The sequence below is a fragment of the Streptococcus ictaluri 707-05 genome, from assembly GCF_000188015.2.
Taxonomy (GTDB): Bacteria; Bacillota; Bacilli; order Lactobacillales; family Streptococcaceae; genus Streptococcus; species Streptococcus ictaluri.
Window position 1 is genome coordinate 115,343 of sequence record NZ_AEUX02000008.1, and the last position, 57,671, is coordinate 173,013.

The window sequence follows — 57,671 nt, forward strand, 5'->3', positions numbered from 1 at the left end:
TAGCAAGAAAAAAATTGCTATTGTTCGTCGTGAACCTGTTGGTTTAGTTCTTGCTATTTCACCCTTTAACTACCCAGTAAACCTTGCAGGATCTAAAATTGCGCCCGCTTTAATCGCTGGGAATGTTGTTGCCCTTAAACCACCAACACAAGGATCCATTTCAGGTTTGTTATTAGCTGAGGCTTTTGCTGAAGCAGGTATTCCAGCTGGTGTTTTCAATACTATTACAGGTCGTGGTTCTGTTATTGGTGACTATATTGTTGAGCATGAAGCGGTTAATTTTATTAACTTTACAGGTTCGACTGCTATTGGTGAAGGAATTGGCAAATTAGCAGGTATGCGTCCAATTATGCTTGAGCTTGGAGGTAAAGACTCTGCAATTGTCTTAGAAGATGCTGATTTAGTTTTGGCAGCTAAAAATATCGTCTCAGGTGCCTTTGGCTACTCTGGACAACGTTGTACAGCTGTTAAACGTATTCTTGTTATGGATTCTGTTGCTGATCAACTGGCAAGCGAAATAAAAATTTTGGTGGAACAATTGAGTGTGGGGATACCTGAAGAAGATGCAGACATCACACCACTTATTGACACCAAAGCAGCAGATTTTGTTGAAGGATTAATTGATGATGCTAAAGCAAAAGGTGCTCTTGCCTTAACAGAATGCAAGCGTGACAATAATTTGATTTCACCTGTTTTGTTTGACCGTGTTACAACTGATATGCGCTTGGCTTGGGAAGAACCATTTGGTCCTGTTTTACCTTTGATTCGCGTTTCTTCTGTTGAAGAAGCTATTGAGATTTCAAATGCTTCTGAATACGGCTTACAAGCTTCTATCTTTACGAATAATTTCCCACAAGCTTTTGCTATCGCAGAACAATTAGAAGTGGGTACAGTTCACCTTAACAACAAAACACAACGTGGGACAGATAATTTCCCATTCTTAGGAGCTAAAAAATCTGGTGCAGGTGTTCAAGGTGTTAAATACTCTATCGAGGCTATGACAAATCTTAAATCTGTTGTGTTTGACATTAAATAAATTTAAAAAAAGTTAGGGAAACCTAACTTTTTTTGTTTTTTCTCACCATTTTTTGTGTTATAATGATGATACAAGTGGAGGAAAAACTTGAAAAAGATTAATTATATATTACTGATAGCATTAAGTTTAGTCGTGTTAGTGGTAGGTTTTCTTTATTTTAGGCAGTGGCGCTTGAAAAACACTACAAAAGAGGTCATTGTTCAAATCAAAAAAGAGTCAGAGCTAGCCCTTCCGATCAAGGCGGTTAAAAACTTAAAAAAGGGAAAGGTAGACTATTATTATTTGTCGTCCATAAAAAATGCTGATGAGTTTTTTGTATCAAATTTACCAATGTCTCTTTATCAAAAGAAAGAAGCAAAAGCAAGACTTTATGTCATTACTCCTAAGCTTAATCAGAGCTCATTCAAGGGTGTTAAACGATTAGATATTCAAAAAAGGGTATATGAGCCCCAGCTTTTTGATATGAAAAAAGTGTCAGAAGAGGTCATTTCTACTTATCATGTTAAGAATGATTTGACCCCTTTTACCCTAAGAGATTTACTTTCTGGTCATCTTGAGCAACTACAAGAGCAGGTTTCAAAACAAGATTCAGATTCATTCCTTGCTTTAGACGGGCATTTGATAGAGAAAAATGGTATCTTAACAGATGGCTTTCGGTTAGAAAATGGTAACTTGCTTATCGGAGAAAAGCTTAGTTTTCCAATAACAGAGTTTTTCGATGTTGTTAATCCTGATTATTTAGAGACAGCAGACAAAGTCGCTTATGATGACTATTTAGCTAAAAAGAAAGCAGCAGAAGAAGCTAAGCAAAATCAAAAATTAGTTGCTTTAACCTTTGACGATGGTCCTGATCCTAAAACAACTCCGCAAGTTCTTGACCTTTTAGCTAAGTATCAAGCTAAAGCTACCTTCTTTATGATGGGCTCTAAAATTGCAGGAAATGAAGATTTGGTCAAGCAAATTAGTGAGGCTGGCCATGAAATTGAAAACCACTCCTGGGATCATCCTGTTTTGACTAAGTTAAGACCTGAGGAGGTTCAATCGCAGGTCAACCGAACAAATCAAGCTATTTTAAATGCCTGTGGCAAACAACCCAAATACCTCAGGCCGCCTTATGGAGCTACTAATGATAGTGTTCGTGCTTCATCGGGTCTAATTCAGATGCTTTGGACAGTAGATACTAGAGATTGGGAAAATCATAATACTGAGGGCATCATGGCAAACGTAAAAAAACAGTTACATCCTGGGGGAGTTGTCTTGATGCATGATATCCATCAAACCAGTGTCAATGCTTTGCCGACTCTTTTGAATTATTTAAAAGCTCAAGGCTACACCTGTGTAACTGTAGAGGAACTTTTTCGGTCATAAGTTGGTTAATCCTAAAAAAGAACTTCAAGCAAATATCTTGAAGTTCTTTTTTATCCAATTGGTTTAACGCGATGGTGACTTGACCTCAATCAGTTCTTGGTTTTTTAAGCGCAGCTCAGAAACAGTAGCAAACTTCTTCAATTTTTTGATATCTTCTGGATGATCAACGAAAGTGATAACAGTTCCTGGTTTTCCCATTCGTCCTGTTCGTCCAGCACGGTGGGTATAATTTTCTCTATCTCTAGCAACTTCAGTATTGATAACATATTCTAGCAGATCAATGTCGATGCCTCGCGCCACCAAATCAGTACCTAGTAGCAAAGATAGCTCATGGTTTTTGAATTTTTCAAGTATGGTCTTTCGGAATTTAACATTAATGTCGCTGGCTAAGGAAACAGCTGTAGCGCCATTGTATTGTAGGCGTTCTTCTGTAGCACCCAAATCAGAGAGACTGTTAAAAAAGACCAAAGCTCTAAAGTTAGGGATATTAGAGAACTTGCGTAAGAGTTCGGTGCGTTCCCTTTTATCAACTTTAATATAGTAATGCTTGACCTGGGAGCTTTCTTGATCCGATAAATCAATCAAAAGAGTTCCTTCGACAAGCTCTTCTTGTTTGACTTTATTTGTAGCACTCATGTAAATCATTTGATGCTCACGTGGAACGTGGTGGGTGATTTTTTGAACAAAATGAAATTGAGAATCGCTCAGCAATTCATCATACTCATCTAAAACAATGGTGTTAACAGACATCATTTTAATTTTTTTGAGTTTAATCAGTTCTAAAATACGTCCAGGTGTTCCAATCAGAATTTCTGGTCCTTTTTTGAGGCGTTCTAATTGACGTTTTTGACTAGTTCCTGAAATAAAGAGTTGTGCTGTCAAGGACAGCGGCTCAGCCCACTCTTTAGTTACTTCAAAAATTTGACCAGCTAATTCTGTGTTGGGTGCTAAGATAAGCAGTTGCTGTGCTTTTTTTGGTTTTAAGCTAAGCAGAGTTGGGAACAAATAGGCTAGTGTCTTGCCTGTTCCAGTTGGGCTAATGCCAAGGATATTTTGCCCTTCTTTGATGGCAGAGAAGGCTTTTTCTTGAATTGGGGTGAGGCTGGTAAAACCAGCTTCTTTGAGTTTATCTTGCCATTGGCTTGGAAAATTACTTATCATGATCTATCCTTTATTTATGTTCTATAATTCATTATAGCATTATAGTACTCTTTTTGGTAAAATAGGTGGAAAGACTTTTTAGATTTGGAGTTTCTAATGCCTAAAAAACCTATTATTATTGGTGTTACTGGTGGTTCTGGAGGGGGCAAAACTAGTGTTTCGTGTGCTATTTTGGATAGTTTTCCAAATGCCAGAATCGCAATGATTCAACATGATTCTTATTACAAAGATCAGTCACACATGAGTTTTGAAGAGAGGGTTAAAACTAACTACGATCATCCTCTAGCCTTTGATACAGACTTCATGATTCAACAGTTAAAAGAATTATTGGAAGGTCGCCCTGTTGATATTCCTATTTATGATTATAAGGAACACACACGTAGTTACAAGACTTTTCGTCAAGATCCTCAGGATGTTATTATTGTTGAAGGGATTCTTGTCCTTGAAGACGAACGCCTTCGCCAATTGATGGATATCAAGCTCTTTGTGGATACAGATGATGATATTCGCATCATTCGACGTATTAAACGAGACATGATGGAACGTGGCAGAAGTTTAGAAAGTATTATTGAACAGTATACGACTGTCGTGAAACCTATGTATCATCAGTTTATAGAACCAAGTAAGCGTTATGCAGATATTGTCATTCCAGAAGGAGTGAGCAATATTGTGGCTATTGATTTGATTAATACTAAGATTGCTAGTATCCTTGGAGAAGTTTAAAAGTGTCAAGTAGAGGTGTCTATTAATGTCATTAAGCCTAATTTTAGTCTTACTGATTTGGAATCTTGTCGTTTTTGCGATCTATGGGATGGATAAAAGAAAAGCCATAAAAGGAGATTGGCGGATTGCTGAAAAGCATCTTTTAATCATGACTCTTTTTATGGGGGGATTGGGAGCTTTATTAGCTGGCAAACTCTTTCATCATAAGACTAAAAAATGGTACTTTCAGATAGCCTGGTGGCTTGGAATCGTGATTCTTATTGCCTTTTCTTATTATTTTTATCAGTTGACAAGGTCAGAAATGTTCTCCTGGTTATGAGGCATTTTTTGTGCTTGAATTATCCTGTTAAAAATACAAAGGAAGTTTGCTAGATATGTTATAATAAAAGGTATGAATAAGACAACAAAAATTGAACAATACCAACTCATGTTAGCGCAAGCTCAAGGGCTTTTTGCTAGAGAAAGTAACGCGCTAGCCAATCTTTCAAATGCCAGTGCTCTTTTAATGACCACCTTACCTCATTCTGTTTTTACAGGTTTTTACCTATTTGATGGTAAGGAACTGATTTTAGGCCCCTTTCAAGGTGGGGTTTCCTGTGTTCATATTAGCTTAGGCAAAGGGGTTTGTGGCGAAGCAGCCCAGTCAGGTAAAACGGTCATTGTGGATAATGTCATGACCTATCCCAACTATATTTCCTGTGATTCAGCAGCAAGAAGTGAAATTGTCGTTCCTATGATCAAGCATAACCGGTTAGTCGGCGTCTTGGACTTAGACTCTGAGTTAGTGGCTGATTATGATGAGATTGATCGTGATTACTTAGAGCAATTTGTGGCTCTTTTACTAGAAAAAACAACCTTTAATTTTGACATGTTTGGAGTAGAAGCTTAATGTACCAAGCCCTTTATCGGAAATACCGTAGCCAGACCTTTGATGAAATGGTAGGCCAGTCACTTATTTCGACAACCCTGAAGCAGGCTGTTGAGTCAGGAAAAATTAGTCACGCTTATCTCTTTTCAGGTCCTCGGGGAACCGGTAAAACCAGTGCGGCTAAAATTTTTGCCAAGGCCATGAACTGTCCTCATCAAGTTAATGGAGAACCTTGTAACCAGTGTGATATTTGTCGTGACATCACTAATGGTAGTCTTGAAGACGTGATTGAAATTGATGCCGCTTCAAATAATGGGGTTGATGAAATCCGAGAGATTCGTGATAAGTCTACTTATGCTCCAAGTCGAGCCACTTACAAGGTCTATATTATTGATGAGGTTCATATGCTCTCAACAGGCGCTTTCAATGCCCTTTTGAAAACACTAGAAGAGCCTACGGAAAATGTTGTTTTTATTTTGGCCACAACGGAATTGCATAAAATCCCTGCTACCATTTTGTCAAGGGTGCAACGGTTCGAGTTTAAAGCGATTAAACAGGCAGATATTCGACAACATTTAGCGACAATTTTAGATAAAGAGGTCATTTCTTATCAATTAGATGCTCTTAACTTAATTGCTAGACGGGCAGAAGGGGGAATGCGAGATGCGTTTTCTATCTTAGATCAGGCCCTTAGCCTCTCTTCTGAGAATCAGGTTAGCTTATCTGTGGCTGAAGAGATTACAGGATCAATTTCTATGGCTGCACTGGATGATTATGTCCAACATCTTCTCCAAGAGGATACTAGCGGGGCTTTAAATGATCTCGAGACGATTTATGATAGTGGCAAGAGTATGAGTCGTTTTGCGACCGATTTACTTACCTACCTTAGAGATTTGTTGATTGTCAAATCAGGTGGCGAGAATAATAGACAGTCGGCTGTCTTTGATGCCAATTTAAGTCTCTCTTTGGAGATGATCTTTCATATGATTTCAGTGGTTACCAGTCATTTAGATGAAATCAAAAAAGGGACACATCCTCGGATATATGCTGAGATGATGACGGTGCAGCTAGCCCAAGAAAGAAAGGTACTTGAAGAAGATACCTTACCTACACATGTGGCTGAAGTCATAACTCAACTACAAGAAGAGCTTAAACAAGTCAAAGACCAGCTTCGTCAGTTAGGTCAGCAACCAAAGATAGCTGTTGTTAACAAAGCCTCTAGTCCATTAAAAACGAAAGCTCATACTTTTAAGGTAGACCGTAGCAAAATTCTACAAATTATGGAAGAAACGGTACAAGATAGTCAGCAATCGCGTCAGTATCTTGATGCCCTTAAGAAGGCATGGAATGAAATTTTAGATAGCATTTCAGCACAAGATCGTGCCCTTTTGTTAGGATCAGAACCAGTTTTGGCTAATAGTGAAAATGCCATTCTAGCTTTTGAGGCAGCTTTTAATGCCGAGCAGGCCATGAATCGTCATGATTTGAATGACATGTTTGGTAATATAATGAGTAAGGCAGCTGGTTTTTCACCAAATATTTTGGCTGTGCCAAAGGCTGATTTTCATCATATCCGCTCAGAATTCGCCTTGCAAATGAAAACCACTAAAGTGACTGCTGAACCAGAAGTTGAAGAAGAACAATTGGATATTCCAGAAGGGTTCGATTTTTTAGCAGAGAAAATGGTTCGTTTAGATGACTAAAAGTAATTAACGCATACTTGATTTACTTGACAAATTCTAAGGGTTTAACAAGAATGGATAAGAAAAAGAAGGAGAGTCAAACTCTCCTTCTTTTATCTGAAGAAAATTCTTAGAGAAATTTTTCAATTATTGTTATAATAGTACCATGACAATTCGACAATTTATTTTTATGGCTTTCATTTGTGCATTTGAAGCCTACTTTTTTAATGACTTGCTTTTATCGGGCGACTACTTATTCGCTGCTTTTTGGGGGTTCCTTTTATTGCGGGACCTTCGAAAAGCGCATGCTATTAATAAATTTACTAATAGTCTTATGAATACCGTTAATTCTCCCAAGAAGAAAGACTAATTTCACCACTCCTAAGTGTCTGTTTGTGACCATCTGGGAATTGGATGATGAGATGTCCCTCATTGGTTAAATCAATCGCCTTTGCGATTTTGATAATATTATTTTCTTGGAAGCTCACTTGTTTGTTTAGAACAAGTGATTTTTCTTTATATATTTTTAAATGATCTTCAACTGGAATAGTGAAAAATAAGTTCCAAATGTCGCTAATCAGGTCATTTCGCGAGATGCTTGCGTCATGTGTAAAGAGTGAAGTAGCACGATCTTTAAGGCTCTCTGGAAAGTCAGTGACTAAAAAGTTTAGACCAACACCAATAATCACATCCGTGATGAGACCTGTTTCAACGGATGTAATAGCTTCTGTCAAAATTCCAGCTAGTTTTTTTTGTCCGATATAAATATCATTGACCCATTTGATTTGAGCATCAATACCCGTTAAACGTGAGATAGCTTTGACGATACTTGAAGCGACCATCATAGTATAAGAAGGCATTTGGGCATAGGGGATATTTGGGCTTAAATGCAAGGACATGTAGATACCGCCATGTTGAGAAGTAAAGAATTCTCTATTGAGACGTCCTTTAGCACCTAATTGTGTAGGTGCTAGATAAAGATGAGGACTCGGTTGTTTGCTTTCAATTCCTTTTTTAGCATCAATCTGAGTAGACTGGCTTTTTTCGTGGTAAGAGACAGGAAGTTGTAAGTCTTGGCTAATCTTATCTGGGAGTAGTAAATCACCTTTTGTAATGCGATAATCTTTATGCTTTAAAGATTGAATTTCAATGCCCTGGTTTTCTAAACTTTTTATGGATTTCCAAACAGATGTACGTGAAATAGCTAATTGTTCTGCTAAGTATTCACCGCTGACATAATCAGTTGCTTCAGCTAATAAGAGATAGATTTTTTCGGAAGTTTTCATACCTCTAGTATAGTACAAACTTTCTAGATTTCAAGTCTAAATAAAAATGCTAAATTCAGATTAATCTAATTTAAATAAGTGATATGAGGTGAAAAAAAGATTGCAATAAGAAAATGCTTCCTCCATAAGTTAACTAGTTAACTTTGTAATTAACTGGTTAACTTATGGAGGAATTAATGAAAAGTAAAAAACTAATCTTATTAGCAGGTCTGGTTTTGACTTGCCAATTAACCTTGTCAGCTTGTCAAACTGATAAAAATAATGCAACTAGTCAACCAAAGACTAAGCAAGTTACTAAAAAAGAAGCTAGTAAGAAAAAACAAAGCTCTAAAAAAATGGTCGCAACTAAAAAAGACCGTAAGGGCGTGGCTGGGGTTGATTTTCCAACAGATGATGGGTTCATTTTAACAAAAGATTCTAAAATTTTATCTAAAACTGACAATGGTATTGTCGTTGAACACGATGGTCATTCTCATTTTATCTTTTATGCAGACCTTAAAGGGAGTCAGTTTGACTACTTGATTCTAAAAGGTGCCAATATGAGTAAACCTCAAATGGTAGCTGCTTCATCTCAAACATCAGTACCAGGGGCTAATGATCCTCACCATCATTATATCTTTAATCCGGCAGACATTGTGGCTGAAGACGCTTTAGGTTATACGGTTCGCCATGGCGATCATTTCCATTATATCTTGAAGAGTTCACTTGGTGGAGCTGTGAACTACAAACCACAAGCACAATTAGTGACGATTTCTAATCCAAATCAGCGTTATTCAGGTGTTCATTTTGCAACAAGTGATGGCTTTTTATTTGATGGAACAGGTATTATTGGTCGCACAGCTCAAGGCTTGTTGGTTAATCATGATGGTCATACCCATGTGGTGACTTATGATAGTATTCGTCATAGCAAATAGGCTCACTTAATTGAAGAAAAACAAGAAGCTCCTGCTAAGAAAGAGCGTTCTGCTGAGTTAAGCAAAGAAATTGAATTGAAGAAAGCTCATTTAGCGAAATCAGTTGGTATTTCAGTGGATAGCATCCAAGTGGAAGAAAGTGAAGAAGTTATTGTCTTGATTTACCCACATGGTGATCACTCCCACTCAACTGCCTTGGATGAAATTTCGTTAGATAAACCTTTTGATCCTCATGCTCATTCTCATGCTCAAGATCGAATTGGGATGGCTACATTGAAACGTATTGGTTTTGATGATGAAGTGATTATGGATATCTTACATGCTGATGCTGAAACACCTTTCCCATCTAAAGAAAGAGATGAAGCTAAGATGCGTGAGTGGTTGAAAACAGTGACCAAGTTAAATATTGGTCAACGTCAAAACCCATTAAAACGTTTTGGATTGAACTTAATGCCAAACTTAGAAGTTTTAGGAATCGGTTTTACTCCAATTGATGATATCACTCCTGTTTTCCAATTTAAAAATCTAAAACAACTTTGGATGACTCAGACAGGGATTAGGGATTACTCATTCTTAGAAAAAATGCCTCTACTTGAGGGACTAGATATTTATCAAAATAATTTGAAAGATCTTAGCTTCTTAAGCAAATACAAACAGTTAACGCTTGTAGCAGCGGCTGACAATGAAGTGGAAGATATTACTGTCTTAGGTGAATTACCAAACCTTAAATTCTTAGTTTTGAGTAATAATAAGATTTCAGACCTTAAACCTTTAGAGAAACTAGCGCAGATTGAAGAATTGCATCTCGATAATAACATGGTGACAGATCTTACTCCTGTGTCAAACAAAGAAAGTCTGAAAGTTATTGATCTTTCTAAAAACAAAACAGTAGACATGTCTAGCTTGAAAGCTCCTAATCTAGAAACTTTGATGTTAAACGAAACGAATGTGACTAGCTTAGACTTCTTAGCTAATAATCCAAGTCTTCAAACTTTAAATATTAACCAATCAAAACTAGTAAGTCTATCTGGTATTGAAGCCTCTCAGGGCATTGATCGACTTGAAGCTAAAGAAAATCAAATCAAGTCTCTTGCCTTAGCGAATAAGCAAACGACCTTACGCTCATTAGACTTAAGTGGTAACCAAGTTTCAAACTTGGAAGGAATCAATCAATTGACAGCTTTAGAAAATCTTAGTCTGTCTAAAAACCAATTGACTAATCTTAATCTGTCTGAGAAAAACACAAGTGTGACTAGTCTTGATGTTAGTCATAATCAGATTCCACTAAAAGATCTTGAGTTAAATGAGAATAAGATTCCAGTGGCAATCGCAGACAATTTTGTTTTAGTTAATGAAGGTTCTATTGTTGGAAATGGTACGGATCAAGAAAAAGCTGAAATAGCAGAGAAAACAAAGCATCAAGTAGCAGAAGAAGCACAAGCGCATGACGACCATGACTATGACCATGAACATGAACATGAACACGATGATGAGCATGACCACAATCGTGACCACCATCACGCTCATTAATGTAAGGATTAAGTGCACATAGGCTTCTTACTGACTAAGACCCTCAATTGTTATTGAGGGTCTTTTTGAGACTTAAATATGAAGAATTGCTAGAAATAAACTTAAAAAATGTTATAATAGATAGGTTAATGAGTCCCGAAAAGGCATCAACTAAAGCAAATCATTAAATTGCTGTGTTTAAGATTAGTATCCGAAATAGTAGTTGGTGGTTCTTTGTAACTTTTTAACTCACATATTGTGAATTGATTTCTTTATTAAAAGGGGGACATTTTTATGTCAGAACGTAAACTTTTCACGTCTGAATCAGTATCTGAAGGACATCCAGATAAGATAGCAGACCAAATTTCAGATGCCATTTTAGATGCTATTTTAGCAGAAGATCCTGATGCCCATGTGGCAGCTGAGACTTGTGTTTATACAGGATCAGTCCATGTTTTTGGTGAAATTTCAACATCTGCTTATGTGGATATTAATCGTGTGGTTCGTGATACCATCGCTGAGATTGGCTACACCGAAGCAGAATATGGCTTTTCAGCTGAATCTGTTGGCGTCCATCCATCCTTAGTAGAACAATCTTCAGATATTGCCCAAGGGGTCAACGAAGCTTTAGAAGCGCGTGAAGGACAAAAAGATGATTTGAACTTGATCGGTGCTGGCGACCAGGGCTTGATGTTTGGTTTTGCGGTTAATGAAACACCAGAATTAATGCCATTGCCTATTTCATTGTCTCATCAGTTGGTTCGTCGATTAGCTGAGTTGCGTAAATCAGGTGTTATTAGTTATTTGCGTCCAGATGCTAAGTCTCAGGTTACAGTTGAGTATGATGAAAATGACAAACCAGTTCGTGTGGATACTGTGGTTATCTCAACCCAACACGACCCTGAAGTGAGTAACGAGCAGATCCGTCAAGATGTCATTGAACAGGTGATTAAAACGGTTATTCCAGCCCATTACCTTGATGAAGCAACAAAATTCTTCATTAATCCAACTGGACGATTCGTCATCGGTGGTCCTCAGGGAGATTCAGGTTTGACGGGACGTAAAATCATCGTAGATACCTATGGTGGTTATTCACGTCACGGTGGTGGTGCCTTTTCAGGTAAGGATGCGACAAAAGTTGACCGCTCAGCTTCCTATGCAGCCCGCTACATTGCTAAAAACATTGTTGCTGCAGAATTAGCCACTAAAGCAGAAGTACAATTAGCTTATGCCATTGGTGTGGCGCAACCGGTATCTGTTCGTGTAGATACTTTTGGTACTTCACGCGTTTCAGAGGCAATTCTAGAAGCTGCTGTTCGTCAGATTTTTGATTTGCGTCCAGCAGGTATTATTCAAATGCTAGACTTGAAACGTCCGATTTATAAACAAACAGCAGCTTATGGTCACATGGGTCGAACTGATATTGATTTACCGTGGGAGAAATTGGACAAAGTCTCAGCATTACAAGAAGCAGTGAAAACGTTAGCTTAAGTTGTAATTATCAGAAAAAAAGATGGAAATGTAGATTTCTATCTTTTTTTGATGAAAGATTTATCTTAAGTAGGGCTGAGAACTGGGGTATTTAAAAGGTAAGGTGTAGATATTTGAAATAGCTAACTAATTATGTTAGAATAAAAAGGTTGAATTCTAGTATAAGAAAGTTTTGGATGTATGAGAAAAATTGTTATTAATGGTGGAAAAACCTTATCGGGGGAAGTGGCAGTTTCAGGAGCAAAAAACAGTGTAGTAGCTCTGATTCCTGCTATTATTTTAGCTGATGATATTGTGACCTTAGATGGCGTCCCTGCAATCAGTGATGTGGACAGTTTAGTGGACATCATGGAACTAATGGGAGCTAAGGTCACTTATCAAGACGATACCTTAGTCATTGATCCTAGAGCTGTGGAAAATAAACCAATGCCTTATGGTAAGATCAATAGCTTGAGAGCTTCCTATTATTTTTATGGTAGTCTCTTAGGGCGTTTTGGTCAGGCCACAGTTGGCTTGCCAGGTGGATGTGATTTGGGACCAAGACCTATTGATCTTCACCTTAAGGCTTTTGAAGCAATGGGGGCAGAAGTTTCTTACGAAGGTGAAAATATGAAGCTTTCCACTAATGGGAAAAAGCTTCATGGAGCTCACATCTATATGGATACAGTTAGTGTGGGAGCTACTATTAATACAATGATTGCTGCAGCCAAAGCTTCTGGTAAGACTGTCATTGAGAATGCGGCTCGAGAACCAGAAATTATTGATGTGGCTACTCTTTTAAACAATATGGGAGCTCATATCCGTGGTGCTGGTACCGACATGATTGTCATTGAAGGTGTCGACAAGTTACATGGCACTAGACACCAGGTTATTCCTGACCGTATTGAAGCGGGAACCTACATTGCCTTGGCTGCTGCTATTGGAGAAGGGGTCAAGGTTACCAATGTTCTTTATGAGCATTTAGATAGCTTTATTGCCAAGTTAGAAGAGATGGGTGTCCGAATGACAGTTGAAGAAGATGCTGTTTTTGTGGAAAAGCAAAGCAAGTTAAAAGCTGTCACTATTAAAACATCTCCTTACCCTGGCTTTGCGACAGATTTGCAACAACCTCTAACGCCTTTGCTTTTAAAGGCAGAAGGGCGTGGAAGCATCATTGATACTATTTATGAAAAACGTACTAACCATGTTCCGGAATTGGCTCGAATGGGGGCTGATATCTCTGTTTTGGGTGGTAAGATTGTTTTTCAAGGCCCAAATCACTTAACGGGAGCACAAGTTAAAGCAACTGATTTGCGTGCTGGTGCTGCATTAGTTACTGCGGGATTGATGGCCGAAGGTCGCACTGAAATCACTAACATCGAATTTATTTTACGCGGCTATGCCAATATTATTGATAAATTAGTGGCGTTAGGAGCAGACATTAGCTTAATAGAAGACTAAAAAGATTGGAATTTCATTCCAATCTTTTTTAGTTGTCTGATGATTATGTAACTTTAAAATAAAATTATCAGATGATTTTAGAGATAAAAAGGTTATTTTTACCATTTGTTTAAAAAAATAGAGAAATTAAGCTAAAATTCAGTTGACAATTCATCCGATGAATAGTAAGATAAAAGGGTAAAATAAAAAGCGCTTACAAATAGGCGTTGTCATAAAAGGGGGATTTCTCTAATGGAGAAAACAATTGATCAAAGGGTTGAAGAAGTTAGCTATAATCAAGCTGAGGTTTGGCAACTGGTCTTATTTGCACTAAATAATGCCTCAACCAATATTTACCTATTTGCCTTTATGTTTGTCACTTACTTTTCGACAGGTGTTTTAGGCCTAGCGGCTATTTTTGTCAGTCAGATTATGGGATACATCCGTATTTTTAATGGTTTTATTGATCCTGCTATCGGAATTATGATTGATAAGACTGATACAAAGTTTGGTAAATACCGTCCTATTCTAATAATTGGTAATATTATCACAGCCTTATCACTGATCTTGTTATTGGCCTTAAGAGGAGCAGATGAAAGTATTCGATTCCCGCTCTTTATTTTAGTTTTGATTGTGCATAAAATTGGTTGCTCTATGCAGCAAACCATCACTAAAGCAGGTCAAACAGCTTTGACAAATGATCCTAAGCAACGTCCTATTTTTAATATTGTCGATGCTATTATGACAACGTCATTAATGACTGGTGTTCAATTTGTGGTTTCTGGTTTCCTAGTTCCTAAGTTTGGTAATTTTACGCCAGAATTCTTTAATGTCTTAATTTATGGTACCATTGTCATCTCAGCTATTCTAGCTACTTTGGCAGTGATTGGTATTTGAAGCAAAGATAGAAAAGAATATTTTGGGTTAGGGGAAAATACTCAAAAAACAGAGTTGAAAGATTATCTGAAAGTCATAAAAGGTAATAAACCGCTTCAAGTGCTTTCTATTGCAGCAGCCTTGGTTAAATTCTCTGTACAATTCTTTGGTGATTCAGTTGTTATGGTTATGCTTTATGGCATTGTCTTTGGTAACTATGCTTTATCTGGTCAGTTTTCACTTTTACTCGTGATTCCAGGGGTTTTAATCAATATTTTCTTCTCAACTATGGCTCGTAAAAAAGGGTTGCGCTTTTCATATGTTAAATCCTTGCAAATTGGGATGATTTCCTTGTTAGCCTTTTGTGCGGTCCTTTATTTTGGACGTATTGGTGATCTAAGCTTGTCTCATCTTAATCTTTACACTGTTGGTTTTATCTTGACTTACATGTTTGCACGATTTGCGTCAAGTGCTCCAGCCAGTTTGGTTTTAACGATGGGGGCCGATATTTCAGATTATGAAACGTCTGAATCTGGTCGATACGTCTCAGGGATGATCGGTACGATTTTCTCACTAACGGATTCTATTGCTTCTTCTTTTGCGCCAATGGTAGTGGGTGTTGTCTTAGCAACTATTGGATTTGCCAAATCTTTCCCAACTATGGAAACACCTCTTACAGCAGAGCTAAAAATGGCGACTCTAATTCTTTTAGCTGGTATTCCTTTCTTGTCGTTGGCAATTGCCTTGTTCCTAATGAAATTTTATAAACTAGATAAAGAAGAAATGGTTCGAATTCAAGAAAAAATTCAAGTCATGAAAGCAGCAGTTTCAAAAGAACGTGCTAAAGACATTGCACGAAATGTGCCACTATCAGATATGGATTATGTTGACGTGACACAATATCCTATTGATAAGGATTAGTTTTGATAATGGCTACTTCAAAAGGAGTAGCTATTTTTCTTCTTTAAGATGATTGACCATACAAGGAGGTTTTCATTGAAAAAAATAGTCTCGCTAGGAGAAATCTTATTACGTTTATCCCCCTCTCAGTACCAAACCCTGACTCAAGCAACACGATTAGATTGCCAGTTTGGTGGGTCAGAGTTGAATGTTCTGTCAACTTTGGCTCAGTTAGGGCACAAGGTTTCCTTAATATCCGCCATTCCCAAAAGTGATTTGGGACAAATGACTAAGACCTTTTTATTTTCTCATCAGATTGGTCAAGAATTTCTGATTGAAAAGGGAGATCGTTTAGGTCTTTACTATTACCAAAAAGGTTTTTCACTTCGTTCGAGTCGTGTGACTTATGACCGTAAATATTCTGCTTTTTGGGAATCACAATTATCCGATTATCAGCTAGATCATGTCTTTCAAGGTGTTGATTGGTCCCACGTGTCTGGCATAACACCTGTTTTGACACAAGAGCTTTATGAGATGACTCATCTCTTGATGACAAAAGCTAAAGAGCAAGGGTTGACCGTTTCTTTTGACCTTAATTTTAGAGCTACTTTGTGGGATGACTTTCAAGAAGCTAGACAGGCGCTATCTCCGCTTGTTGCTCTAGCTGATCTCTGTGTAAGGAATAGAACCACTTAGCTTGATAGGTGAAGATGGATCTGATTTAAAAGATCAATTAGGACTTAAGAGACCTTATGAAGATCACAAATTGTTAGAAGAGGTTCTGTCTCAATTGAGCGCTACTTATGGTGTCAAAAGCTTCGCTTTTACCCAAAGGGAAATGGGCCATACCAATGAATACCTTTTAAAGGCTTATCTCTATCAAGATGGTCATCTTTATCAAACGCCTAAAACAGGTATTCAAGTTCTAGACCGCGTTGGGACAGGAGATGCCTTTACAGCGGGCATTATTCATGGCATGCTGGAAAAAGAAAGCCCTCAAAGGGTCCTTGATATTGCCATGGCAAGTTTCCAATTTAAGCATACTATAGAAGGTGATAGTAACTGAATAGGTTACACTAAACTAGACAGAATTTATAAAGTGTTCTACACTAAAGAAAATAGGAGAATATTATGTCTAGAAAAATACGTCGCCACTTCACCGATGACTTTAAGCAACAAATCGTTGACCTTCACAATGCAGGGATGAAACGAAGTGAGCTTATCAAAGAATATGAGTTAACCCCATCAACCTTCGATAAGTGGGTACGTCAGGCTAAAACAACTGGTTCCTTTAAAACTATTGATAATCTTACAGATGAGCAGCGTGAACTGATTGAACTCCGAAAGCGTAATAAAGAACTCGAAATGCAGTTAGATATCCTAAAGCAAGCGGCGGTGATTATGGCACGAAAAGAGAAGTAATCACTGCTAATAAAGACAAATATAGCATTTCAGCCATGTGTCGTTGGTTGAACATTCCTCGTTCTAGCTATTACTACAAGGCTGTTAAACCAGTCTCTGAAGCGGAACTTGAAGAAAATATCAAAGCTATTTTTCTCGAAAGTAAGGCCAGATACGGGGCTAGGAAAATCAAGAAATGTTTGGAAAATGAAGGCATCCAGCTGTCTCGTCGTCGGATTCGTCGCATCATGCACAAACTCAACTTAGTATCCGTTTATCAGAAAGCAGCCTTCAAGCCACATTCAAAAGGGAAGAATGTGGCAGCTATTCCTAATCACTTAGCCAGACAATTTCATCAAGAAAAGCCTCTAAATGCTTTAGTAACAGACTTAACCTACGTTCGTGTCGGTAATAGCTGGGCTTATGTTTGCTTGATTATTGATCTCTTCAATCGTGAAATCATCGGTTTGTCAGTTGGTTGGCATAAGACCGCCGAATTGGTTAAACAAGCGATTCAGAGCATCCCTTACGCTCTGACCAAGGTCAAGATCTTCCATTCTGATCGTGGGAAGGAGTTTGATAATCAGCTGATTGATGACATGTTGGAAGCTTTTGGAATCAATCGTTCTCTAAGCCAAGCAGGCTGTCCCTATGACAATGCGGTAGCTGAGAGCACCTATCGCGCTTTCAAAATTGAATTTATTCATCAAGAAACCTTTCAGTCACTGGAAGAATTAATCCTTAAAACGAAAGATTATGTGCACTGGTGGAATTACCATCGCATTCATGGCAGTCTCAACTACCAGACACCCATGACATGGAGATTAATTGCTTAAAGAAAAAAGCACTTTATAAATGTTGTACAGAAAAGTGTTGCCTTTTCACTTTAGATTACACTACACTTCCGGTTGGTAACTATAGTGAAGAGATTCAAAAGGATGGTACTTTGAAAAAAGTGGTCAAAGAAAACTTTGATTTCTTTAATTATGCAGGTATTCATCGTCCGGTCAAATTGATGGTTCGTCCTAAAATTCATATTTCAGATATCTTGATAGAAACGGAACTTTCAGATGATTTAACAGCTGCAGAAATTAAGGTCTCAGTTGAAACATCTGCTCCAGTTGACCAAATTAAGATTTCTTTATATGATCAGGAGCATCAAATCGTAGCAGAGGTTCAAAATGGTATTGCCAAGATAGAAAAAGTGCGTCTGTGGGAAGTTTTGGACCCTTACCTTTATAGTGCTCAGGTGAGCTTACTTAAAGATGGTCAAGTACTTGACTGTTACGAAGAGTCTTTTGGAATTCGCAGTATCACAATTTCAGATGGTCAATTCTTGCTTAACCAAAAACCAGTTTATTTTAAAGGATTTGGGAAGCATGAGGATACCTTTATTAATGGACGTGGCTTAAATGAAGCCGCTAATCTCATGGACATGAACCTTCTTAAAGAAATTGGAGCTAATTCTTTCCGAACCTCTCACTATCCTTACTCCGAAGAAATGATGCGACTAGCGGATCGAATGGGGATTCTAGTGATTGACGAGGTTCCTGCTGTTGGGTTATTTCATAACTTTACAGCCTCACTGGATCTGTCTGGGAAAGATAATGGCACTTGGTCTGTCATGAAGACTAAAGAAGCCCATCAAAAAGTTATAAAAGAACTCGTTAAACGAGATAAAAATCACCCTTCAGTGGTGATGTGGGTAGTGGCTAATGAACCAGCTAGTCATGAAGAGGGTGCCCATCAATACTTCGAACCTTTGATTGCTCTTTTTAAAGAATTAGATCCTCAAAAACGGCCAGTAATGTTGGTTAATATCTTGATGGCAACTCCAGACAAAGATAAGGTAATGGACTTGGTTGATGTGATTTCATTAAATCGCTATTATGCTTGGTATGTAGACCATGGTGACTTGGTAAAAGGAGAAGCAGGGCTACGTCAAGAATTAAATGAATGGCAAGAGAAGTTTCCTGACAAGCCAATTCTGATGACAGAATATGGTGCGGATACTTTGCCAGGACTTCACTCAATCTGGGATATCCCCTATACTGAGGAGTTTCAATGTGACTTTTATCAAATGACTCACAGTGTTTTTGATGAAATTCCCAACTTAGTAGGTGAGCAGGTATGGAATTTCGCTGATTTTGAAACCAATTTGATGATTTTACGTGTTCAAGGAAATCATAAGGGACTTTTTTCGCGTAACCGTCAACCTAAGCAAGTCGTTAAAGAATTTAAGAAACGCTGGACAGCTATTCCTAACTATTATTACAAGAAAAAATAGTGTACAATAGGACTAGTAGTATTAGAAAGAAAAGGATGATGATATGGCTAGACCATTAGTGGAAAAAACAGCCGAGCGCTTATTGCATCTTATTTTAGAACGTGGCTATGACATTGGCGCTAAATTACCAAATGAATACGAGTTGGCTCAAGATTTAGATGTGGGACGTAGTACTATTCGAGAAGCTGTTAGAAGTTTAGCGACTCGAAACGTTTTGGAGGTTAGACAGGGTTCAGGAACTTATGTTAGCTCTAAAAAAGGCGTCTCAGAGGATCCTTTGGGTTTTTCCTTGGTCAAAGACACAGCCAAATTAACGGCTGACCTTTTTGAATTGCGTCTCTTACTGGAACCTCGTATCGCTGCCTTGGCGGCGCAAAATGCTAGTGACTCTGAAGTTGAAGCTTTGGAAAAAATCGTCTTAGATATTGAAGAAGCGGTGGCAGCAGGTGATCCAAAACATTTGCAACTAGATGTGACCTTTCACTCGATGATGGCTAAGTACAGTGGCAATATTGCTATGGATAGCCTCTTGCCAGTCATTAATGAATCCATTCATCTGATCAATGCTAATTATACCAATCGTCAGATGAAAGAAGACTCTTTACAGGCTCACAGAGAGATTTTAAATGCTATTAAAGAACGCAAGCCATTGGCAGCTCAGGATGCCATGTTATTGCATATTATGACTGTTAAACGGACAGCTTTTTTTACCTTAAGAAATTCAAAAGAGTAACCAATCATTCTTAGAGTGATTGGTTTTTTTGGACTTTTCTCTTGATAAGTCATCTGATGATTTATATAATGATATTAAGATAACGGTTTCAAAAGAGGAGGGACTTATGCTTTCACAACTAAAAGCTAACTATTTTTTTGCAGTAATAAGAGGAAAAGATGCAGAAGATGCTATTCAAATCGCTAAACATGCCATTCTAGGGGGCATTCGTAATATTGAGATAACTTTTTCGACTCCAAATGCTGAGAAAGTGATCCAAAAATTATCTGATGACTTTAAAAAAGATCCAAGTGTCGTGATTGGTGCAGGTACAGTTATGACTACTGACTTGGCCCAAAAAGCCATAGATGCAGGGGCTCAGCTTTAGCGAGTAAGGTTTATGATAATATTGTTGACCTGTGGCTAGGAGGTGACCATTACAAATGGCGTCTCATGCGTGCCAATGGGATTCCTGAAGAAGAGATTACGGGTTCTGCCAGTCCTTTAGCGAAGTTTAAAGCTTTTGCTAGAACACTTGAGCGTTCTTATGGTAATCCTGTTTACCATTGGTCAGCCATGGAGTTGAAGAATGTTTTTGGAGTCGACTCCCCTTTAACAGAAGCTAATGCCGAGGAGTTATATCATTATCTTAATGATTATTTGGTTGAGCATGCTATTAGTCCTCGAAAACTAATTTTAAATAGCAAAGTTACTTTTATTGGGATGACAGATCATCCGCTAGATGATTTAGAGTGGCATCAAAAGTTATCAGATGATAAGAGCTTTGAGCCTATTGTAGCACCTACTTTTAGACCAGACGAAGCCTTTATAGAACATGCCAATTTTACAGCATTTGTTGAAAAATTAGCAGATAAGACAAAAAGGGTTATCACAGATTTTGACTCTTTTATGGAAGCGATAAAAGAAAGAGTGGCTTTCTTTGCTCAAAAAGGATGCAAGGCTAGTGATATCAGCTTTACTGAAATTGTTTATGAAGAGGCTCCAAAAGATCAGTTAGATAAGCTTATGCAAAAGGTTTTACAAGGTCAGAGTGCGACATCTCTCGAAATCAAACAATGGCAAACGGCTGTTTTCACAGAACTTTGCAAACTTTACAAGGCCTTTGGTTTTGTGACCCGGGTTCACTTTGGTGCTTTAAGAAATAATCATACTGCTCTTTATAAGAAACTGGGAGCAGATGTTGGTGTTGACTCTTTAGGAGATCAAGTGGCTTTAACTAGCAATCTTAACAGACTCTTGGATAAGCTAGCGCAAACAGCAAGCATGCCAAAAATGATTTGGTATAATCTCAATCCAAGCTACAATATCGCTCTAGCAAACACGCTAGCTAACTTCCAAGCCAATCAAGAAGGTGTGGCTGGCTATCTGCAGTTTGGCGCAGGCTGGTGGTTTGCAGATACCAAACTTGGAATGATTAGCCAAATGAATGCCCTAGCTGAGCAAGGCATCTTAGCTAACTTTGTTGGTATGTTGACCGATTCTCGTTCTTTCTTGTCCTACCAGCGTCATGATTATTTTAGACGCATCCTATGTACTTATCTGGGACAATGGATTGAAGAAGGAGAAGTGCCAGAAGACTATGAAGCTATTGGAAATATGGCAAAAGGGATTGCCTATACCAATGCCTATCAGTATTTTAATTAAAGCAAAAAGTTGACTGTCTTAAGGAAAGGAAAAAAGGAGTTTCAATAACTTCAGGTAACTATATATGAAAATGTCGTTTCGTTGGTATGGTGTCAATGATCCAGTTAGTTTAGAGGAGATAAAAGCCATTCCAGGTATGCAAGGGATTGTGACAGCAGTTTACGATGTCCCTGTTGGTCAGGCTTGGCCTTTAGAAAATCTCTTAGACTTGAAAAAACAGGAGGAAGATGCGGGTCTTACTATTTCTGTTATTGAGTCTATCCCTGTTCATGAGGATATCAAGAAAGGTAAGCCTAATCGTGATCAGTTGATTGACAATTACAAAGAGTCTATTAGAAATGTTGGTAAAGCAGGCATTCCAGTAGTTTGTTACAATTTTATGCCAGTCTTTGACTGGACACGTTCAGATCTTAATCACCCGATACCAGATGGGACTAGCTCGCTAGCTTTCTTGAAAGAAGATTTAGAGGGAGTTGACCCAGTTGCTGATGATTTAAACCTACCAGGCTGGGATTCTTCATATTCAAAAGAAGAAATGAAAGCCATTATTGAAAATTACCGTCACAATATTTCTGAAGAAGATTTATGGGAAAATCTGGCTTATTTTATTAAAGCTATCATGCCTATAGCAGAAGCAGCGGGTGTTAAAATGGCTATTCACCCAGATGATCCGCCTTATGGCATCTTTGGTTTGCCACGGATTATCACTGGACAAGAAGCTGTTGAGCGTTTCTTAAACATATACGACAGTCCTAACAATGGGATTACCATGTGTGTGGGCTTTTATGCTTCTGACCCTAAAAATGATGTCTTGGCTATGACAGAGTATGCTTTAAAACGTGGCCGTATTAACTTTATGCATACCCGCAATGTCACAGCAGGGGCTTGGGGATTCCAAGAGACAGCACACCTATCTCAAGCTGGTGATATTGATATGAATGCCGTTATTAAGTTATTAGTTGACTATGATTGGGAAGGTTCTTTAAGACCAGACCATGGGCGTCGTATCTGGGGAGATCAAACCAAAACACCAGGTTATGGTTTATATGATCGTGCTCTAGGAGCGACTTATTTTAATGGACTTTACGAGGCAAACATGCGTGCAGCTGGTAAAACCCCGGATTTTGGTATTTCACAAAAAATGGTTGGTGAAGAGTAAGAAAGGAAAAGTATTATGACTAGAGTCATTGATTTTAACGATAAAGTGGTTGTGGTAACAGGGGCAGGTGGTGTCCTTTGTGGCTACATGGCTAAAGAATTTGCTAAGGCAGGTGCCAAAGTTGCTCTTTTGGATCTTAATCAAGAAGCTGCCCAAGCCTTTGTTGATGAGATTGAAAAAGAAGGAGGTATCGCTAAGGCCTACAAAGCTAATGTGCTTTCTAAGGAAAACCTAGAAGAAGTCCGTCAAGCTCTTCTTTCAGATTTTGGTCCTGCGGATATTTTAGTGAATGGGGCAGGCGGTAACAGTCCTAAAGCAACAACAGACAATGAATTTCATGCCTTTGATTTACCGGCTGAAACCAAAAGCTTTTTCGATTTGGATAAAGATGGGATTAGTTTTGTCTTTAACTTGAATTATTTGGGAACGCTCTTACCAACTCAAGTTTTTGCTCAAGATATGGTGGGTCGTCAAGGAGCCAACATCATTAATATTTCATCTATGAATGCCTTTACGCCACTGACAAAAATTCCGGCTTATTCTGGCGCTAAGGCTGCCATTTCTAACTTTACCCAGTGGTTAGCGGTGCACTTCTCGAAAGTGGGTATTCGTTGTAATGCCATTGTACCTGGTTTCTTAGTCAATAATCAAAATAGAGGCTTACTCTTTACAGAAGATGGACAACCAACGGCTCGGGCTGAGAAAATTTTAAACAATACACCAATGGGACGCTTTGGAGAAGCCAACGAGCTGATTGGAGGCCTCTTCTTCCTAGCTGATGAGAACTCTGCTTCTTTTGTTAATGGAGTCGTTTTACCTATTGATGGTGGGTTTGCAGCCTATTCAGGTGTTTAGTGAGTTTAATCAACCACTTAAGTCCTTTCCAGCTTTAAGTGGTTTTTTTAAAGAAAGGAAATTGTGATGACAAAGATAATCTCACTAAAAACAGATCATCTTAAGAAGCTTAGAACTATAAACCCGTTTTTGGTCTCTTATAATATTGAGTTCGCAGAAGTGACTGGCGGAACATTTTGGAAAGCCTATAGCGATAAGCAGATTTCAGGTGAAAAGGACTTCTTGGTAAAGCCTTCTTCTGAAGGTATCGCAGCCATGTATAAGGATCTGATGCAAGATTATTCACCCGTTAATCTTTATGATCCTAAACTAAGATATCTAGCTGAACAACTAGGCTCTGCTTGGGTTCGTGTATCAGGAACTTGGGCGACAAAAACTTACTATGATTTTGATAATCAATACAATGGTGACGTACCAGAAGGTTATTTAAATATTTTAACAAAAGAACAATGGCTAGGAGTTCTAGATTTTGTTAAAGCTGTCAAGGGACGTCTCATGATTTCGATGGCTAACTGCCTTGGTCTGCATTCAGCGGATCAACCTTGGCATCCTAAAGAAGCAGAGAAAATTTTTGCCTTAAGTCAATCTTACGGTGTCCCTATAGAAGCTGTGGAATTTGCTAACGAACCTAATATGTTAGAAGACACAGGTTTTCCAGAAGGCTATAGTGCTGAAGATTATCGTCGTGATCAAGATCTCTTTTTTGAGTGGCTAGACACTTATTATCCTGATTGTTTGAAGGTGGGACCTAGTAGTACAGGTGGCGATAATGTGGTTTTTGGTAAGGGCGATGACCAAGGAACCGGAGGAGTTGAGCAAGTAGCAAGACAATTGCTTAATTGTTCTGATCTTTTAGACGGTACTAAAGTGCCACTAGATGTTTTTTCCTATCATTATTATAATGGTGTCTCTGAGAGATTGGCTTCAGTGATGCCAAGAGGGCATTGGTCAGCTGAGGAAGCTTTGAGTGAAGATTATCTAGCTGTGGCTTCAGACTTTTGTAAAACCTACTTGCCTTTACGTGACCACTACGTTCCTGGAGCAGAAATGTGGGTAACGGAGTCGGGTGATGCTGGTGGCGGAGGCAATACTTGGGCCTCTACTTATCTCGATGTACCACGTACCTTAAATGAGTTAGGCAGCTTTGCCTCATTGACAAATGGTATTATTTTCCATAATACATTAGCAGCCTCTGATTATGGCTACTTAGCTAGAGATCTTTTTGATCCACGTCCAAATTATTTTGCAGTACTCTTGTGGAATCGTCTGATGGGACAGGAGGTTTATGATAGTGAGATTGCCATTGAAGAAGGCAGACATGTCTTTGCCCACTCTAGAAAAGATGGTCAGCCTGGTATCACTTACTTAATCATTAATAATTCACAAGAACATGAGACAGTTATTGATTTACCAAAAGAAGCTGCCCTCTATCTTTTGGAAGGTGCCAATCAAGAGGTTCGAGCTCGACAAATGACTCTAAACGGTCAAGTCTTGGAGTTAAATCAGGATAATAGCTTACCGGACCTATCAGCCCATAAGGTTGACAAAGGTTTGCTGACATTACCCAAGGCTTCTTGTGCCTTTATTGTCTTATAAAAGAAGAAATAGGTCATATGAGTTATGGCCTTTTTTAGGTTCTATTTTTATTTGACAGCGTTTTCTAAGTATATTACAATTAATTCATCAGATGAATTTTTGGTTTAAGATGGAGGAAAAATGATAACAAAACAGAAGGAATTTGTTTTTTGTGTGGATTCAGATGGCTGTGCCATGGATACTATGACCTATAAACATCAGCTCTTTTTTGGTCCCATCGCTGCAGATATTTTTGCCATTGACCATCGTGAAGCATTCTTAAAAGAATGGGATAGGATTAATCTCTTTTCCAAAACGCGAGGGGTTAATCGCTTTGTGGGTCTTGTTATGGGCCTAGAATATGCCAATATCTCAGGGATTAACATGCTTAAAGATTGGGTGAGAAGCACCGACTCACTGTCAAATGCCTCTCTTGAAGCCCGGTTGAAAGCAGAACCAAGCCAAGATTTACAAATAGCTCTTGATTGGTCAAATGAGGTTAACCGACACATTAGAGCTTATGAAGGTCAAGCATTAGCTTTTCAAGGTGCTTTAGAAGGATTAGCAAAGTTAAAAGAGTTAGGTAAGGTATTTGTGGTCAGCTCGGCCAATAAAGAAGCTGTCTTGGAAGAATGGCAAGAGCAAGGTCTCATGGCACATGTAGATGACTTTTATTGTCAAGATCGTGGTAAAAAAGAAGATGTCATAGCCCAGTTTATTCGAGAAGGTTATGACAAAGACAAGATCATGATGATTGGCGATTCACCGGGAGATTTGGACGCCGCAGATAGCAATGATGTCGCCTTCTTTCCGATTTTAGTAGGCAAAGAAGCCTCTTTCTGGTCAGATTTAAAAGAAGAAGTGGCACCTGCTTTTGTTGAGGGGAGCTTATCAGCAGTGGATTTAAGCAGTTTCAAAGAAGCCTTTTGGCATAATTTAGCTTAAGGGATTATGATTTTTGCTTTGGGCAATTGAAAGGAGAAAAAATGACGCATTTAGTAGATTTACGTCAAAAACCGTATGGATTGGATCAAGAAGCTATTGAGTGGGTGGAAAAGACCATCTCATCAATGACTTTAGAGGAAAAAATTGGGCAACTCTTTGTCAATATGGGTTCTAGTCGAAGTGAAGATTATTTAACACAGGTTTTGGAAGATTATAAGATTGCTGCCGTTCGTTACAACAAGGGCATGGCAGATGAAGTCTGGGAGCAAAACTATATTCTACAAACTAAGTCAAAAATTCCTTTATTGATTGCAGCTAATACAGAAGCTGGTGGTGATGGAGCCGTTAATGACGGGACAAAGGTTGGGGATGAAATTAAGGTTGCAGCCACTAATGATCCGCGTTACGCTTATGAAATGGGTCGTATAGCTGGTATTGAAGCAGCTGCTGTCGGTTGTAATGCGTCTTTTGCTCCTATTGTCGATTTGACAAGAAACTGGCGTAACCCCATTATTGCTAATCATAACTGGGGATCTAATGTTGATCAAATTATCAAACTATCAAAAGAGTACATGAAAGGCATCATGGAGCATGATATCATGCCTTTTGCTAAGCATTTCCCTGGAGATGGTATTGATGAGCGTGATCATCATTTATCCTTTGCTTCCAATCCTATGACAAAAGAAGAGTGGTTGGAAACCTTTGGTCGTATTTATGGTGAGTTAGCAGAGGCTGGACTTCCAGGTATTATGGCAGGGCATATTCATCTTCCTAATGTGGAAAAAGCCATGCATCCTGAGCGTGATTTAGATGATATGCTACCAGCATCTCTTAACAAAACGCTTTTAGATGAACTACTAAGAGGTGAGTTAGGTTATAACGGTGCTATTGTCACTGATGCCTCACATATGGTAGCTATGACAGCATCAATGCCGCGCCGCCTCTTATTGCCAACGGCAGTTGAAGCCGGTTGTGACCTCTTCTTGTTCTTTAACGATCCAGATGAAGATCTCAAATGGATGAAAGAAGGTTATGAGGCTGGTATTTTAACTGAGGAGCGTTTGCATGACGCCTTACGCCGTACTCTTGGTTTAAAAGCAAAACTTGGACTGCACCAATTTGAAGGGCATCGTGATGAGATCATGTTGCCAAAAGAAGAAGCTATGAAACGGATTAATACTCCTGAAGCACAAGCGATTGCTGATCAAGTAGCTGATAAGGCTATAACCTTGGTTAAGGCTAAACAAAAAGGTATTTTCCCGGTGAAACCAGAACGCTATAAACGCATTTTAATTGTTAATGTGGAAGGCCATAAAGGTGGTTTTGGAGCTATGATAGCTGGTCAGAAAAAACGGGCTTCAGATACGGTTAAAGCCTTGCTTGAAGCGCGTGGGCATAAGGTAACTGTTTGGGAGTCAACTGAAGAGCGTATCATGCAATTGCCGGTTGAGGAGCGTGCAGCTGCCATCGCCAATGTTTATGCCCAAAAACAGCCGATTTCTAACTTAACTGATCATTATGACTTGATTTTGAATCTTGTGGACGTCAATTCAGGTGGCACTGTTCAGCGTATTGTCTCGCCAGTAGATGCTTATTGTGGCTTGATTGATACTCAGTTGTGGCATGACTATTGATCTTATATTAGCTTAGATAATTGTTTCCCCATTTACATCAAACCTTGATAGCCAATATCGAAAGATTTGAATTGTCAAAAAGTCAAGATAAGTGACAAAATCAAGATATAACAACACCAAAAAGCTGACCCTGGTCAGCTTTTTTAGTTGAAACAAACAGATCCCAAGACTTAGCTTTAAGATTAAAACTGTTATAGTTTATTTTGCCTATTTTTGTTATAATGGGACTAGTACAGGCATTTTTGAAGGATAAGAAATGGATATTTGGACACAGTTGGCACGATTTGCCGTTATGGAGACGCAAAAGGTTAATTTGAGACCTTTTCAAGCGGATGATTTTGACGCTTTTCATGAGCTCGCTAATGACACGGAACATCTTGCCTTTGTTTTCCCAGGAAAAGCATCAAAGCAAGAAACAGATTACCTGATGGTGCACTCTTTCATGAAAGACCCCTTGGGTAATTGGGCTATTGCCAGAAAGGTTGATAATAGGCTAATAGGCTCTATTCGGCTGGAAAACTATGACAGGAAAAATGCTAAAGCAGAAATTGGCTATTTTTTAGCATCTACTTTTTGGAATCAGGGACTGATGACTGACGTTTTGAAAACCATTTGTTTTTTGGCTTTTCAAGAGTTAGGTCTAAAAGAGTTAATTCTAGTGACCCATTTAGAAAATAAAGCTAGTCAAAAAGTGGCTCAAAAAGCTGGTTTTGTATTGAAGAAACAGTTCAAGGGTAGTGATCGGCATAGTCGTAAAATGCGAGATTACTTGGCATATCAACTAACAATAGGTGATTATCAATATGAGTAAACATCAAGAAATTTTGGATTATTTGGAAAAGTTAGCTATTGGCAAGCGAGTCAGTGTCAGAAGTATTTCCAACCATTTGCATGTCAGTGATGGCACAGCATACCGAGCCATTAAAGAAGCTGAAAATCGTGGCATCGTTGAAACCAAGCCCCGTAGTGGTACCGTGCGTATTGAGAAAAAAGGCAGGGTGAGAATTGATCGTCTAACCTATGCTGAAATTGCTAGAATTAGCGATTCTGAAGTCTTAGCAGGACATGCTGGATTAGGGCATGAATTTAGTAAGTTTTCAATCGGGGCTATGACGCAACAAAATATCCGTCGTTACTTGGTAAAAGGAGGATTATTGATTGTTGGAGATCGTGAAAATATCCAATTATTGGCTCTTGAGAATCATAATGCCATTCTGGTCACGGGAGGATTTCCTGTATCACAACGAGTGATTCAGACAGCAGATAGTCAGGGAATTCCTGTTATGGTAACGCACTACGATACCTTTACGGTAGCCACCATGATTAATCATGCCCTGTCCAATATCCGCATCAAAACAGACCTCAAAACCGTTGAAGATGTCCTACTTTCTATGGAAGAATATGGCTACTTAAACGATCAAAGCACTGTTGAGGAATTTAATGCTCTTATTAAAAAAACCGATCAAGTCAGATTTCCTGTTTTAGATGGGAAAAATAAAGTCGTTGGTGTGGTTAGTATGCGAGATGTTGTTGATCAGTTACCAAAAACCAGAGTGACTAAGATTATGTCTCCTAATCCTATCACGGCTAAACCCAATACGAGTCTTGCTAATATTAGTCAAAAAATGATTTTTGAAGATCTCAATATGTTACCGGTCGTTGATGAAGACCATCATCTGCTTGGTATGATTACTAGACGTCAAGCGATGGAAAACTTACCTAATAATCAGGCTGGCAACTTGTACACTTATAGTGATCAAATTCTATCTAGCTTAGAAGAGACTTCAGAGGCTTTTCAAGTTTTGATTGAACCGACTATGATTGATAGTGCGGGTAATATGTCAAATGGTATTATCTCAGAATTTTTAAAAGAAATTAGCGTGAGGGTACTGACTAAGAAGCATCAAAAAAATATCATTATCGAACAAATGATGATATACTTTTTACATGCTGTCCAGATAGATGATCAATTAAAAATATATCCGAAAATCATTACGGAAAATAGAAGAAGTGGCACGCTTGACTTTGAAATTTTTGTGGATGATCAAGTAATAGCAAAAGCCATCATTACAACGAAGATAAATTAGAGGAGATAAAAGAAGAATGATAACATTAAAATCCGCACGTGAAATTGAAGCCATGGATAGAGCAGGTGATTTTTTAGCTAGCATCCATATTGGTCTTCGTGTCATTATCAAACCAGGTGCTGATATGTGGGAAGTCGAAGAATATGTGCGCAAACGTTGCAGAGAAGAAAATGTCCTTCCCTTGCAAATTGGTGTCGATGGGCATGTCATGGATTACCCTTATGCCACTTGTTGTGGTTTAAATGATGAAGTGGCTCATGCCTTTCCACGTCACTATATTCTAAAAGAAGGTGACTTGCTTAAGGTTGATATGGTCTTAAGTGAGCCTTTGGATAAAGCTATTATTGATGTCTCTTCTTTAGACTTTAATAATGTAGCTGAAATGAAAAAGCACACAGAGCCCTATTCAGGTGGTTTGGCAGACTCATGTTGGGCTTATGCAGTTGGTCAACCTTCTGCTGAGGTTAAGCAATTGATGGATGTCACTAAAGAAGCTATGTATCGTGGCATCGAAAAAGCTGTTATTGGTAACCGTATTGGAGATATTGGTGCCGCTGTTCAAGACTATGCAGAGAGTTTTGGCTATGGTGTTGTCCGTGATTTGGTCGGACACGGTGTGGGACCAACAATGCATGAAGAGCCGATGGTTCCAAACTATGGAACAGCAGGTCGTGGACTTCGCTTAAAAGAAGGAATGGTCTTGACCGTTGAGCCTATGATTAACACTGGCACTTGGGAAATTGATACTGACATGAAAACTGGATGGGCCCACAAAACCCTTGATGGCGGTCTGTCTTGTCAGTACGAACACCAGTTTGTGATTACAAAAGATGGTCCTGTCATCTTAACTAGCCAAGGAGAAGAAAGAACATACTAAAATGGCAAAAAAGAAATTCTTGGACAAAGTCGTGTCAAAATGGCAATATGAACCCATCCAAGCTTTTATGCGACACTTTCAGAGTGCAGAGATGGATCTTTCCGCTATTGCAGTAGCTTACTATCTCATCTTGACCGTTTTTCCTCTTATCATTATTTTGGCGAATATTTTTCCCTATTTGAACATTGATATTTCAGACCTTTTGCGATTGATGAAACAGAATCTACCGCAAGATATCTACCGTTCGGCTTCTTCTATTGTGATTAATATTTTCTCAAAACCAGCAGGGAGTGTTCTTGGGGTTGCGACTTTGACAGGTTTGTGGACAATGTCTCGAAGTTTGACCTCCTTGCAAAAGGCTGTCAATAAAGCTTATGGAACATCACAGCATCGCGATTTTCTATTAGGGCATTTGGTAGGTTTGTTAACCAGTTTGATTATCCTCTTTTTGTTAACTTTTGCCCTTATCTTTTCAACTTTTTCAAAAGCTGCCATCCAGGTTTTGGATAATCATTATCATTTAAGTGATAATATTACGAGTGTTTTTTTACTGCTTATTCAGCCTATTACTATTTTAATCATATTTGTTGGGCTCATGTTGCTGTACTTCTTACTGCCTAATGTCAAAATTAGAAAAATTAGGTATATTTTACCAGGTACTGTTTTTACAGCTTTTGTCATGACTTTTCTAAGTAATATGATTGGTAACTATGTGGTTCATAATGTTGAGAAGATGGTTGATATCAAAACGTTTGGATCAGTTATGGTTTTCATTATCATGCTTTGGTTTATCTTTTTAGCCCGAATTTTGATTCTAGGAGCCATTTTTAATGCCACTTATCAGGAAATGGCTGTTGGGAAACTTGAAAGTCGAAGTGGTGATGTGGTCTCTATTATCAAAAGGCGTCTAGGAAACGAAAATGATTCTGAAGATGATAAAGACACGACAAGTGAGAATGACTAGTCCTTTGTTGGTGCGTCTTATTAAGGATTTTCTTAAAAGAAGTTGGGATACTTTACCTGACTTCTTTTTGCTTTAAAAGCCTAAAGCTTATGATAAAATAGGAGGAAATAAGACTAATGGGAGAAAAGATGAAACTACGAACAGGAGCAGCCCCTCTAAAAGGCAGTATTCGTGTACCGGGTGATAAATCTATCAGCCATCGCGCCCTTATTTTAGGTGCTATGGCTGAAGGTGACACGCATATTTATGGTCTTTTGAAGGGTGAAGATGTGATGGCTACCTTAACAGCCTTTAAGGCACTTGGTGTAGCGATTAAAGATGAGGATGATTTAGTTACCATATCAGGCAAGGGATACCAGGAGCTTAAAGAAAGTGAAGTGATTCTTGATATGGGTAACTCAGGAACTTCTATGCGTTTACTAGCAGGTGTCTTGGCAGGTTGTCCTTTTAAGAGTCAACTGATTGGAGATGCTAGTTTATCAAAACGTCCAATGGACCGAATTGCCATTCCTTTAAGCCTTATGGGGGCTAATATCGAAGGACAATCTGATAGGATACTTGCGCCTCTCACTATCAAAGGAACAAAAACCTTAAGCGCTATTTCATACGCCTTACCAGTTGCCTCAGCTCAGGTTAAATCAGCTATTTTATTAGCAGGTCTACAAGCAAAGGGAGAAACAGTTATTCTTGAAAAAGAAGTAACTCGAAACCATACCGAAGAAATGTTAAGGCAATTTGGTGCTCACATAAAAGTAAAAGGAAAAGAGATAAGAATAAAGGGCCCACAGCACTTAATAGGACAAGAGGTCCATGTCCCAGGGGATATTTCAAGTGCCGCTTTTTGGATGGTTGCAGCTTTGATTGTGCCAGGATCAGAGCTTATTTTAGAAAATGTCGGCATTAACCCAACACGTACAGGGATTTTAGAGGTTATTGAGCAAATGGGAGGGCAGCTTTCTTATTTGTCAGTCAATGAGAAGCAGCAATCAGCAGACCTTAAAGTTTCTTATTCTAAACTGAAAGGAACAGAGATTGCAGGAGCGCTTATTCCTCGTCTGATCGATGAACTTCCGATCATTGCCTTGCTAGCAACACAGGCTCATGGAAAGACTTATATTAAAAACGCTGAAGAATTGCGATTAAAAGAAACGGATCGTATTCAAGTTGTGGTAGATGTATTAACGGCTATGGGTGCTAAGGTTGAAGCTAAAAAAGATGGAATGGTGATTGAAGGTCCAAGCCAGTTGCATGCTAGCCACATTAATACCTTTGGAGATCATCGCATAGGGATGATGGCTGCCATAGCTGCCCTATTGGTAAAACAAGGACAAGTGATTTTAGAAGGACATGAGGCTATCAAGACCTCTTATCCTAACTTTTTTGAACATTTAGAAAGGCTCTGATATGGCAATTTTTTTATTAGGCTTTATGGGATGTGGTAAAAGTAGTGTCTTAGAATGCTTTGATCAAGATGGTCTTGATATGGATCAGCTCTTAGAAGATAGGCTTGGAATGACAATTCGAGATTACTTTACTCAGTATGGTGAAGCAGCTTTTCGTAAAGAAGAAAGAAAACTTCTTGAAGAATTAATAGCCATCAAAGAGCCTATCTATGTTGCTACAGGTGGTGGCATTGTGATGAGTCCAGAAAATCGATTAGTCTTAAAAACTAACAAAGCCCATAACATTTACTTATCAGCTCCTTTTGAAGTCTTGTATAATCGCATCACACAGGATTCTAATAGTCCTCGACCTTTAGTTGTAAGATACAGTCAAGAAGAACTAAGAGAGCTATTTAACCATCGCATCCCTTTTTATCAAGAGGTAGCGGGTCGCACGATTTCTGTAGGAAATCGAAGTCCGAAAGAAATAGCAGCTTTGATTGAAAACACCTAAACAAGCTTTTTGTTTTTTAAAAAGATATTAAGCTACTAATGAGTTGGCCTTGTATCAGATTATTGTTTTGAGAAAGCTTCCAAAAAAGAAGGACAATTGATAGGATATACGTTATAATAGAGTTATTAGCAAAGGAAGAGATGAGTTTGTATTTGAATACTAAGAGATGACATTATGACTAGAAATCAAGCAGGTGGCCTAAGCCACCATGAAGAATTACGTTATTTTTACTTGCTGAGGAATCTCAATTACCTTAGTGATAATGAAAAAAGAGAATTTGCCTTTTTAAAGTCTAAAATGGCCTCTTCACGTCCACAAGCCTACACTCAAAGAAGCAGGCAAGAAGAGGACAGACAAGCGCGAACGACCTATGATACCTATGAAGAAGACTATCTTGAGCCATACCCGTATGAGCCAGAACCACAAGTGGGCCCAAATGGACTTCCTCTATATCCTAAAACCGAAAAAAGATCTCGTCGACAAAAAGAGGTTAAAAGACAAGCTGTAGCACCACAGGCCTTTTACCAAGAAGCCTCTTATGGTGATCCTTATCATGATTATGGGGTTGAAGAACCTTTACCACCAAAGAAAAAAAGCAGTCTCCGCCATAGCAAAAAGAAAAAAGGTCGTATCAAACGTTTCTTTAAGTGGCTCTTCTTTTTAATCTTTTTAGTGGGAGCAGGATTGGTTTTCATGTTCGTCAAAGGGATTTTTGATGTTTCCAGTAATAAGGCTACTTACAAACCAGCTGTCTCACAGCCCTTTCATGGCAAATCAACAGCAGATGGGACCAATATTTTGGTCTTAGGGTCAGACCAGCGTGTGACACAAGGAACGACAGATGCTAGAACAGATACCATTATGGTGGTCAATGTCGGTAACAAGGATAAGAAAATCAAAATGGTTTCTTTCATGAGAGATACTCTAGTCAACATTCCTGGTTATAGCTATGACAACAAGGATTCTTATGACCTTAAGCTAAATACTTCTTTCAATTTTGGTGAGCAAGAAGATCATCAAGGAGCAGAGTTTGTTCGACAAACCTTAAAGCATAATTTTGATATTGACTGTAAGTATTATGTGATGGTTGACTTTGAAACCTTTGCTGAAGCTATTGATACCCTTTTTCCTAATGGGGTCAAGATGGATGCTAAATTTGCAACAGTTGATGGCGTTGCTGTTGATGCGGTGGAAGTTCCAGATGACTTACGCATGAAAGATGGTATTGTTCCAAATCAACGAATTGAAGTTGGAGAGCAGCGTATGGATGGGCGTACCCTTTTAAACTATGCGCGTTTTCGTAAAGATGATGAAGGTGATTTTGGACGGACGGTTCGTCAGCAACAGGTCATGTCTGAGATCATGTCTCAAATCAAAGACCCAACGAAATTATTCACTGGATCAGCTGCAATAGGTAAAATTTATGCCCTGACCTCTACCAATGTCTCATTTCCTTTTGTAATCAAAAACGGGGTCACTGCTTTATCAAATGGTAAAAATGGTATTGATCATGTGACGATTCCTGAAAATGGTGACTGGGTTGATGAATATGATATGTATGGTGGCCAAGCCCTCTACATTGATTTTGACAAATACCAAAAAGCCTTATCCGAGATGGGCTTGCGTTAAAAGCTATTTGAATATGTTATAATGAAGAGTAAGAAATTGCTCTTCTTTTTTTGAGCAAGTATGTCGTTAAAGAAAAGGAAAACAGATGTTAACTAAAAATGATATCGTTCAAGTAGCTATTACCGATCTTACTCATGAAGGATTAGGTATTGCTAAGCATCAAGGCTTTGTCTTCTTTGTAGAGAATGCCTTGCCAGGTGAAGAGATTGAGATGAGGGTTTTAAAGGTCAATAAAAATAGTGGCTTTGGTAAGGTAGAGAACTACTTGAGCCAGTCTCCATCTCGTCATCAAGATCTCGATGTGGCTTATTTACGAACTGGAATTGCTGATTTTGGGCACTTAGCTTATTCGGAACAGTTGAAATTTAAAGCAAAGCAAGTGACAGATAATCTTTACAAAATTGCTGGAATCTCAGATGTGCAGGTCATGGATACTATCGGTATGGAAAATCCATTTGCCTACCGTAATAAAGCTCAGGTGCCTGTTCGTCGTGTGAATGGGCAACTAGAAACAGGGTTCTTTCGTAAGCATTCTCATGACTTGCTTCCAATCTCTGACTTTTACATTCAAGATAAAGAGATTGATCGTCTTGTTAATTTCGTTCGAGATCTCTTGCGACGTTTTGATGTTAAACCTTACGATGAAAAAGAACAGACTGGTCTGATTCGCAATATTGTCGTCCGTCGGGGGCATTATTCTGGTGAGATGATGTTGATTTTAGTCACAACATGTCCTAAAGTTTTCCGTGTTGATCAAGTGATTAATCAGATTACAAGTGCCTTTCCTGAAGTTGTTTCCATTATTCAAAATATCAATGATAAAAATACCAATGCTATCTTTGGAAAAGAATTTAAAACCCTTTACGGGAAAGACACCATTGCTGATAGCATGTTAGGCAATACTTATGAAATTTCAGCGCAATCTTTCTATCAAGTTAACACAGTTATGGCAGAAAAGCTTTATCAAACAGCGATTGATTTCTCAGAGCTATCTAAAGATGATGTGGTCATAGACGCCTATTCTGGTATTGGAACCATTGGTCTTTCTTTTGCGAAATCTGTAAAGAAAGTTTACGGTGTTGAAGTCATTGAACAAGCTGTTCTAGATGCACGTAAAAATGCTGAACTTAATGGTATAAAGAATGTTCAATTTGTGACAGATACTGCAGAAGCAGCTATGGAAAAATGGACCAAAGAAGGCATCAAACCAAGTGTCATTTTGGTGGATCCTCCTCGCAAAGGCTTGACTGAAAGTTTTATTAAAGCTAGCGTAGCCATGGCACCAGCCAAAATCACCTATGTATCTTGCAACCCAGCAACCATGGCGCGTGACATCAAACGCTATCAAGAACTAGGTTACCAACTCAAAAAGGTCCAACCAGTCGATCTATTTCCACAAACACATCATGTGGAGGTAGTTAGTTTATTAGTCAAATCTGAAACAGCTGTCGACTGATGTTAGATATACTCTCGTGAAAACTTGACAAGATAGTCATTAGTTTAACCCATATTAGTCGATTTCCACAAAAGTATCGTGGTCATTATTCAAACCTTTGAGATAGCTTTGAGTTTGATAATTAGAAATCAAGCAGAGACTAAAGAAAAACCTGGTATAGAAGAAGGATGTAACTATGTATATGACTGACTTAAAAGCAGTTAGGGGCTCTGTTTTCAACGATTTAAGAGCTACGTCATCTTGTCTTTATCATAAATTAGGAGGTGGGTAATAATGATTAGAGAAATGAAAGCAGAGGATGCCTTTGCTATTAGAGAGATTTGTGATAAGTCCTTAGGATACAATATTTCAGTGGATTTGGTGGAGCAGCAGATTCAGAAAATAGCTCAGGATAACACTCATCATTATGTCCTTGTTTTTGAGAATGAACATTCAAATGAAATATTGGGCTTTGTACATGCAGAAATATATGATACCTTGTATGCTTACTCTGGTCTGAATATCTTAGGCTTAGTCGTTTTACCTGAGCACGAAAGAAGAGGTATTGCTAAAACTTTAATGACAAGTTTGGAAGATAGAGCAACAAAGAAAGGCCTAGCTTTTATCCGCTTAAACTCTGCTGTGAAACGAAAAGGAGCTCACTCTTTTTATGAAACAATAGGATATGTTTGCGATAAAGAACAAAATCGTTTCATTAAAACTATTTCGGTTAGTCAGTAACTATCCCAGTTTTTTCTAGTTCTCTTGATCACTTTTTGAATTTGCAAATCGCTTTTCTGTCATCTTTTTAGAATTGTAGTATAATATTTTTTGTATGATTTTATTTTGAGATAGAAAAGAGATGTCAAATGTCTGATAGTTTTAAAGATATAAAACTTGATGTTATCAGTGTTTTTGATAATTATCAAATTAAAAAAACGATGATGGTCGCTTAATTATGACAACCGAAGTCACAGAATCAGCCCTTAATTACTATGGCAATGCTCATGGTGGCTACTTATTTACCCTCTGCGATCAGATGGCTGGAATAATGGCCAGGTCAACTGGAGTCGATGCGGTTACTTTACAAGCGAATGTTAATTACTTAAAAGCAGGTCATCTCGGTGATCGTTTAACGATTGAAGGGACTTTCCTACACAAAGGAAGAAAGGCCCAATTAATCGAAGTTACTGCTAGAAATCAAGATGGTCTTCTCCTTACTAAAGTCTCTGTGACAATGTTTGTGACGAGTTAGTAATCACTTATAAGAAAAACAGCTTAGTATCTCTAGGCTGTTTTATATCGGTTAAATAAACTGCCTTTTTTAATAGTTAATGCTAAACTAGTTTTAGGTCATTATTAATTAGAATAATTATTATTTGATAAAGTGAGGGAAAAATGGTAATCATAACATTTGATCGAGTAACTTATGCCGATCATGATAAAAAGATATTAGAAGATATTCAGTTTGAGGTAGAAAAAGGAGACTTTCTGTCCATTGTCGGACCTTCTGGAAGTGGCAAATCGACATTGTTGCGATTAGCCAGCCAACTTATCAGCCCAACAAGTGGTAACATCTATTTTCATCAGAAAAATATGAAGGAGATGGATCCGATAATGATAAGACAAAAAATATCCTATGGTTTTCAAAGCCCTCAGCTTTTTGGCAAAACGGTTCGTGATGATATGGCTTTTCCTTATCATATTCGAAAAATAGAAAGTGATTCTAAACGCATTAGCTTTTTATTTGACTTGTTTCAGATGGACAGGACCTATCTAGATAAAGAAATCACCAAATTATCTGGAGGCGAAAAGCAACGAATAGCTCTAATCAGACAACTATTGTTTGAACCTGAAATCATCTTGTTAGATGAGGTTACTTCTGCCCTAGATGCCGAAAATACGAAGCTTGTCGAAAACATCCTGTCACAGTTCAACCAAACATGATCAAAAACAAAGTAGAAGACAGGCTAATAAAGTGTTGACCTTAAAAGAAGGTCGACTAGAAGCATTTGAGGAGATTCACTAATGGGAGCAGATCCCATAAGCTTATCATCATTACTCTTGACGTCATTACTAGTTCTCATTACCTTGCTTTTTTCCTATTGGCAACAATTGTCACTAGAAAAAGAGATTATACTTAGTGTCAGTCGAGCGGTACTACAACTTTTTATTGTTGGATTAGTTCTGGAATATATTTTTGGTTATGATAGCATGCTTTTCACAAGTGGCCTTTTGCTTTTTATGTTAACTAATGCCGCTTACAATGCCGCAAAACGTGGGACAGGTATCAAGAACAGTTTTTGGATTTCTTTTTTAGCCATCGGGATTGGTGCCCTGATCACCTTAGCCATCCTTATTTGGTCTGGTATCTTATCTTTTGTGCCCAATCAAGTCATTCCAGTAGGAGGTATGATTATTAGCAATGCTATGGTCGCTATTGGCTTATGTTACCATCAGCTTTTGACTGATTTTAAGAGTAAGCAAGCAGAAGTAGAAGCTAAGTTAGCTTTAGGCGCGGATTGCTTTATGGCTTCGGAATCTATTGTCAAATCTGTTATTAAAACTGGCATGGTTCCTACCATTGATTCGGCTAAAACACTAGGAATTGTGACCTTACCAGGAATGATGACGGGATTGATATTGGCAGGGACACCTCCTATTCAAGCAGTAAAATATCAGATGATGGTGACTTTTATGCTTTTATCAACAACATCTGTTGCTTCTTTTATCGCAACCTATCTAGCTTATAGTACCTTTTTTAACAGCAAGAAACAATTGGTCTTGCCGCTTGATTAAAGTCAAGCGAAAATCCCAACTCACAAGGAGATGGGATGCTTTTTTATTTACGGTATAATTTGTTGTGTTGGTAGACGGGGTCAAAGGTGACATTGACACCTAATTTACGCAAAACATTTTTATCTTTATCAGTTAGGGTGACAGTAGAATGGGCTTCGCTGCCTTTTAGATTACCTAATTCTTTCATGGCTAGATCAGCTTCTTCGTTATTCATAGCTGTAATAGCTAGGGCAATCAGGATTTCATTTGAATGCAAGCGAGGGTTTTGACTACCTAAATGATTGACTTTTAAACCTTGGATTGGTTTAACATATTCAGGTTCAATTAAATGGGTTTCTTTTCCAATATGAGCTAAGGTCTTGATAGCATTGATAATGACAGCGGCAGTAGGACCAAATAAGGCTGAGGTTTTACCTGTAACAATATGGCCATCTGGAAGTTGAAGAGCTAGGGCTGGTTGACCGGTTGCTTCTGCTTTTTCACGAGCAATTACTGTGACTTGGCGATCTTCTGGAGTTACGCCGATATCATTCATCAAGAGTTCAATTTTCTTAACGGCTGCTTCAGTGACACGTTCTGCCTTGAAGTCAACAAGTGTCTGATAATAACGACGAATAATTTCTTGTTTTGAAGCTTCAATAGCGGCTTCCTCGTCAACAATAGAGAAACCAACCATATTAACGCCCATATCAGTTGGAGAAGCGTATGGTGATTTGCTTAGGATACGTTCAAAGGTACGATTGAGCACTGGGAACACTTCGATGTCACGGTTATAGTTAACTGCTGTTTTGCCATAAGTTTCCAAGTGGAAAGGATCAATCATGTTGACGTCATCCAAGTCGGCTGTTGCTGCTTCATAGGCCAAATTGACCGGATGGTGAAGGGGTAAGTTCCATACAGGGAAGGTTTCAAATTTAGCGTAGCCAGATTTAACCCCATTGATTTGGTCATGATACATTTGTGACATACAAGTAGCTAGTTTACCTGAGCCAGGTCCTGGTGCCGTAACGACGATTAGGTTACGGCTAGTCTTGATGTAGTCATTTTTCCCCATACCTTCAGGAGAAATGATATGATTGATATCAGTTGGATATCCTTTGATGGGATAGTGTAAATAAGACGCAATACCGTTTTTAGCTAATAATTTTCGGAAAGCATCTGCTGCAGGTTGGTTATTATATTGGGTAATAACGACTGAACCCACATAGATATCAAGAGAATTAAAGGTATCAATTAAGCGAAAGACTTCCTGATCGTATGAAATGCCTAAATCACCACGAGCTTTTGAGTGTTCAATGTTATTAGCATTAATCGTAATCACAATTTCCACTTGATCTTTAAGCTCTTTGAGCAATTTGATTTTGTTATCAGGCTCATAGCCAGGTAATACACGAGCGGCATGGAAATCTTCTAGCATTTTACCGCCAAATTCCATATAGAGTTTGCCATCAAATTGACTAATACGTTCTAAAATATGATCTCGTTGTAAGTTTAAGTACTTATCGGAATCAAAAGCTATTTTTTTCATTCATTTTCACCTCTGTTAAGAATTATAACAAAGAATAGAGAAGAAGGGAAAGTTTTTTTGTTAAATTGAGAGACTCTTTCTTTTTTAGGGTGTTTATGTCATATTACAGTAAAAAGGAAACTCTATTATCTCATTAAAAAGACTTGCCAAATTCATAGGCTTTCCTTTATACTATTGAAAATGACATACGACTTTAAGCATGTTCCGTGAGACATGAAAGTTATCAGTAGAGATGGTTTTTTGACTGTGCTCTCATTTACTGTAGCCTAAAAATGACTCCGGACTTGTGCCGGAGTTTTTACTTTTGGTTTTAAGTGGTGTGGATTAATTAAAGTAGTCAGAGAGCTACTATTAAAAGGAGAATCATTATGTCAACTTTGTCATTAGACAAAAACAACAAACGTGCGCTAGTCGCGGCTATTGTAGCTTCAGGAACAGATGACCTCAATGTTATGTTCTTAGCCTTTTCCATGTCTTCTATCATACGTGACTTAGGTATTTCAGGAACTCAGGGAGGCTGGATAGCAACCATTACTAATCTTGGTATGTTAGTAGGAGGATTGATTTTTGGTCTTCTTGCTGATAAGCACCATAAGTTTAAAGTCTTCAAGTGGACCATCCTACTGTTTTCCTTAGCCACAGGTTTAATCTTCTTTACGCAAAGCATTAGTTATTTGTATCTGCTTAGATTTATTGCAGGAATAGGTGTTGGTGGCGAATACGGTGTGGCTATCGCTATTATGGCGGGGATTGTACCAGCAGATAAAATGGGTCGTATCTCTTCACTGAATGGTATTGCTGGACAAGTTGGCTCGATCACCTCAGCCCTCCTGGCAGGTTGGTTGGCCCCTACTTTGGGCTGGAGAGGACTCTTCCTTTTTGGACTTCTTCCCATTGTGCTTGTAATCTGGATGATGATGGCTATTGATGATCATCATATTTTAGATAGAGGGAGTGAGGAAAGTAGTCAGCCTATTAAAATGACAGAACTCTTCAAAACACCACCCCTCAGCGCTCAAACGCTAGCTTTAATGGTCATGACAACAGTCCAAATCGCAGGTTATTTTGGCATGATGAATTGGCTGCCGACAATCATTCAAACTAGCTTATCCATATCAGTTAAGGATTCGTCTCTTTGGATGGTATCCACCATTTTAGGCATGTGTCTGGGGATGTTAACCTTTGGTCAATTTTTAGATAAATTTGGGCCACGTATCGTTTATTCCGTCTTTCTCTTATCGTCATCGATATGTGTCTATCTTTTCCAATTTGCTAATTCTATGCCTAGTATGCTGATTGGAGGAGCCATTGTTGGTTTCTTTGTCAATGGTATGTTTGCAGGTTACGGTGCCATGATTACCCAACTTTACCCACACCATATCCGATCAACAGCTAATAATGTGATTCTAAATGTTGGTCGAGCATTGGGAGGTTTTTCATCAGTTATTATCGGAAAGATTCTTGATCATTCAGGTGTTTCTACTGTTATGGTATTTTTAGCCTCTCTCTACCTTATTAGTTTTGTAGCCATGTGGACAATCCAAAATTTAAAAGCAGAACGTTATCAAGAACTGATTAGATTATAAGAAAGGACGTTTTATGACTTACTATTGCTGTGTAGCAAACAAAGAGCAGATGCTTGTCAAATGGCAAGAAGAAATTTCCACTCATCCTCATGACCCTAATTGGGTAAGATGGAAAGAAGAGTTTATTGATGCTGTTGAAAAGGAACAAAGACAGTATTACTATGGTATATTGAATGGAAAAATTATTACTGAAGCAACAGCTGTTTTTAGTCCCAAAGGCATTAAAAATGCCCAAGGTCTTATTGATCAAAAGAAAGCCTATCTTATGGCATTTCGGACCACACCTGATGAAGAAGGAAAGGGTTATTTTTCGACATTAGTTTAATTTATGTTAGAAGATTTAAAAGCCAGAGGTTATACTTCAGTTAGTTTAGGAGTAGAACCTTCAGAAACCAGGACAAAAGCCATCTATCAAAAATGGGGTTTTACACGCTTGATTAAGAGAGGTATCGAATATTATCACCCTAGTGACAAAATTGGTATAGAGGTCGAATATTATGAAATAGATCTCATTTAAGAATTAAGAAAACTAGCTAAGCAAAACCTTGATAAAAGGATGCTTGAGCTAGTTTTAATTGTTCTTTTTAAAGTTTGTCCATAAAAGCTTGACCATCAACTCTAACACGAGTATGACAAGCTTTACCAATCAATTTTTCTTCCACAAAGGCTTCAATCCTAAAATCGTATTTACGGCCTTCCTCTTTTAGTGCTGTAATAACAACTGTGACTGCTTGACTAATAGAAGAAGCGGATATATGCTGAATGGCCATTTCACTACCTACTGTGGTAAAGCCAGTTTCTAGATGTTCTTGAGCAAATAGAAAGGCAGCATTTTCCATAAAGGTTACTAGAGCAGGGGTAGCCAGAACCTCTAAACCGCCAGATCCCATAGCTTTAGCGGAGTGTTCTGATCTTGTTTCATAGATTTGAGAATAAATAGACATAAAAGCCCTCCTTATTATAATATATAAAGGGCTTTCAGTCCTTTTTTAACTGTCTTTTATGGTATACTAAATGGAGAAAAAGGAGATATCCTGATGAAAGAAGACCGTGAAGCTGTCAGACATTATATCGAACTAGCCCCACAAGCTCACCAAGATTTTTTGAAAGCCTTAAGAGATATGATTGTATCTCATCTTCCAGAAGATACGATAGAAGGCTTAGCTTGGTCCATGCCATCTTACTAGAAAGGAACTTACCTGATTCATCTTCAGGCCTATAAGGCACATGCTAATGTTTATATAGGACCAGAAGTTGTAGAAGTTTTTCGACAGCTCTATCCAGAGCTTGATTTTAGCAAGCATGGGTTCAAAGTGTTTATGATCAAGCCTTACCCGAGAAGGTTCTTAAAATAATAATAGCTTGGTTGGTAAAAACCTATGCTAAATAGAAAAGGAAGAAAATGCGTTTAGATAAATTTTTGGCTGATGCTGACATAGGAAGTCGTAGTCAGGTTAAAGAGTTACTCAAGAAAAAGCAAATTTTGGTCAATGGAACTGTAGAAAAGTCTCCAAAATACCAAGTAGATCTCCTAAATGATCAAATCACCTACCAAGGACAGCACTTAAGTTATGAAAAGTTCGTATATTATATGCTTAATAAACCTGCGGGCTTTCTCTCAGCCACAGAAGACGCCAATGAGCTTACAGTTATTGATTTATTAGATGACAATGCTAAGAAAAAATCAGTCTTTCCTGTTGGGCGTTTAGATAAAGATACTCACGGCCTCCTTCTTTTAACAAACAATGGTCAATTAGCCCATGAGCTCTTATCTCCCAAAAAGCATGTTAGTAAGGATTATGTGGCCCTGGTGTCAGGTATTATGACTAGTGAAGATCAGGAATACTTTGCCAAGGGGATTAGTCTAAAAGACCATCACTGTTTACCTGCTAGACTTGAGATTCTATCAAAAGATGAAGAGGATGCCACTTGCCGAGTTAGGATTCAGATTAAAGAGGGAAAATTTCACCAAGTTAAGCGAATGGTAGCTGCTTGTGGCAAGAAAGTGATTGATTTACAACGTATCACTATGTGGCCCTTAGTATTAGACTCGCAGTTAGCCAAGGGTCAATACCGACCGTTAAGTAAAGATGAATTACGATCATTATCTCCTTGTTGTGATCATCTTTAAAAAACTTTCAAGAGATGATAAAAGGCCCCCATTACTTTAGGAAAGGGGGCTTTTTAGTAAACTGTTATAACCATTTTTTATATTTAAAAAAGGAAATAGCTGAAATAAAAATGAAGAGCGCAAAAATGATAACTGCTGGATAGCCTAGAGGGTTGTATAACTCAGGCATATACTTAAAGTTCATCCCATACCAACCAACTAAAATAGTTAAAGGCATACAACAGGTAGTGACGATGGTTAAGATTGTCATGATTTTATTTTGTCTGATTTCCAGCTGGGCATGCGCCAATTCACGAATCTGAACAATGCTTTCACGAAGGGTTAAAACAATCGATTCTAAGCGACTGACCCGTGACGAAAAAAGATGGAAAAAGCGGAGGTTTTCTTCTGCAAAAAAGTCATTTTCATTTTCATAGAATTCTTGTGCCAAATCAATCAGCTGTTCATAATGCAGGTGAAGTTTAGTTAATTCTCTGCGCATAAGATTTAAATCTCTTTGATAGCTATGAGTGTTGCCATCTAAGACACTAGCTTCTATGACATCTAAGTTTTTATCGTAGTTTTAAAGTAAGCTTAGGTCATCTTTGATAATGGTTTCTAAAAAATCATAGAGAAATCGCTCCAAACTAGGCGTTTTCCATTTCTTACTTTTTTCAATACTGGCCATTAAATCAGAGGCATGATCATGTTGGTCAATAAAGATTATCCCACGATCAGTTAGCACAAAAGAAAAATCAATGGCAGGTCCTAATAAGTCTTTACGATTTGGAATTTTAAAAGTTCCTGTCAAAGCATCACTATTAACTTCTGCTTTTGTCGAACTAGCAGAATCAATTCGAAACTCCATGTCAATAGGAATATTAAAGGCTTCTTTCTTTTCTAACCACTCACTTGGTTGAAGAACAGCCACAAAAGGAGAAGCATCTGTAAGTACCTGATCAAAACTTGAGGTTGTCAGTTTTTTTAATAATTGATAATACATAGTCACATTATAAAACTAAGGGTGAAAAAAAGCCAGTATAAATCTGGCTTAAGATGATATTTTCAATTTTAGAGGGCCCACTCACCACCACGGAAAATTGGAACAACTTTGCCATTTTTGGTAATGCCGTCAATGTCCATATTTTCAGAACCAATCATAAAGTCTACATGGGTAGTTGAGCGATTTAAGCCAGCAGCTTTGAGGTCTTCGTTAGACATTTCTGTCCCACCTTTTAAGTTGAAGGCATAAGCTGAGCCAATAGCTAGGTGATTTGAAGCATTTTCATCAAATAAGGTATTGAAGAAAGTTAGTCCAGATAAGGAAATTGGTGTCTTATGAGGAACTAAGGCAACTTCACCAAGTGAGCGAGCACCCTCATTTTCTTCTACAAGTCGTTTGATGGTTTCCAAGCCTTTTTTAGCAGTGACATCTACGATTTTGCCGTCTTTAAAGGTAAAGGTCATGTCTTCAATGACAACACCAGCATAAGAGAGTGGTTTGGTTGATGAGACATAGCCATCTGCACGACGATAGTCAGGGGCAGAGAAGACTTCTTCAGTAGGCATATTGGCAATAAAAGCCTCACCTTGGGCATTGACGCTACCAGCAGCTTCCCACAAGTGATTCTCAGGCATACCAAGGGTTAAGTCAGTACCAGGTGCCATATAGTGAAGAGCATCAAATTGATAGTCGTTTAAAATCTTAGCTTTTGAGACTAACTTTTCTTGATGATCATCCCATGCTTTGATAGGATCTTCTTCATAGATACGATTCATTTTGAAAATAGCGTCCCAAAGAGCATCGACTTGTTCTTCTTGACTATCTAAATCTGGAAAGACCATGGCAGCCCATTCAGGACTTGAAGCAGCTACCAGGTTCCAGCTTACTTTGTTAGCTTGTGTTGCTGCACGCTGCTCTTCTAGAGCGACTGAAATAGCGCGTGTAGAGGCAGATAAACGATCAGAATCAACTCCGGAAAAAGCATTAGGATCAGATGAGCGAACCACTAAACGACTGGTGTTTTTACTTAAGAAGTAGCGAGAGCGCTGCACAACGTAATCAGGAACATTTAGGAGACGTTCTTCATCAGCATGTAATAAACGTTGGCGCGTAATGGCATCATCTGTATAATCAACAACCACTTCAGCAGCTCCAGCTTCATAAGCTTTTTTTGTCAACAGACGGGCAAACTGATGGTGTTCTACAGCAATGGCAATTAACAAGGTATGTCCTTTTTGCACATTGACGCCTTTTTTGATAAGAAGATTAGCGTATTTTTCAAGATTGTGTTCGAAATTTGGTAAAACCATAGTAGTCTCCTAAATAGTATTTTGTAAATTCTAATCTACCATATTTAGCCATAATACTCAAGGAAATCCAAACTGAACTTACCAAAGAAGTTATCAAATCTTTAGTAAGATATTTGCGTAATGTAGCTATTCATGATAAGATATAATAAGAAAAAATCAATAGATGAGGTAGAAACGTGGCATTTGGAGAAAATGGACCTCGCAAAAAAACAACATTTGAAAAAGTGACAATGTTTGTTGTTATCTTAATGGTCCTTGTAACTGTTGGTGGCCTTGTGATGAGTGCCCTATCAGTATTGATGTAAGAAAACGCTGAAAGGCGTTTTTTTAAAATAAGAGAAAGTTAGAGTGTAAAGTATGAGTATGTTTTTAGACACCGCCAAAATCAGCGTCCAAGCAGGACGTGGTGGTGATGGCATGGTAGCCTTCCGTCGCGAAAAATATGTCCCAAATGGAGGCCCATGGGGCGGTGATGGCGGTAAGGGGGGATCGGTCATCTTTAAAGTAGATAAAGGTTTACGCACCCTTATGGATTTTCGATATAACCGCAAATTTAAAGCAAAAGCTGGCGAAAAAGGCATGACTAAAGGCATGCATGGTCGTGGTTCAGAAGATTTGATTATTGCTGTACCCCAAGGTACCACTGTTCGTGATGCTGAGACTGGTAAAGTGATCACAGATTTAGTGGAAAATGGTCAAGAGTTTGTAATTGCTCAAGGTGGTCGTGGTGGCCGAGGTAATATCCGTTTTGCAACTCCTCGAAATCCGGCTCCTGAAATTGCAGAAAATGGCGAGCCAGGAGAAGAACGTCAGTTAGAATTAGAATTGAAAATTTTGGCAGACGTAGGTTTAGTCGGCTTCCCTTCAGTTGGAAAATCAACTCTCTTGAGTGTGGTATCATCAGCAAAACCTAAAATCGGAGCTTACCATTTTACAACCATTGTTCCTAATTTAGGGATGGTTCGTACTAAATCAGGAGATAGCTTTGCCATGGCAGACCTTCCAGGATTGATTGAAGGAGCTAGCCAGGGTGTTGGCCTAGGAACTCAGTTCCTTCGACACATTGAGCGGACTCGGGTTATTTTACATGTCATTGACATGTCAGCCAGTGAAGGCCGTGATCCTTTTGAAGATTACCAATCCATCAACAACGAGCTAGAAACTTATAACCTTCGTTTGATGGAACGTCCTCAGATTATTGTTGCCAATAAAATGGATATGCCAGAATCTAAAGAGAACCTAAAAGCCTTCAAAGAAAAATTGGCCGCTCAATATGATGAATTCGATGAGTTACCAATGATTTTTCCAATATCTAGTTTAGCTCATCAAGGTCTTGATAACTTGCTAGAAGCGACTGCTGAACTACTATCTAAAACAGATGAGTTCTTATTGTATGACGAAACAGATTTGGTTGACGAAGAAGCGTATTATGGTTTTTCGGGAGAAGAAAAAGAGTTTGAAATTTCACGTGATGATGACGCCGCTTGGGTCTTATCTGGTGAAAAACTAGAACGTCTCTTTGTCATGACAAATATGGAACGTGATGAATCTATTATGAAGTTTGCACGTCAATTGCGTGGAATGGGTGTTGATGAAGCGCTTCGTGAGCGTGGTGCCAAAGATGGTGATATTGTTCGAATCGGCAACTTTGAATTTGAATTTGTTGATTAAACACTTTCAACAATGAATGAACTGATAATATCCATGTTTTAGGAGGATTATAATGGGAGATAAGCCAATATCATTTCGAGACAAAGATGGTCATTTTGTATCTGCTGCGGATGTTTGGAATGTAGAGAAGTTAGAGGAGTTATTTAATCACTTAAATCCAAATAGGCGTCTTCGCTTGGAACGTGAAAAACTAAAAAAAGATAATCTCTAAGAAATAAAAAGACAGCTGTTATAGGCTGTCTTTTTTTGAAATTATTTTTAATTTAAAAGAGTAATTTAAATTGTTACTCTTTGCTGTAAGCGATGCTTTTCTTGCATGGCTCGAAGTTTTAACCAATTGATAAAGGTATGAATATCATTAATTAAGAAGGTTGAAAAACAAATAACTAAAGCATACTGACTAATATCTGTTTGAGCGGCATAAAGCCAAAGAAGAATTAAAATCACATCATTTAAAACATAAGCTAAGGCAAAAAATGGGCTACGTCGATAACTTAGATAAACAGCTGCAAAAGAGCTTGCTACAGAAAATGTAGATACCAACAAGTAGGCAGTGTTAAAATAAGCTAAGATAAAATAAAAAACAAAAGTTACTCCACTAGTTAATAGTGCTAATCGCAACCAATCAGAAGCTTCTAATCTAGAGATACTGACTTGAGATTTATTTCCTTCAAAAGGGTTATTAAGCCAAGTGTAAAGCGAAAAAACAGCCATAGGAAGGGTCATTAGGGTATAGGTCATTAATTCACCGTAGTAACTGTTTAGAAATCATAAATAGTCGCAAAAAGGATAACAAGACCTTGTCCTATTGGATTTCCTTTGGCATTAAAAATCAAAGAAGTGATGCCTATTAATGAAGCTATTAAGGCTAGTGGTGATTGGTAACCAAAAATTAAGTTAGTTAAGAGAATAACAGTCATTGAGCCTAACCAGAGGGCCCATTCCATTTTGGTAAAATAGGATAAAAAAGTCATACCTTTATTCAAACACAGGTGGTCACTTCTGTCAATAGTCCATTTCCTAAAGGCTAAGCTTTTTCCAAGAGATGCCTTTAAGGAGCTAAGCTAAAGTAGCATAGTTTTTTAAAACTAGAGAAGGAATTACCAAGCAGGTTCTAGCCCGTTACTTGTCAGGTGGTAAACTTTAGTAGCCACCTGATCAATAAAGGCCTTATCATGTGATACACTAACCATAGCACCAGGGAAGTCTCTGAGAAGCTTTCTAATAGCCTCTTGCGAGGTTGGGGAGAAGTGCCTTGTGGGCTCGTCTAACAGTAATAGTTTGGCTTCTGATAAAACCATAGTGGCTAACAGTAATTTTGCCTTTTGACCTCCAGAAAGTTGGTTGATTTGATGAGACATCTCATCGAAAGTAAATGATAAACTTGCTAAATAGGCTTGCGCTTTATTGATGTCGCAAAAAGGCTCAAGCCATTCAAGAGCTGTTTTATCATCTCTTAAAAGCTCATCCATCGATTGTGGGATATAGGCCAATGGTATCTGTTTTTGAGAGCTTAAATCAGCACGAAGTGCCTTTAATAAGGTGCTTTTTCCAATGCCATTTTGCCCTGTAATAAAAATTTTATCTTGACCTTTAATGGCTAGACTGATGGGGATGGCTTTAGTTTGATTAGGGATTCGTAAGGATTTATGATCCCAATTGATAAGAAATTGATTGGCAGAAAAAGGTTTAATAGTATTAAAGAAAAGAGTGATGGCATCGGGGTGATTGGGTATTTCAGTGAATTGTTTAGCTTCTTTTGCTGGTCTTTTTTCTTGGGATAGGATATTTTTCATTTTTTAGCCAAGAGTCGTCCAGCAGGTGCACTTTTTGTGTCCCTTAACTGGTGTTCCACGCTTTGATGAATACGATGAATTCTGGCTAATTGTTGACGATAATCTTGCCTTTCTTTATTGGCTTTTTGTTCTTGTTTGATAAATGAGTCTTGTCTTTTTTCTTTATAACTGCTGTAATCAAGATTAGCTACGGAAGCTTGAGCCCCACTTTTCTTTTTGATTTGCTCTAAATGCACTATTTTTGTAGCTGTTTGAGTCAAGAGTGTTTCATCATGAGAGATAAAAAGGACACTCTTGTTGGTTTTTTTAATAAAATGTGTGAGCCAGGATAAACTTTCCATATCTAGGTTGTTTGAAGATTCATCTAAAAGTAAGAAGTCAGGATCCTGGCATAGTATTTTGATGAGTTGAATTTTAAGTCGCTCACCACCAGAGAGTGACTTAAGGGTTAAACAATGCTTTAAAATAGTATCTAAATCTAAACGAAATTCTCCAGCCAATTGATAGAGCAAGTTATAGTCAATATTTTCATAGGAAACATCTTGGTAGCGAAAGTCATTGACTTCTTGTTGCAGTTCTTTTGTCGTCAATTCTTGCGGTAGATAAGCAGTCTTATTAAAATTATTATCAATTCTTCCTTCTTGATAGGTGTAAGACGAGATTTCTTCTGGTCTTACAATAGCTTTGAGCAAGGTTGATTTACCAGTTCCTTCCTCTCCAATAAGCGCTACCTTGTCTCCATGGTTGATGACAAGGGATAAATCATTAATCAATAAATGCATGTCTTTTCGATGTGTCAGGGTTAATCGTTCTATTAATAACATAAAAACCTCCTTAATATAAGAGACGTTAATAACGTGATACTGTTTTCTCTTGATAATAAGAGTAATGACAAGTTTGCGACTTTTTCACAAGCACTCGTTAAAAACGTATGTCGTAGCTAGAGTTTATGAGAGTGGGATTTATTCAAGTTCACTCAAAAAACCTCTCCAAAAAAGGAGATTCTTAAAAGACGTCAAAGAGCGCACTAAAAAACCAAAACTTCGATAAAGTGATTACCTGTTTTTGTTTCTTAGTTGTTCATGCTCCTTTACCTCCACATTGTTATCGTTTTCATTATAACAAATCAATCCTAATAAATCAAAAAAGCAAATCAATTGATTTGCTTTTAAACGTTTAAGACTTTGTCCAAAAATTCAATGAGACGTGGGTGTTTAGGGTGATCAAAAATCTCTTCAGGTGTTCCATCTTCTAAGAATTGACCACCATCTGTAAAGATAACGCGATCAGCAACTTGTCTTGCAAACCCCATTTCATGGGTGACAATTAGCATGGTCATGCCTTGTTCGGCCAAGTCTTTCATAACGTTTAAGACATCCCCAACCATTTCAGGGTCAAGAGCAGAAGTAGGTTCGTCAAAGAGCATGATATCTGGATTCATTGCAAGACTTCGAGCAATGGCCACACGTTGCTTTTGTCCTCCAGAAAGACTGCCAGGAAGGGCGTCAGCTTTATCTGATAAACCAACTTTTTCAAGGAGAGCAAGAGCATGTTTTTTGGCAGCTTCCTTACTTTCTTTCCCTAGTTCTACAGGAGCAAACATGATATTTTCAAGAACGGTCATGTGAGGGAAAAGATTGAAGTGTTGAAAAACCATTCCGATATTTTCACGTGCTTTATCAATGTTAGTTTTGGCATCTGATAGTTCAAAACCATCAACCACAACTTTTCCACTAGTAATAGATTCTAAAAGATTTAGAGTGCGTAAGAAGGTTGATTTTCCTGATCCAGATGGGCCAATAATACAAACCACATCACCCTCATAAAATTTAGCATCAATACCTTTTAAAACTTCGTTTTGTCCAAATGATTTGTGTAAATCTTGAACATCAATTTTTAATTCTGCCATTAGTTAAGCCTCTTTTCTAAACGTTTTGCAAGTCGTGTTAAGAGTGTAATCATGATTAAATAAATGATTGCAAGAATGGCGTACATACGGAAGGATTGGTAGTTTCTTGCAATGATGATTTTACCAGTTTGGAAAAGCTCTACAAGTCCGATAGCAGATACGATAGTCGTATCTTTTAGGGAAATAACAAACTGATTTATGAAGTTTGGTAACATAAGCTTAACAGCTTGAGGAAGAATAACCTTACGCATGGTAGTGCTATAACCCAATCCAAGGCTTCGACTCGCTTCCATTTGTCCAGCAGGAACAGCTTCAATACCACCACGAACAATTTCAGCAATGTAAGCTCCCCCATTTAATGAAAGAGCAATAGTAGCTGCTAGGAAATCATTAATTGGAGATTGTTGACCAGTCATGCTTTCAATTAAATTAGGAACGCCCCAGAAGATAAAAGCTGCAACGATCATTAAGGGAATACCACGAACAACATCAACAAATATTGTTGAAATAAGTCGTAAACTATTTGAAGGTGAAACAGCCATCATCCCAAAAATAACACCAATAATCATAGCAATAGCAAACGAGATAAGGGTTAAGCTTAGTGTTGTTCCTAGACCAGCCCATAATTGTTTGTAGTTATTAGAAAGTAGACCGGCAATGGTTGATTCATCAACAGCTTTTTCAGCAGTACTTGATGGTTCTTTAGAATTTAAATAGTTGTTGATGATGTCATCGTATTTGCTAGACTCTTTTAGAGCAGCTAATCCGTTGTTAAACATCTCAATTAACTCAAGGTTCACACCTTTTTTAACAGCAAAGCCATATTCGCCAGAGGGCTCTCCTTTAATCGGGGTTTCAAATTTACGACCTTGTTGAATTGCATATTTTAAAATAGCTTCGTCATCCATTAGACCAGCAATAGAACCTGAGTTCAAGCTGTCATACATTGATGAAGCCTCATCAAATGCTTTTAATTGATAGTCATACTTGTCTTTATTTTTTTCAAGGAAATCATATGAAGCAGTACCTTTTTTGGCACCTACTGTTTTACCTTTTAAATCCTTGTAGGACTTGATTGAACTTCCGGATTTAACTCCTAGTAAGATATTTGAAGTGTAATAAGAATCAGAGAAATCAAAAATTTCTCGACGTGCAGGTGTAATTGACATTCCAGCGATTGCAGCATCAGCTTGTCCAGATTGAACAGCGTTCAAAGCAGCATCAAAGCCGGGATTGCTAATTTCAATATTGAAACCTTGTTGTTTAGCAATTGCTTTTAGCAGGTCCATGTCAATACCAACATAGCGTCCTTTATCATTTTGAAATTCAAAGGGAGCAAAAGAAGAGTCTGAAACGACTTTGTAAGTCTCTTTTTGAGGCATAGCCTTTGCAGAAGCATCGCCGGTAGCTTTTCTGGTAGTAGCTTTAGCATCTTTGCCCAACCATTTTGTCATGATTTCTTGATAAGTGCCGTCAGCTTTCATTTGGCTTAGAGCTTCGTTGAATTCATCAATCAAGTAATCATAGCCACTTCCTTTTTTAACAGCAAATCCGAAACTACCAATAGCTTCACCTTTCATGTTAATAGCGACATCTTGATTTTGGTTGATGGCAAATTGAATAACTGGTTCATCATCCATGACAGCAGCAATAGAGCCAGTTGATAAACTATTATACATGAGGTCTCCTGTATCAAACGTTTTGATAGAGTAACCGTATTTTGATTTGTACTTATCTAAAAAGGCTTGAGAAGCAGTACCATTTTTAACCCCAACAGTTTTGCCTTTTAGCTGGCTATATTTTTTAATGGGATTAGCTTTTTTAGTGGCAATAACGATTTTGGTATCGTAGTAGGGGTCTGAAAAATTAAAAACTTTTTGGCGAGCCTCTGTAATAGTAGTACCTGCCATTAAGGCATCAGCTTGACCCGATTGAATAGCATTGACAGCAGCATCAAAACCAGGGAAAGACATGTTAACGTCCCATCCTTGGCGTTTAGCCACTTCATTGATGATATCAACGTCAATTCCTTTATAAACCTGGTCTGAATCTTTGTATTCAAATGGTGCATATGCTGTGTCAGAAACAATGTCAATTGTTTCTGCGCTTGCCATACTCCCAGTCATCAGAATGAATGATAGCATTGCAAGCAACACTGCTTTTAATTTGTGTGTCATACGAGTCTCCTTATATAAAAATAAAAAATATGTCTCATTATAGCAGAAATTTAGCATAGAAGCAACTTATTTGGTGTTTCATGTTATAAAACCTTACATCAAAATGCTGATTTGCTCAACAGTTAATTTCAGAGTTTCCTTGCCTACTGTGATAAAATAAGGAGTATTAATAGGTAGAGGATTACAATATGATAGATAAACGAACAGACAAAGAGTTCAAGCTGGTCTCAAAATACCAGCCATCTGGTGATCAGCCACAAGGCATCGAAGAATTGGTAGAAAACATTGACGGTGGTGAGAAGGCTCAGATTCTTTTAGGAGCTACTGGTACTGGTAAGACATATACCATGAGTCAGGTTATTAGTAAGGTCAACAAACCAACCTTAGTTATTGCTCACAATAAAACCTTAGCAGGACAATTATACGGTGAATTTAAAGAATTTTTCCCAGATAATGCTGTTGAGTATTTTGTTTCATATTATGATTATTATCAACCAGAAGCTTATGTCCCATCAAGTGATACTTATATCGAAAAAGACTCATCAGTTAATGATGAAATTGATAAACTACGACATTCTGCAACCTCATCACTTTTAGAACGAAATGATGTGATAGTCGTTGCTTCAGTTTCTTGTATTTATGGTTTGGGTTCACCCAAGGAGTATGCGGATTCGGCCGTATCCCTTAGACCTGGTCAAGAAATTTCTAGGGACCAACTCTTAAATCAATTGGTTGATATCCAATTTGAACGCAATGATATTGATTTTCAACGGGGACGTTTCCGTGTTCGCGGTGACGTTGTAGAGGTTTTTCCGGCTTCAAGAGATGAACACGCTTTTCGAATTGAATTTTTTGGAGATGAAATAGATCGGATTCGCGAAATCGAAAGCTTGACAGGAAAGAATTTAGGAGAAGTTGATCATATTGTTCTGTTTCCAGCCACTCACTTCGTGACAAATGATGAGCATATGGAGGCTTCTATTGCTAAGATTCAAGCAGAACTTAAAGAACAACTCAAATTGTTTGAGGCTGAAGGAAAACTCTTAGAAGTACAACGCCTGAAACAACGGACAGAATACGATATCGAGATGTTACGGGAAATGGGTTATACCAATGGTGTCGAAAACTATTCCCGTCATATGGATGGCAGGTCAGCAGGCGAACCTCCTTATACTTTGTTAGATTTCTTCCCAGAAGATTTTTTAATTATGATTGATGAAAGTCACATGACAATGGGGCAAATCAAAGGCATGTATAATGGTGACCAAGCCAGAAAACAAATGCTAGTTGACTATGGTTTTCGTTTGCCATCAGCCTCAGATAACCGTCCTTTGCGACGAGAAGAATTTGAAAGTCATGTTCACCAAATTGTTTATGTCTCAGCAACTCCTGGAGATTATGAAATGTCTCAAACAGATACAATAGTCGAACAGATTATCCGACCAACGGGTCTTTTGGATCCAGAAGTAGAAGTTCGTCCAAGCATGGGGCAAATGGATGATCTTTTAGGAGAAATTAATCAACGTGTGGAACGACAGGAACGAACTTTTATCACTACTTTAACTAAGAAAATGGCAGAAGATTTAACTGACTACCTAAAAGAAATGGATGTCAAGGTTAAGTATATGCATAGTGATATTAAGACACTCGAACGGACGGAGATTATCAGAGATTTACGTCTGGGCGTTTTTGATGTCTTAATTGGGATTAATCTGCTTAGAGAAGGTATTGATGTGCCAGAGGTTAGTTTGGTAGCCATCCTTGATGCGGATAAAGAAGGCTTCTTGAGAAACGAACGTGGCTTGATTCAGACCATTGGGCGTGCCGCTAGAAACTCTGAAGGTCATGTTATCATGTATGCGGATAAGATTACTGATTCTATGCAGCGTGCCATGGATGAAACGGCTCGTCGTCGTGAGATTCAGATGGCTTATAATACCAAACATGGTATTATTCCTCAGACTATCAAAAAGGACATTCGTGACCTTATCAGTATTTCTAAGGTAGCAGAAGCAGGACTTGAAGAAACAGAGATTAACTATGAAAGCATGACTAAGACCGAAAGACAAGCTGCTATTAAGAAGTTACAAACACAAATGCAAGAAGCAGCCGAATTACTTGATTTTGAATTGGCTGCTCAAATGAGAGATATGATTTTGGAATTAAAAGCCATGGATTAACTTGTTTTTTAATAAAATAGATAATTAACCCATGGTGCTAGTTAATTTCAAAATATCTCAAATTGTAAGCTAGTATGATTTGTTCAATCCTCAATTGCAGCCCTGTCATGCCCCTATCCAGTGTTCGTTCCATATCAAAAAGGGAACAAAGTTCTGAAAATCTAGTCTCAATGGTTCGTCTCATAGCCATTAGTTTCCAATGATTATGCTGTTTAGCCCCTTCCATATTTTGACGCAAGGGAGTCCAGAGGTGATAGCCATTTTGCTTCAACTCATCTTTCAGCTCACGGTTAAGGTAACCTAAGTCTGCTAAAATGACGGATTGTTCACACCTTTCTAGCAACTCGTAAACTGCCTTAATATCATGAACAGAGGCTGGGCTGACAACATAATTCAGAATGTAGCCTGATAAGGTCACTAGCATGTGAACCTTAAAACCGTAAAACCACATATGTTTAGAGGCGGTGTAACCAATATTAGCTATCCCATTGAAAAGTCTGACCCTGTGGTTACGAATAGATTGACAAAGTGGCAAAGGAAAGCTGTCTATAATAACAATGGTATTGGGAGAAATTTGAGTGTTCATTGCCTGACGAATCACTTGAACCAGCCAAATCAACCGTCTTGCACGCCTATTAAAGCGACTTCTTTCTAGTAATGTACCGCAGGGAAATAGCTGACAAATCCTATAAAAGTGACGTTGTGATTTAATACCTAGTTCAGCTTGTAATAGCAGTAAAACTAGAAGAGATTGGTCTGAAACTTTGGACAGACAGACGTTACGACGGTGTTTGAAGTCTTCCGGACAATAATCTTGATAAAACTGAGAACAAATTTTTGATAATTGACGCATATTCCATTGTAAGTGATGGGATTTAGCTGTATACTGTAAGTGGCTCATTTGGACTAACCTCCTGTTTGTGTAGGCACTTACAGTATAGTCCTTTTGGGCTTTTTATTGTATTTTGAGATTAACTAGCACCACGGGTATAATTAAGAAAAATTTAAGATAAGTGAGTACACTAGTTATGAGAGCTTATTGAAAGATGTCTAAAAAATTCCAAAAAAAGAAGTTGATTAAAAAAATTTTCTTTTTAATATTTTAAGTTTTAACTTGTCAAGTTAACTTTTTTCGAGTAGAATTTTTGAGTACATTATTTCACTAATACAAGAAGGTAAAATATGGAAAAAAATAAATCAACAGTAAAAGAGTTGTCAGTTTTTATAGGCAAGACAATCTTATTTTAC

Annotated in this window: 44 protein-coding genes and 11 pseudogenes (2 of these 55 running past the window's edge); 44 read left to right on the plus strand and 11 right to left on the minus strand. The window is 38.1% G+C overall.

Going from position 1 to position 57,671, the window contains the following annotated elements:
* Positions 1-1,036, plus strand: partial view of an NADP-dependent glyceraldehyde-3-phosphate dehydrogenase gene (locus tag STRIC_RS10990; RefSeq protein ID WP_008090774.1) — the 3' portion only. Its footprint begins 392 nt before the window's first position; only the last 1,036 of its 1,428 coding nucleotides appear in the window; its start codon lies off the left edge, out of view; its stop codon occupies positions 1,034-1,036.
* A gap of 87 nt (positions 1,037-1,123) precedes the next feature.
* Positions 1,124-2,404, plus strand: a complete 1,281-nt coding sequence (locus STRIC_RS10995; RefSeq protein ID WP_040832559.1) for a polysaccharide deacetylase family protein — start codon at positions 1,124-1,126, stop codon at positions 2,402-2,404.
* Between the two features lie 63 nt (positions 2,405-2,467).
* Here the strand turns inward: STRIC_RS10995 and STRIC_RS11000 are convergent, their stop codons facing one another.
* Positions 2,468-3,565, minus strand: coding sequence for a DEAD/DEAH box helicase (locus STRIC_RS11000; RefSeq protein WP_008090744.1), 1,098 nt, complete (start codon positions 3,563-3,565; stop codon positions 2,468-2,470).
* Positions 3,566-3,661: 96 nt separating this feature from the next.
* On the opposite strand from STRIC_RS11000, the gene udk reads away from it, so the two are divergent.
* The 5 genes from udk to STRIC_RS11025 all read left to right on the plus strand — a co-directional run bounded on the left by udk (position 3,662) and on the right by STRIC_RS11025 (position 7,208).
* Positions 3,662-4,288, plus strand: coding sequence for a uridine kinase (gene udk, locus STRIC_RS11005; protein ID WP_008090748.1), 627 nt, complete (start codon positions 3,662-3,664; stop codon positions 4,286-4,288).
* 25 nt (positions 4,289-4,313) lie between these two features.
* Positions 4,314-4,607, plus strand: a complete 294-nt coding sequence (locus tag STRIC_RS11010; RefSeq protein ID WP_008090548.1) for a DUF1294 domain-containing protein — start codon at positions 4,314-4,316, stop codon at positions 4,605-4,607.
* 72 nt (positions 4,608-4,679) lie between these two features.
* The gene (locus tag STRIC_RS11015) at positions 4,680-5,177 is read left to right on the plus strand and encodes a GAF domain-containing protein (RefSeq protein ID WP_008090655.1); all 498 of its coding nucleotides are present in this window, start codon (positions 4,680-4,682) and stop codon (positions 5,175-5,177) included.
* Complete coding sequence (gene dnaX, locus STRIC_RS11020) at positions 5,177-6,859, plus strand: DNA polymerase III subunit gamma/tau (protein WP_008090813.1); 1,683 nt, start codon at positions 5,177-5,179, stop codon at positions 6,857-6,859. Before STRIC_RS11015 ends, dnaX begins: the two co-directional genes overlap by 1 nt.
* Before the next feature lie 145 nt (positions 6,860-7,004).
* Positions 7,005-7,208, plus strand: coding sequence for a DUF3272 family protein (locus tag STRIC_RS11025; protein WP_040832561.1), 204 nt, complete (start codon positions 7,005-7,007; stop codon positions 7,206-7,208).
* Here the strand turns inward: STRIC_RS11025 and birA are convergent.
* Positions 7,183-8,124: a bifunctional biotin--[acetyl-CoA-carboxylase] ligase/biotin operon repressor BirA gene (gene birA, locus STRIC_RS11030; RefSeq protein WP_008090618.1), complete on the minus strand. Its 942-nt coding sequence runs from the start codon at positions 8,122-8,124 to the stop codon at positions 7,183-7,185. The genes STRIC_RS11025 and birA overlap by 26 nt on opposite strands.
* A 176-nt stretch (positions 8,125-8,300) precedes the next feature.
* Here birA and STRIC_RS11035 point away from each other — a divergent pair.
* The 27 genes and pseudogenes from STRIC_RS11035 (at position 8,301) to STRIC_RS11170 (ending at position 39,153) form a co-directional block, all read left to right on the plus strand.
* Positions 8,301-10,568, plus strand: a pseudogene (locus STRIC_RS11035) (pneumococcal-type histidine triad protein).
* A gap of 273 nt (positions 10,569-10,841) precedes the next feature.
* A complete protein-coding gene (gene metK / locus STRIC_RS11040) occupies positions 10,842-12,038 on the plus strand; it encodes a methionine adenosyltransferase (protein WP_008090819.1) in 1,197 nt (398 codons plus the stop codon).
* 180 nt (positions 12,039-12,218) lie between these two features.
* Positions 12,219-13,478 carry a UDP-N-acetylglucosamine 1-carboxyvinyltransferase gene (locus tag STRIC_RS11045; RefSeq protein ID WP_008090622.1) on the plus strand — a complete coding sequence of 420 codons (1,260 nt, stop codon included), beginning with the start codon at positions 12,219-12,221 and terminating at the stop codon, positions 13,476-13,478.
* A 231-nt stretch (positions 13,479-13,709) separates the two neighbouring features.
* Positions 13,710-15,254: pseudogene (locus STRIC_RS12240) on the plus strand (MFS transporter).
* A gap of 75 nt (positions 15,255-15,329) precedes the next feature.
* Positions 15,330-16,299: pseudogene (locus tag STRIC_RS11055) on the plus strand (sugar kinase).
* A gap of 65 nt (positions 16,300-16,364) precedes the next feature.
* Positions 16,365-17,470 (plus strand): IS3 family transposase gene (locus tag STRIC_RS11065; protein ID WP_156033570.1). Its coding sequence is split into 2 segments (ribosomal slippage): positions 16,365-16,641 and positions 16,641-17,470, totalling 1,107 coding nucleotides; the frame shifts between segments, so codons are not numbered across the junction.
* A gap of 50 nt (positions 17,471-17,520) precedes the next feature.
* Positions 17,521-18,921 (plus strand): annotated as a pseudogene (gene uidA / locus STRIC_RS11070) (beta-glucuronidase); the annotation flags it as partial.
* Positions 18,922-18,964: 43 nt separating this feature from the next.
* Entirely contained in the window at positions 18,965-19,654 is a 690-nt protein-coding gene (locus tag STRIC_RS11075) for a FadR/GntR family transcriptional regulator (protein ID WP_008090670.1), read from the plus strand.
* A 106-nt stretch (positions 19,655-19,760) separates the two neighbouring features.
* Positions 19,761-20,015, plus strand: a pseudogene (locus STRIC_RS11080) (bifunctional 4-hydroxy-2-oxoglutarate aldolase/2-dehydro-3-deoxy-phosphogluconate aldolase); the annotation flags it as partial.
* An 11-nt stretch (positions 20,016-20,026) separates the two neighbouring features.
* A pseudogene (uxaC, locus tag STRIC_RS11085) lies at positions 20,027-21,298 on the plus strand (glucuronate isomerase); the annotation flags it as partial.
* A gap of 64 nt (positions 21,299-21,362) precedes the next feature.
* The gene (locus STRIC_RS11090) at positions 21,363-22,457 is read left to right on the plus strand and encodes a mannonate dehydratase (protein WP_008090779.1); all 1,095 of its coding nucleotides are present in this window, start codon (positions 21,363-21,365) and stop codon (positions 22,455-22,457) included.
* A gap of 15 nt (positions 22,458-22,472) precedes the next feature.
* Positions 22,473-23,312, plus strand: a complete 840-nt coding sequence (locus STRIC_RS11095) for an SDR family oxidoreductase (RefSeq protein WP_008090576.1) — start codon at positions 22,473-22,475, stop codon at positions 23,310-23,312.
* Positions 23,313-23,378: 66 nt separating this feature from the next.
* Positions 23,379-24,908, plus strand: a complete 1,530-nt coding sequence (locus STRIC_RS11100; protein ID WP_008090830.1) for a hypothetical protein — start codon at positions 23,379-23,381, stop codon at positions 24,906-24,908.
* 120 nt (positions 24,909-25,028) lie between these two features.
* The gene (locus STRIC_RS11105; RefSeq protein ID WP_008090620.1) at positions 25,029-25,832 is read left to right on the plus strand and encodes an HAD family hydrolase; all 804 of its coding nucleotides are present in this window, start codon (positions 25,029-25,031) and stop codon (positions 25,830-25,832) included.
* A gap of 41 nt (positions 25,833-25,873) precedes the next feature.
* Complete coding sequence (locus STRIC_RS11110; RefSeq protein WP_008090762.1) at positions 25,874-27,466, plus strand: glycoside hydrolase family 3 protein; 1,593 nt, start codon at positions 25,874-25,876, stop codon at positions 27,464-27,466.
* Positions 27,467-27,722: 256 nt separating this feature from the next.
* Entirely contained in the window at positions 27,723-28,277 is a 555-nt protein-coding gene (locus tag STRIC_RS11115; RefSeq protein ID WP_008090790.1) for a GNAT family N-acetyltransferase, read from the plus strand.
* Positions 28,270-29,553, plus strand: a complete 1,284-nt coding sequence (gene spxR / locus STRIC_RS11120) for a CBS-HotDog domain-containing transcription factor SpxR (protein ID WP_008090728.1) — start codon at positions 28,270-28,272, stop codon at positions 29,551-29,553. The genes STRIC_RS11115 and spxR overlap by 8 nt, the downstream gene beginning before the upstream one ends.
* Before the next feature lie 16 nt (positions 29,554-29,569).
* Positions 29,570-30,430 (plus strand): methionyl aminopeptidase, encoded by an 861-nt coding sequence (locus STRIC_RS11125; protein WP_008090784.1) that lies wholly within the window; start codon positions 29,570-29,572, stop codon positions 30,428-30,430.
* A gap of 1 nt (position 30,431) precedes the next feature.
* The gene (locus tag STRIC_RS11130) at positions 30,432-31,394 is read left to right on the plus strand and encodes a YihY/virulence factor BrkB family protein (RefSeq protein WP_008090584.1); all 963 of its coding nucleotides are present in this window, start codon (positions 30,432-30,434) and stop codon (positions 31,392-31,394) included.
* A 128-nt stretch (positions 31,395-31,522) separates the two neighbouring features.
* Positions 31,523-32,797, plus strand: a complete 1,275-nt coding sequence (aroA, locus tag STRIC_RS11135) for a 3-phosphoshikimate 1-carboxyvinyltransferase (RefSeq protein WP_040832590.1) — start codon at positions 31,523-31,525, stop codon at positions 32,795-32,797.
* A 1-nt stretch (position 32,798) separates the two neighbouring features.
* Positions 32,799-33,290 (plus strand): shikimate kinase, encoded by a 492-nt coding sequence (locus tag STRIC_RS11140; RefSeq protein WP_008090698.1) that lies wholly within the window; start codon positions 32,799-32,801, stop codon positions 33,288-33,290.
* Between the two features lie 174 nt (positions 33,291-33,464).
* Positions 33,465-34,919: an LCP family protein gene (locus STRIC_RS11145; RefSeq protein WP_008090498.1), complete on the plus strand. Its 1,455-nt coding sequence runs from the start codon at positions 33,465-33,467 to the stop codon at positions 34,917-34,919.
* A gap of 85 nt (positions 34,920-35,004) precedes the next feature.
* On the plus strand, positions 35,005-36,375 hold the full coding sequence (gene rlmD / locus STRIC_RS11150) for a 23S rRNA (uracil(1939)-C(5))-methyltransferase RlmD (protein ID WP_008090550.1): 1,371 nt from the start codon (positions 35,005-35,007) through the stop codon (positions 36,373-36,375).
* Between the two features lie 273 nt (positions 36,376-36,648).
* Positions 36,649-37,095: a GNAT family N-acetyltransferase gene (locus STRIC_RS11155; protein WP_008090716.1), complete on the plus strand. Its 447-nt coding sequence runs from the start codon at positions 36,649-36,651 to the stop codon at positions 37,093-37,095.
* 128 nt (positions 37,096-37,223) lie between these two features.
* A pseudogene (locus tag STRIC_RS11160) lies at positions 37,224-37,609 on the plus strand (PaaI family thioesterase).
* A gap of 143 nt (positions 37,610-37,752) precedes the next feature.
* A pseudogene (locus tag STRIC_RS11165) lies at positions 37,753-38,383 on the plus strand (ABC transporter ATP-binding protein).
* Positions 38,383-39,153, plus strand: a complete 771-nt coding sequence (locus tag STRIC_RS11170) for an ABC transporter permease (protein ID WP_008090527.1) — start codon at positions 38,383-38,385, stop codon at positions 39,151-39,153. Before STRIC_RS11165 ends, STRIC_RS11170 begins: the two are co-directional and overlap by 1 nt.
* 43 nt (positions 39,154-39,196) lie before the next feature.
* Here the strand turns inward: STRIC_RS11170 and STRIC_RS11175 are convergent, their stop codons facing one another.
* Positions 39,197-40,681 carry a DUF1846 domain-containing protein gene (locus tag STRIC_RS11175; protein WP_008090588.1) on the minus strand — a complete coding sequence of 495 codons (1,485 nt, stop codon included), beginning with the start codon at positions 40,679-40,681 and terminating at the stop codon, positions 39,197-39,199.
* A gap of 368 nt (positions 40,682-41,049) precedes the next feature.
* On the opposite strand from STRIC_RS11175, the gene STRIC_RS11180 reads away from it, so the two are divergent.
* From STRIC_RS11180 to STRIC_RS12820, 3 genes are read left to right on the plus strand one after another with little or no spacing between them, the layout of a single operon-like run.
* Positions 41,050-42,267, plus strand: coding sequence for an MFS transporter (locus STRIC_RS11180; RefSeq protein WP_008090699.1), 1,218 nt, complete (start codon positions 41,050-41,052; stop codon positions 42,265-42,267).
* 13 nt (positions 42,268-42,280) lie between these two features.
* Complete coding sequence (locus tag STRIC_RS12815) at positions 42,281-42,592, plus strand: hypothetical protein (RefSeq protein ID WP_234944221.1); 312 nt, start codon at positions 42,281-42,283, stop codon at positions 42,590-42,592.
* A 3-nt stretch (positions 42,593-42,595) separates the two neighbouring features.
* Positions 42,596-42,784: an N-acetyltransferase gene (locus tag STRIC_RS12820; protein ID WP_008090749.1), complete on the plus strand. Its 189-nt coding sequence runs from the start codon at positions 42,596-42,598 to the stop codon at positions 42,782-42,784.
* Positions 42,785-42,851: 67 nt separating this feature from the next.
* Here STRIC_RS12820 and STRIC_RS11190 read toward each other — a convergent pair whose 3' ends face one another.
* Positions 42,852-43,211, minus strand: coding sequence for a thioesterase family protein (locus STRIC_RS11190; RefSeq protein WP_008090473.1), 360 nt, complete (start codon positions 43,209-43,211; stop codon positions 42,852-42,854).
* Positions 43,212-43,304: 93 nt separating this feature from the next.
* Here STRIC_RS11190 and STRIC_RS12495 point away from each other — a divergent pair, with 93 nt between their 5' ends.
* Positions 43,305-43,454, plus strand: coding sequence for a hypothetical protein (locus STRIC_RS12495; protein WP_008090691.1), 150 nt, complete (start codon positions 43,305-43,307; stop codon positions 43,452-43,454).
* 215 nt (positions 43,455-43,669) lie between these two features.
* Positions 43,670-44,398, plus strand: coding sequence for a pseudouridine synthase (locus STRIC_RS11195; RefSeq protein ID WP_008090674.1), 729 nt, complete (start codon positions 43,670-43,672; stop codon positions 44,396-44,398).
* A gap of 64 nt (positions 44,399-44,462) precedes the next feature.
* On the opposite strand, the pseudogene STRIC_RS11200 reads toward STRIC_RS11195, so the two are convergent.
* Positions 44,463-45,380 (minus strand): annotated as a pseudogene (locus STRIC_RS11200) (magnesium transporter CorA family protein).
* Between the two features lie 68 nt (positions 45,381-45,448).
* Entirely contained in the window at positions 45,449-46,690 is a 1,242-nt protein-coding gene (locus tag STRIC_RS11205) for an aminopeptidase (protein ID WP_008090733.1), read from the minus strand.
* Positions 46,691-46,866: 176 nt separating this feature from the next.
* Here STRIC_RS11205 and STRIC_RS12020 point away from each other — a divergent pair, with 176 nt between their 5' ends.
* Genes STRIC_RS12020 through STRIC_RS12500 form a run of 3 tightly spaced genes read left to right on the plus strand, consistent with a single transcriptional unit; the run spans position 46,867 to position 48,572 of the window.
* Complete coding sequence (locus STRIC_RS12020) at positions 46,867-46,995, plus strand: DUF4044 domain-containing protein (protein ID WP_008090477.1); 129 nt, start codon at positions 46,867-46,869, stop codon at positions 46,993-46,995.
* A 52-nt stretch (positions 46,996-47,047) separates the two neighbouring features.
* The gene (gene obgE / locus STRIC_RS11210) at positions 47,048-48,361 is read left to right on the plus strand and encodes a GTPase ObgE (protein ID WP_008090468.1); all 1,314 of its coding nucleotides are present in this window, start codon (positions 47,048-47,050) and stop codon (positions 48,359-48,361) included.
* 52 nt (positions 48,362-48,413) lie between these two features.
* Complete coding sequence (locus STRIC_RS12500; protein WP_008090586.1) at positions 48,414-48,572, plus strand: hypothetical protein; 159 nt, start codon at positions 48,414-48,416, stop codon at positions 48,570-48,572.
* A gap of 65 nt (positions 48,573-48,637) precedes the next feature.
* Here the strand turns inward: STRIC_RS12500 and pnuC are convergent.
* From pnuC to STRIC_RS11240, 4 genes and pseudogenes are all read right to left on the minus strand, one after another.
* Positions 48,638-49,335, minus strand: a pseudogene (gene pnuC / locus STRIC_RS11220) (nicotinamide riboside transporter PnuC).
* Between the two features lie 126 nt (positions 49,336-49,461).
* A pseudogene (locus tag STRIC_RS11230) lies at positions 49,462-50,981 on the minus strand (ATP-binding cassette domain-containing protein).
* Positions 50,982-51,325: 344 nt separating this feature from the next.
* Positions 51,326-52,066 carry an amino acid ABC transporter ATP-binding protein gene (locus tag STRIC_RS11235; protein ID WP_008090828.1) on the minus strand — a complete coding sequence of 247 codons (741 nt, stop codon included), beginning with the start codon at positions 52,064-52,066 and terminating at the stop codon, positions 51,326-51,328.
* Positions 52,066-54,243, minus strand: a complete 2,178-nt coding sequence (locus STRIC_RS11240) for an ABC transporter substrate-binding protein/permease (RefSeq protein ID WP_008090526.1) — start codon at positions 54,241-54,243, stop codon at positions 52,066-52,068. The genes STRIC_RS11235 and STRIC_RS11240 overlap by 1 nt, the downstream gene beginning before the upstream one ends.
* A 188-nt stretch (positions 54,244-54,431) precedes the next feature.
* On the opposite strand from STRIC_RS11240, the gene uvrB reads away from it, so the two are divergent.
* Positions 54,432-56,423, plus strand: a complete 1,992-nt coding sequence (gene uvrB / locus STRIC_RS11245; protein ID WP_008090739.1) for an excinuclease ABC subunit UvrB — start codon at positions 54,432-54,434, stop codon at positions 56,421-56,423.
* 37 nt (positions 56,424-56,460) lie between these two features.
* Here uvrB and STRIC_RS11250 read toward each other — a convergent pair whose 3' ends face one another.
* Positions 56,461-57,324 carry an IS982 family transposase gene (locus tag STRIC_RS11250; protein WP_008090783.1) on the minus strand — a complete coding sequence of 288 codons (864 nt, stop codon included), beginning with the start codon at positions 57,322-57,324 and terminating at the stop codon, positions 56,461-56,463.
* A gap of 281 nt (positions 57,325-57,605) precedes the next feature.
* On the opposite strand from STRIC_RS11250, the gene STRIC_RS11255 reads away from it, so the two are divergent.
* On the plus strand, positions 57,606-57,671 hold the 5' portion of the coding sequence (locus STRIC_RS11255; RefSeq protein ID WP_008090654.1) for a teichoic acid D-Ala incorporation-associated protein DltX. The gene runs 78 nt beyond the window's last position; only the first 66 of its 144 coding nucleotides appear in the window; its start codon is at positions 57,606-57,608; its stop codon lies beyond the right edge, outside the window.

Coding starts and splice junctions, on each gene's coding strand:
- STRIC_RS11075 (WP_008090670.1), top strand. CDS start 18,965: ATGGCTAGACCATTAGTGGAAAAAACAGCCGAGCGCTTATTGCATCTT.
- metK (WP_008090819.1), top strand. CDS start 10,842: ATGTCAGAACGTAAACTTTTCACGTCTGAATCAGTATCTGAAGGACAT.
- STRIC_RS11025 (WP_040832561.1), top strand. CDS start 7,005: ATGACAATTCGACAATTTATTTTTATGGCTTTCATTTGTGCATTTGAA.
- STRIC_RS11125 (WP_008090784.1), top strand. CDS start 29,570: ATGATAACATTAAAATCCGCACGTGAAATTGAAGCCATGGATAGAGCA.
- STRIC_RS11250 (WP_008090783.1), bottom strand. CDS start 57,324: ATGAGCCACTTACAGTATACAGCTAAATCCCATCACTTACAATGGAAT.
- STRIC_RS11105 (WP_008090620.1), top strand. CDS start 25,029: ATGATAACAAAACAGAAGGAATTTGTTTTTTGTGTGGATTCAGATGGC.
- STRIC_RS11110 (WP_008090762.1), top strand. CDS start 25,874: ATGACGCATTTAGTAGATTTACGTCAAAAACCGTATGGATTGGATCAA.
- spxR (WP_008090728.1), top strand. CDS start 28,270: ATGAGTAAACATCAAGAAATTTTGGATTATTTGGAAAAGTTAGCTATT.
- dnaX (WP_008090813.1), top strand. CDS start 5,177: ATGTACCAAGCCCTTTATCGGAAATACCGTAGCCAGACCTTTGATGAA.
- STRIC_RS11155 (WP_008090716.1), top strand. CDS start 36,649: ATGATTAGAGAAATGAAAGCAGAGGATGCCTTTGCTATTAGAGAGATT.
- STRIC_RS11015 (WP_008090655.1), top strand. CDS start 4,680: ATGAATAAGACAACAAAAATTGAACAATACCAACTCATGTTAGCGCAA.
- STRIC_RS11235 (WP_008090828.1), bottom strand. CDS start 52,066: ATGGCAGAATTAAAAATTGATGTTCAAGATTTACACAAATCATTTGGA.
- STRIC_RS11145 (WP_008090498.1), top strand. CDS start 33,465: ATGACTAGAAATCAAGCAGGTGGCCTAAGCCACCATGAAGAATTACGT.
- STRIC_RS11100 (WP_008090830.1), top strand. CDS start 23,379: ATGACAAAGATAATCTCACTAAAAACAGATCATCTTAAGAAGCTTAGA.
- uvrB (WP_008090739.1), top strand. CDS start 54,432: ATGATAGATAAACGAACAGACAAAGAGTTCAAGCTGGTCTCAAAATAC.
- obgE (WP_008090468.1), top strand. CDS start 47,048: ATGAGTATGTTTTTAGACACCGCCAAAATCAGCGTCCAAGCAGGACGT.
- STRIC_RS11170 (WP_008090527.1), top strand. CDS start 38,383: ATGGGAGCAGATCCCATAAGCTTATCATCATTACTCTTGACGTCATTA.
- STRIC_RS11140 (WP_008090698.1), top strand. CDS start 32,799: ATGGCAATTTTTTTATTAGGCTTTATGGGATGTGGTAAAAGTAGTGTC.
- STRIC_RS11115 (WP_008090790.1), top strand. CDS start 27,723: ATGGATATTTGGACACAGTTGGCACGATTTGCCGTTATGGAGACGCAA.
- rlmD (WP_008090550.1), top strand. CDS start 35,005: ATGTTAACTAAAAATGATATCGTTCAAGTAGCTATTACCGATCTTACT.
- birA (WP_008090618.1), bottom strand. CDS start 8,124: ATGAAAACTTCCGAAAAAATCTATCTCTTATTAGCTGAAGCAACTGAT.
- aroA (WP_040832590.1), top strand. CDS start 31,523: ATGAAACTACGAACAGGAGCAGCCCCTCTAAAAGGCAGTATTCGTGTA.
- udk (WP_008090748.1), top strand. CDS start 3,662: ATGCCTAAAAAACCTATTATTATTGGTGTTACTGGTGGTTCTGGAGGG.
- STRIC_RS12815 (WP_234944221.1), top strand. CDS start 42,281: ATGACTTACTATTGCTGTGTAGCAAACAAAGAGCAGATGCTTGTCAAA.
- STRIC_RS11000 (WP_008090744.1), bottom strand. CDS start 3,565: ATGATAAGTAATTTTCCAAGCCAATGGCAAGATAAACTCAAAGAAGCT.
- STRIC_RS11095 (WP_008090576.1), top strand. CDS start 22,473: ATGACTAGAGTCATTGATTTTAACGATAAAGTGGTTGTGGTAACAGGG.
- STRIC_RS12500 (WP_008090586.1), top strand. CDS start 48,414: ATGGGAGATAAGCCAATATCATTTCGAGACAAAGATGGTCATTTTGTA.
- STRIC_RS11010 (WP_008090548.1), top strand. CDS start 4,314: ATGTCATTAAGCCTAATTTTAGTCTTACTGATTTGGAATCTTGTCGTT.
- STRIC_RS11045 (WP_008090622.1), top strand. CDS start 12,219: ATGAGAAAAATTGTTATTAATGGTGGAAAAACCTTATCGGGGGAAGTG.
- STRIC_RS12820 (WP_008090749.1), top strand. CDS start 42,596: ATGTTAGAAGATTTAAAAGCCAGAGGTTATACTTCAGTTAGTTTAGGA.
- STRIC_RS11090 (WP_008090779.1), top strand. CDS start 21,363: ATGAAAATGTCGTTTCGTTGGTATGGTGTCAATGATCCAGTTAGTTTA.
- STRIC_RS11195 (WP_008090674.1), top strand. CDS start 43,670: ATGCGTTTAGATAAATTTTTGGCTGATGCTGACATAGGAAGTCGTAGT.
- STRIC_RS12495 (WP_008090691.1), top strand. CDS start 43,305: ATGAAAGAAGACCGTGAAGCTGTCAGACATTATATCGAACTAGCCCCA.
- STRIC_RS11190 (WP_008090473.1), bottom strand. CDS start 43,211: ATGTCTATTTATTCTCAAATCTATGAAACAAGATCAGAACACTCCGCT.
- STRIC_RS11240 (WP_008090526.1), bottom strand. CDS start 54,243: ATGACACACAAATTAAAAGCAGTGTTGCTTGCAATGCTATCATTCATT.
- STRIC_RS11205 (WP_008090733.1), bottom strand. CDS start 46,690: ATGGTTTTACCAAATTTCGAACACAATCTTGAAAAATACGCTAATCTT.
- STRIC_RS11130 (WP_008090584.1), top strand. CDS start 30,432: ATGGCAAAAAAGAAATTCTTGGACAAAGTCGTGTCAAAATGGCAATAT.
- STRIC_RS11175 (WP_008090588.1), bottom strand. CDS start 40,681: ATGAAAAAAATAGCTTTTGATTCCGATAAGTACTTAAACTTACAACGA.
- STRIC_RS11180 (WP_008090699.1), top strand. CDS start 41,050: ATGTCAACTTTGTCATTAGACAAAAACAACAAACGTGCGCTAGTCGCG.